This window comes from Rugamonas sp., from assembly GCF_025354735.1.
Taxonomy (GTDB): domain Bacteria; phylum Pseudomonadota; class Gammaproteobacteria; order Burkholderiales; family Burkholderiaceae_D; genus Rugamonas.
Genome location: NZ_JANXMI010000294.1, coordinates 1 through 57671 on the forward strand (window position 1 = coordinate 1; position 57671 = coordinate 57671).

Consider the following 57671-nt stretch of genomic DNA (forward strand, 5'->3'; position numbering starts at 1 on the left):
TGCTGTTCGACGAACCGACCCGCGGCATCGACATCGGCGCCAAGTTCGACATCTATCACCTGCTGGCCGACCTGGCGCGGCAGGGCAAGGGCTTGCTGATCGTGTCCAGCGACTTGCGCGAGCTGATGCTGATCTGCGACCGCATCGCCGTCATGAGCGCCGGCCGCATCGTCGACACCTTCGAGCGCGGCGCCTGGAGCCAGGACGCCATCCTGTCGGCGGCCTTCAGCGGCTACCTGGGCGGGCCCGACGGCGCGTCCGCGAACGACGCCGCCAACCCCGCCGCAGCCGCCGCCACCTAACACTATCGGATACCAGCATGACCACCAAGAACACTTCCTTCCAGCGCGGCTTGACCAGCGCCAAAAACTACGCCGGCCTGGTCGGCGCGCTGCTCGCCATGTGCGTGCTGTTCGGCTTCGCCAGCGAAAACTTTTTCACCGTGTCGACGCTGTCGACGCTGTCGAATGACATTCCGACCCTGGTCGTGATGTCGGTCGGCATGACCTTCGTGCTCATCATCGGCGGCATCGACCTGTCGGTCGGCTCGGTGATGGCGCTGGCCGCGTCCATCCTGTCGCTGGCCACCGTGCACTGGGGCTGGCCGGTGTGGGCCGCCGGCCTGCTCGGCATGGCCGCCGCCACCGTCTGCGGCGCGGCCACCGGCCTGATCTCGGTCGGCTGGCGCATTCCATCGTTCATCGTCTCGCTGGGCGTGCTGGAAATCGCCCGCGGCCTGGCTTACCAGGTGACCAATTCGCGCACCGAGTACATCGGCAGCGCCGTCGAATTCATCAGCGCGCCCCTGTTCCTGGGCCTGTCGCCGGCCATCCTGGTGGCCATCGCCATCGTCGTCGCCGGCCAGCTGGTGCTGACCAAGTCGGTGCTCGGCCGCCACTGGATAGGCATAGGCACCAACGAAGAGGCGGTGCGGCTGTCGGGCATCGCGCCACGGCCGCGCAAGGTGCTCGTGTATGCGCTGATGGGCCTGCTGTCCGGCGTCGGCGCCCTGTTCCAGGTGTCGCGCCTGGAAGCGGCCGACCCGAACGGCGGCGTCGGCATGGAGTTGCAGGTGATCGCGGCCGTCGTCATCGGCGGCACCAGCCTGATGGGCGGACGCGGTTCCGTCATCAGCACCTTCATCGGCGTGCTCATCATTTCGGTGCTGGAAGCGGGGCTGGCCCAGGTCGGCGTCAGCGAGCCGATGAAGCGCATCGTCACCGGCCTGGTGATCGTCGCCGCCGTCGTGCTCGACACCTACCGTCGCCGCGGCGAACGGGCCTGAGGCCGCCATGCTGACGATGGGCGAGCGCCATGGCCACCATTAAACAAGTCGCGCAGGTCGCGGGGGTGTCGTTCACCACCGTGTCCCACGTGCTCAACGACACGCGCCCCGTCAGCGCCGCCGCCCGCGCCCGCGTGCTGGCCGCCGTCGAGCAGCTGCATTATGTGCCGAGCGCGCTGGCGCGGTCGATGAAGAGCCGCACCACCGGCACCATCGGCCTCATCATCCCCAACAACACCAATCCGTATTTCTCGGAAGTGGCGCGCGGCATCGAGGACAGCTGCTACGCGGCCGGCTACAGCGTCATCCTGTGCAACTCGGACGACGACCCGGCCAAGCAGCGCGATTACTTCAACGTGCTGCTGGAAAAGCGCTGCGACGGCCTGATCCTGGCCGCCCTGGCCCAGACCGACAGCGACCTGCTGCGCAAGATGCGCATCCCGGCCGTGCTGCTGGACCGCGCGCCGCACGATTTGATTACCGACGTGGTCGGCGTCGACAACGTGGCCGGCGGCGTGCTGGCGGCCGAACATTTGCTGTCCCTGGGGCGGCGCCGCATCGGCTGCATAGGCGGCCCGCAAGACATCGAAATTTCGCGCGAGCGCATCGCCGGCGTCGAACAGGCGCTGGCGCGGCAGGGCTTCACCCTCGATCCGGCCCGCTGCGCCTATGCCGACTTCACCAGCGCCGGCGGCTACCGCGCGGCGCAAACGCTGTTCGCGCTGCCGGCGTGGCAGCGGCCCGACGCCCTGTTCTGCTGCAACGACTTGATGGCCATCGGCGCGTTGCGCGCGGCCGCCGAGCGCGCCATCGAGGTGCCGCAGCAGCTGGCCGTGGTCGGCTTCGACGACATCGACCTGGCCAGTTTCGTCCACCCGCCGCTGACCAGCGTGGCGCAAAACACCCGCGAGCTGGGCCGCATCACGGCGCTGTGCCTGCTCGCGCGCATCGCCGACCCCGGTCTGGCGGTGCAGCAGCGCATCATCGCGCCGGCGCTGCAAGTGCGCCACTCCACCGTGGCCGCGCCGGCCCACCCCTATTTAAATTGACAGGAAGATAGCCATGATCGTCGTAATCGGCAGTATCAATATGGACCTGGTGCTGCGCGTGCCCCGCATGCCGCTGCCAGGCGAAACGCTGGCCGGCGGCGCCTTCGCCACCATCGCCGGCGGCAAGGGCGCCAACCAGGCCGTCGCCGCCGCCCGCCTCGGCCATGTGCCGGTGGCCATGGTCGGCTGCGTCGGCGACGACGGCTTCGGCCTGACCCTGCGCGCCGCCCTGCGCGCCGACGGCATCGACGAGCGCCACGTCAGCACCATGGCCGGGGTCGCCACCGGCGTCGCCTCCATCCTGGTCGACGCCAGCGGCCAGAACAGCATCGTCATCGCCGGCGGCGCCAACGATTTGCTGAGCCCGGCGCACATCGACGCCGCCCACGACGTCATCGCCCAGGCCGACATCGTTGTGCTGCAACTGGAAGTGCCGCTGGCCACCGTGCGCCACGCCATCGCACTGGCCCAGCGCCTGGGCAAGCCGGTGCTGCTGAACCCGGCGCCCGCCCAGGACGTGCCGGCCGAGCTGCTGGCCATGGTCACCTACCTGGTGCCGAATGAAATCGAGGCCGCCATGCTGGCCTCGTCGAACAGCGAGCGCGGCGCCAGCGTCGCCGGCAGCGACGCCGCCGTCGAAGCGGCCGCCGCCAAGCTGCTGGCGATGGGTTGCGCCAACGTGCTCATCACGCTGGGCGCCGACGGCGTCTATGAAGCCAACGCCGCCGGCCGCCGCCAGTATCCGGCCGAGCGCGTGCAGGCGGTCGACACCACGGCCGCCGGCGACACCTTCATCGGCGGCTTCGTCGCCGCGCTGGCCGGCGGCGCCGCGCCGGCCGACGCCATCGCCTACGGCCAGCGCGCCGCCGCGTGGAGCGTCACCCACACGGGCGCGCAGACCTCCATCCCTTACAAACGCCAGCTGGACGCGCTATGAAAAAGACGGCTTTGCTGAACATCGCGCTGTCGCAGCTGGTGGCCAGCCTGGGCCACGGCGACATGGTCGTCATCGGCGACGCCGGCCTGCCGGTGCCGCCCGGCGTGCCGCTGATCGACCTGGCGCTGACGGCCGGCGTGCCCGGCTTTTTGCAGACGGTGCGGGCGGTGCTGAGCGAGATGCAGGTCGAGAGCCATGTGCTGGCGCAGGAACTGGCCGGCCGCAATCCGGCCATCGCGGCCGGCATGGACGCGCTGGCGCTGCCGCAGCGGCGATTGCTCAGCCATGAAGAGTTCAAGCAGCTGAGCCGGAGCGCCCGCGCCATCGTGCGGACCGGCGAGCACAGCCCGTATGCCAATGTGATCCTGGTGGCCGGCGTCGTGTTCTGAGCCGGTCCCGCCCCGCCTAAAAACCGCAACCGCTGTTGCGGTTTTTTTACGCCCCTGGCGCGGGTGTGCGGTGCCGAAAGGCGGGCAGGGCAGGATAAATCCTTGCTCCCCGTCTAAAAAGTGTTGCTTGTCAGGAATTTGTCAGCATTTCCTCAGGGTAATGAAAGCTTGGCGCGCTACCATACTTGAAGGAAAGTCCGGTACACGGTGCCGGGCTGGCAACCCATCTGACGGAGCATTCAATGAAACGCATCAAAAACGGCTTTACCCTGATCGAGCTCATGGTCACGGTGGCGATCGTCGGCATTTTGATGGCGGTGGCGGTGCCGGCCTACTCCGATTACGTCACCCGCGGCCGCCTGACGGAGGCGTTCTCGTCGCTGGGCGCGGCCCAGCCGGCCGCCGAGCAATTCTGGTCCAACACCCGCAGCTATGTGAATTTCGACACGAGCAACGGCTTCCCGCAGGCCACCCCCAATTTCACCTACGCCATGAGCGGCGCCAGCACGTCGGGCTATCTGATAACCGCCACCGGCACCGGCAAGGCCAACGGCTTCGTCTACACGATAGACCAGAACGGCAACCACACCACCACCGGCGCGCCGACCGGCTGGGGCACCAGCGGCACTTGCTGGGTCGACCACAAGGGAGGCGCATGTTCCCAGTGATGAAAAGGGGCGGAGCCGGTTTCACGCTCGTCGAGCTGATGGTGACGCTGGCCGTGTTCGGCTTTCTGCTGTCGATCGCCGTGCCCAACATGAGCCGCTGGGTGGTCAAGAACAAGGCCGGCGCGGTGGCCGAATTTTATGCCGACGGCTTCAGCACGGCGCGTCGCATGGCCGTGTCGCGCAACGCCGAGACCCGCTTGAGCCTGCTACAGCAGCCGAGCAACGTGAACGGCCAGTTCGACTGGCAGATCGACATCTGCTATCCGACGCCGGTGCTGGCCTGCGACGCCAACGGTCTGTGGTCGACCACGACGGCGCCGGCCGGCAACGACCCCAAGGGCGTGGCCGGCGACGTCTCCATCCTGCGGCCGTCGGACGCGTTGCCTTCGTCCGGCATGCTGACGCCGTCGATGCTGCCGGCCAACGCGTCGGTGATTTATTTCACGCCGCTGGGCTGGGTCGACACCAATATCGCCAACCGCCTGACCCGCATCCAGTTCGACCCGTCGCCGGCCTATGTGGGTGACATTCCCGCCTCGGCCGTGGTGGTGACGCTGTCGGGCATGGCCAGCACCTGTAATCCCACCGTGACCGCTTCCGATTCGAGGGCCTGCCCACCATGATGATACGATCCCGTCCGCGCCAGAGCGGCGTTGCCCTGCTCGAAGCCCTGATCGCCACCGTGATCCTGGCCATCGGCCTGCTGGGCGCCGTCGGCCTGCAGGCGCGCGCCTATTCCGCGCTGGCCGACGCCGACGTGCGCGCCGAAGCCACCATCGCCACCGACAAGCTGCTCGGCGTGATGGCCAACGACGCCGCCAACCTGTCCAATTACGCGCTGACCAGCACCGGCACGCCGTCGCCCACGCTCAAGCCGTGGATAGACGAGACCAATAGCTATATCCCGGGCGCCAGCACCACCATCACGCTCACGCCCCAGGGCGGTTACACCAAGGTCAGCGTGGTGATCCAGTGGATCCGCAAGGCCGGCCCCCGCAGCATCACCAACCAGCACCAGATCACCGCTTATTTATGAAAACTCCTTCCATGATGCGCCGCCACGGCGGTTTTTCGCTGGTCGAGCTGATGGTCAGCGTCGTCGTCGGCCTGCTGGCGCTGATGTTCGCGACCAAGCTGGTCGTCAACGGCGAGCAGAGCAAGGCCGTTTCGCTGGGCGGTTCCGACGCCATGCAGAACGGCATGCTGGCCCTGTTCAGCCTCAGCGGCGACGCCGGCCAGGCCGGCTGGGGCATCAACGACAACCGCGTCAACGGCTGCAACACCCTGCTGACCGACGCCAACGGCTACCAGCTGTTGCAGGTGCAGGCCGCCGGCGCGCTGGCGACGCCGCTGGCGCCGGTGGTGATCCAGTCCAACGGCCTGGCGTCGGACCAGATCGAATTTAATTTCAGCGGCTCCAGTTCCGCCATCGCCTCGCTCGGACTGTCCCAGTCCTACAATCTGAACGACGCCATCCTGACCACCGACACCAACAACGCCTACGGCTACGGCGCCAGCGGCTACGGCATGAATGTGGTGCTGGTGGCGCATGACCCCGCCATTCCCGGCGGCAAGTGCGCGATCGGCGAAGTGGGCAACGTGGCCATCGCCACCACCGTCATCACGCTGGCCGTGCCGGTCGCCGGACGCTACGCCGCCGCCGGCGGACTGGGCGAGGCTTACGGCAACAATTCGGCCCGCGTCTTCAACCTGGGCCCGGAACGGTTGCTGTCCTTCCATACCTGGTCGGTGCAGAACGGCGTGCTGCTGCTGCGCTCGACGAACCTGGCCGGCGCCTCGGCCGCGCCGGTGTCGGTGGTCGACAACGTGGTGGCGATCAAGGCCCAGTACGGCTTCGACCTGAGCCCGGCCGTCGGCCCGGCGCCGGGCAATGTGCGCTGGTCGGCCGACAATGGCATGGTGGTGTCGCAGTGGTCGGGGCCGATGATCGACGCCGACGGCGACGGCGTGGCCGGCGCGCCTGGCGACTTCCAGCGCATCGCCGCCGTGCGCATCGCCGTCGTCGCGCGCAGCAAGAATCCGGAAAAGCCCAGCGTCAAGACCGGCCTGTGCACGGCCACCACGGCCATGCCGACGGTGTTCACCAGCGCCTCGCCGGCCACCACGGCGGCCGTGCCGATGACCGTCAACGTCGCCGTCGGCGGCGACACCGTCGACTGGAAATGCTACCGCTACCGCGTGTTCGAGACCATCGTCCCGATGCGCAACCTGGAATGGAGGCCATGATGCCGTGCTCCCCTATGCAAGTGCAAACGCGGCGGGTCCGTCGGGCCGCGCGCCAGGCCGGCATCGCCTTGCCGGTGATGCTGATCATGCTGGCGGTGATGCTGATGAGCAGCATCTACCTGCTCAAGTCCAGCACCTCGACCACGCTGACCACGTCCAACCTGGCCTACGATGCTGCGCTCAGCAAGGCGGTCGACCTCGGCATCTACACCGGCTATACGTGGATCGCCGCCATGGACAAGAACAATCTGTACAGCAGCATTCCGGCCGTCGGCTATGTCGCCAACATGGTGCCCAGCCAGTCGGTCAACGACCCGAATTTCTGGCTCGGTTCCGTCAAGTTCAACGACACCGCCTCGCCGCCCAACCAGATCGAATACGTGATCCATCGCATGTGCTCGCTGGTCGGCGCGCCCGTGCCGGACGCCCCGTTCAACAATAATTGCATGAAGAGCACGATGCCCAACACGGCGTCGGCCACCGCGCCCCTGCTGGTGAGCCTCGGCGTGGACGCCCCGCAACTGGCGGTGTCGCCGCAGTTGCACTACCTGATTACGGCGCGCATCTTCGGCCCGCGCGGCGGCAATGTGGTCAATCAGGCGGTCGCCCTGATTAGCGAATGAGGCCGCTCGACTTGACCCGATCCGACTTGATCCGCCCCGACCCGACCGGCATCGCCGTCCGCCGCACCGCTTTCGGCCGCTCAGCCCGGCCCGCCGCATCCTTGACTGGAATGACCATGAAACTGCTCGCCACCTCTCTAGCCCTGTTTGCCGCCGCGCTGTGCGCGCCGGCCGCCAGCGTCGCCGCGCCCACCAATATCGCCCAGGTGCCGCTGCTCAACATCACCGGCACCGGCACCGTCAAGCCCAATTTGATGCTGCTGCTCGACAATTCCGGCTCGATGGACCAGGCTTACACGCCCGACTATGTGAACGACAATCTGTGCCGCACCGGCCCCCAGCTGGCGAGCGGTTCGCCGCAGGCGTGCAACGTCGGCTTCCCGCCCTTCATGAGCAGCGACTTCAACAAGCAGTATTACAATCCGGCCGTGCGCTACGTGGCGCCGATCAAGTACGACGGCACGTATTACCCGGACCAGACGGCGGCCGCGACCACCAATTACAGCGTTGTCAGCGGCGACGGCTTCGGCGCCCACAAGGTCGATTTGTACGGCAATGCCTCGACCTCGATCAACCTGCTCAACGGCTATCCCGACGTCAAGTGGTGCGACCCCAACAACCTCACGTCCTGCCAGGTCAACACCGCCACCTACACCTATCCGGACAACACCTACAAGACGCCGGTCGCCATCAACACCGGGCCGTATTACTACACCATCGGCGTGGCCGAATATTGCAGCGACTCGACGCTGAAAAACTGCGTCTCGACCGCCGTCGGCGCCACCGCCCCGACCGGCTATCCGGTGCCGGCCAAGGTGCGCTGGTGTAATTCGACCGTGCTCAGCAACTGCCAGGCCAAGAACACCGGCGCCTACGTCTATCCGCGCTATTCGACCCCGGTCGGTTCGTTCTCGTCCTACGGCACCATCGCCGTCGGCACGTCGGCCTCGACGGCCAGCATGACCGTCACCTCCGTCGTGGTCGGCGACGCCAACAACACCACCATCGTCAACTCCGCCGTCACGGCGCCGAACGGCACCAAGACGGCGCTGACCCAGCAGACCATGGCCAGCGCGCTGGCCGCCGCCATCAACAACCGTTCCACCACGCTGCAATACATGGCCTGCGTCAAGACCCCGATCGGCAACGCCGCGGCGGTCGACTGCGCCAACTTCGGCATCGCGCTGACGGCCGACAATGTGGTGGCCGTGGTGCCGGTGCTGTGCAGCTCGACGCCGAAGACGCCGTCGACCTGCGTCGCCGTCACCGACGCCAGCCGCTCCGGCGTCGGCTTCACCGTCAACGTGTCCACCGTCACGCCGACTCCGGCCTCGACCGGCGTGCCGCCGACCGCGCTGCTGACCTTCAGCAACAATACCACCGGCAACAACGCCGTCGCCACCTCGGTGAAACTGGGCGGCACCTCGCTGCTGAGCAATCTGGCGCTGGGCAGCAACGTGTCGGCCACGGCCGTCGTGCAGGCGCTGCAAACGAAGATAGGGGGGGGCGGCACCATCCGTGCCTACGTGGGCGGCAACAGCATCACCAGCATCTGCGCCGCGCAAACGACGCTCACGCTGTGCCTGGTCGACACCGGCGCCTCCGCCAACGGCGCCGCGCCGACGGCCGCCATCAGCAACGCCGGCTTTCAGACCGTCACGCCGGCCAACGCCACCAGCGCGCCCGACAGCATCCCGGTCCAGACCGCCGCCATCGCCGCCGGTTCCAGCCCGGCCAGCACCTTCGTGCGCGTCAACCTCGTCGCCGGCAGCACCTACCCGAAAGTCAATACCCGCACCGACTGCGTGGCCACGGCCGGGGTCTGCACCTATAACGAGGAAATGGTCAACTTCGCCAACTGGTACGTTTACTACAAGACCCGCATCCAGATGATGAAGACGTCCGTCGGCATCGCCTTTTCGACGCTGACGGCGAACTACAACGTCGGCTTCGCGCGGCTGTCCGTGATGGGGGCGGGCGGCGCCATCGACATCAAACCGACGCCGTTCGCCGGCACCGCGCGCAACAACTGGTACACCAAGCTCTACGCCACCACCGACACCGGCTCGACGCCGATGCGCCCGGCGATGGACAACGTCGGCCGCATGTTCGCCAACCTCGCGCCCTACAACTACGCCAGCGGCTCGGAAGTGGTGCAGTTCCCGTGCCAGCAAAACTTCATGATACTGACCACCGACGGCTACTGGAACGGCGGCTCGACCGTCGCCTACGGCAACCCGGCCGTCGCCACCGGCAACAACGACGACAAGGAAAACCCGGCGCGCTTCTGCACCGCCGGGCGCGGCTGTGTCGACACCCGCGCCCAGTCGCAGCCGTCGATCGCCGACGTCGCCCTGCACTGGTATAACGGCGGCGACGACAGCACCACCGTGTCGCTGCGCCCGGCGCTCGAACCGGACATGACGGTGCCCGGCGCCGTGCCCCACGCGCCCGGCGAGAACAGCCACCTGCACATGAACACCTACACGCTGGGCCTGGGCGTGGACGGCATCATGAATTACGAGCCCGACTACGACACCGCGCCCAATCCCGGCGGCGACTTCTACAACCTGATTAACAGCGTGCCCACCGGCTGCCCGTGGAACGCCGGCGGCGCCTACGTCTGGCCCGATCCGGACGTCACCAACACCAACAGCACGGTGCAGTCGCGCGTCGACGACCTGTGGCACGCGGCCGTCAACGGTCACGGCAAATATTTCTCGGCCGCGCTGCCGACCGAAGTGGTGGCCGGCATCAGCGCCGCGCTGGCCAACATCCAGGTCCGCACCGGCTCGGCCGCGGCGGCCGCCACGTCCACGCCCAACATCACGCAGCAGGACAACGACATCTTTTCCGACACCTTCACCACCGTGCGCTGGTACGGCGAACTGGCCGACCGCAAGATCGACCCGGCCACCGGCATCGTCGGCGCCACCGTGCAGTGGAACAGCTCGGACACCGTGGGCTTGAAAGTGGTCAACCAGGCGGTCAACACCGACGCCCGCACCATCCTGATGCTGAGCCCCAATTCCGGCGGGCTGGTCAACTTCAAGTACGCCAGCCTGGGCAGCGGCGACAAGACCTGGTTCGACAACAAGTGCGCCTCGCTGCCGCAGTGCACGCTGCTGTCGACGGCCGACAAGGCCATCGTCAACAGCGGCGACAACCTGATTAACTGGCTGCGCGGCCAGCAGACCTATGCCGACGACCAGCACTTCCGCGCCTACACGCAGTCGAGCGCCAGCACCCCGCTGCCCATCGTGCTCGGCGACATCGACTCGTCCAAGCCGGCCTATCTGCGCGACCCGCGCAAGAATTACACCATGGCCGGCTACGCCAAGTACAAGACTGATAACAGCGGCCGCCTGGGCACCGTCTTCACCGCCGCCAACGACGGCATGTTGCACGCCTTCGCCGCCGCCAGCGGCACCGAGCTGTGGGCCTATGTGCCGCGCATTACGATGAGCAAGCTGTATGTGCTTTCCAGCACGACCTACGGCACCAACCACGAATTCACCACCGACGGCTCGCCGGCGCTGGGCGACGTCCAGCTCGGCGGCGTGTGGAGCACGGTGCTGGTGGCCGGCCTCAACGCCGGCGGCCGCGGCTTCTACGCGGTCGACGTGACGGCCGTCGGCACCACCGGCGGCGGTCCCAAGCCGCTGTGGGAACTGTGCGCCGACCCGGCCGTCTGCGCCAACAACGATCCCGACATCGGCCTGACCTTCGGCAATCCGCAGTACGGCATGTGGAACGGCAAATGGGTGGTGCTGCTGACCTCGGGCTACAACAACATCCCCGGTGTCGACAACGTCAACACCGGCAGCGGCCAGGGCTTCCTCTACATCGTCGACGTCAGCAACGGCCACATCCTGAAAAAGGTGAGCACCGGCGCCGGCGACACCAGCACGCCGTCCGGCTTCGCCAAGATCACGGCCATCGGCCCCAATCCCGACACCGACCCGACCCTGTCCTACGTCTACGGCGGCGACAACAACGGCACCATGTGGCGCTTCGACCTGACCGACACCAGCGCCGCGGCCACGGTCAAGCTGCTGAAAATGGGCGACGCCGGGGTCGGCAAGCCGATCACGACGCGGCCGGACGTCACGCTGTGCGCCGCCAACACCACCTTCGTCGACCCGGTGACGAAGGTGAGCACGTCCACCACCGTGGCCCAGCGCGTGGTGCTGTTCGGCAGCGGCCGCCTGCTCGACGTGCCCGACACCAGCGACACCAGCGTGCAAAGCGTGTTCGTGCTCAAGGACAGCGGCAGCACCATCGCCAACATCCACGGTGCCACCAGCGTCAACGGCGGCACCGGCAGCAGCGTCAGCGCCAGCGGCACCATGGTGCAGCAGACCCTCAGCCTGGCCGGCAGCAGCAGCAACGAGTTCACCTATGCGATCACCAGCAACCCGGTCGACTTGAGCAAGCAGGATGGCTGGTACGCGGACTTCAGCCTGAACTCCGGCGAGCGCGTGAACCTGGACCCGCAAATCGTCAGCGGCGTGGCCAACATCGTCACCAACATTCCGACGTCGTCGTCGGCCTGCTCGGTCGGCGGCACGGCCAACAGCTACGCGCTCAACGTCTGCAACGGCAACGCCATCGCCTCGGTGCCGGCCGGCGGCACGCTGTCGAACACGTCGGCGGCGGTGGGCTTCATCATCATCCGTCTCGCCAACGGCGACGTGAAGATGGTCACCACCACCGCCGACGGCAACACCCTGACCACCAAAGTGGTGACCAACACCGGTCCGGCGCCGCGCCGCGCCGGCTGGCGCCGCGTGAAGGGCGAGTAAGCACCGGCGGCAAGCATCGCCCGGGCCGGGACGCGTCCCGGCCCGGCCCGGCCCGGCCCGGGCGCAATCAGTTCACACTTAGTGCCCAACTATCGGTAAAATAGAGGGTTTTTTGCGGGGCCATTCTTGATGGTCGCGACTATGGCCAACGATACCGAAAACACAACCCCAGAATTCCCCGGCGCCGCCGACGGCGACGACAGCAACGCACCGGCGGTCAGCGGCAAAACGCCGGCCCTGATCGCGCGCGAAGTGCAGCGCCGCCGCACCTTCGGCATCATCTCGCACCCGGATGCGGGCAAGACCACGCTGACCGAAAAGCTGCTGCTGTTCTCGGGCGCGATCCAGATGGCCGGCACCGTCAAGGCGCGCAAGAGCGGCCGCCACGCCACCTCCGACTGGATGGAAATCGAGAAGCAGCGCGGCATTTCCGTGGCCTCCTCGGTGATGCAGTTCGAGCACCGCGACCACGTCGTCAACCTGCTCGACACGCCCGGCCACCAGGACTTTTCGGAAGACACCTACCGCGTGCTGACGGCGGTCGACTCGGCCCTGATGGTGATCGACGCGGCCAAGGGCGTCGAGGCGCAGACCATCAAGCTGCTGGCCGTCTGCCGCATGCGCAGCACGCCCATCGTCACCTTCATGAACAAGATGGACCGCGAAACGCGCGATCCGCTGGAACTGCTCGACGAACTCGAATCGGTGCTCAAGATCGAGTGCGCGCCCGTGACCTGGCCCATCGGCATGGGCAAGAGCTTCCGCGGCGTCTACCACCTCATCAACGACGAGATCATGCTGTTCAAGGCCGGCGAGGAAAAGGCCGACGGCGCCTTCGAGATCATCAAGGGCATCGACAATCCGCGCCTGCAGGAGATGTTCCCGCTGGAGATGGACCAGCTGCGCATGGAAGTGGAACTGGTGCACGGCGCCTCCCATCCCTTCGACCTCGAGCAGTTCCTGTCGGGCGTGCAGACGCCGGTGTTCTTCGGCTCGGCCATCAACAACTTCGGCGTGCGCGAGATCCTGTCGGCGCTGGTCGACTGGGCCCCGTCGCCGCGTCCGCGCGACGCCACCGTGCGCGTGGTCGATCCGGCCGAACTGCCGTTCACCGGCTTCGTGTTCAAGATCCAGGCCAATATGGACCCGGCCCACCGCGACCGCATCGCCTTTTTGCGGGTGTGCTCGGGCCGATTCGAGCGCGGCATGAAGGTCAAGCATTTGCGCCTGGGCCGCGAGATCAAGGTCTCGTCCGTGGTGACGTTCATGGCCTCGTCGCGCGAACAGGTGGAAGAGGCTTACGCCGGCGACATCATCGGCCTGCCCAACCACGGCAATATGCAGATCGGCGACTCCTTCTCCGAGGGCGAGCTGCTGACCTTCACCGGCATCCCTTACTTCGCGCCGGACTTCTTCCGCTCGGTGCGCATCCGCAACCCGCTGAAGATCAAGCAGCTGCACAAGGGCTTGCAGCAGCTGGGCGAGGAGGGCGCGGTGCAGGTCTTCAAGCCGGTGCAGGGCGGCGAGCTGGTACTGGGCGCCGTCGGCGTGCTGCAGTTCGAGGTGGTCGCCAGCCGCCTGCTCAACGAGTACGGCGTCGACGCCGTGTTCGAGGGCACCAGCATCAGCAGCGCGCGCTGGATCAGCAGCGACGACAAGAAGGCCCTGGTCGACTTCGAGGATGCGCTGGGCCACAACGTCGCCTACGACGCCGCCGGCAACATGGCCTATCTGGCCACGTCCGGCGTCAACCTGCGCCTGACCCAGGAGCGCTGGCCCAAGCTGATGTTCCACGCCACGCGCGAGCACTCGGCCAAGCTGGGCTAAACGTTTTTGTTTATCCTTAGAGAACCGCGCCGCGTGCGCGGTTTTTTTATGGGGACTATTTTCCTTACTAAAATTGTCGTGCGGGATGCGAAACCGTAGGCGACGATGGATATGCCGTGAACTTCGTTTATATGATTTATACCGTTTATATCGTTATTGCCAATTGTAGCGGCGCAGATAGAACCGCTTCATCAGCGTCGTCAGCGCCGCGTAGCCGGCCAGGATGGCGGCCAGCCACGGGAAGTAGGCCGGCGGCAGCGCCTCCAGCTTGACGTAGTGCGCCAGTGGCCCCATCGGCAGGAACACGCCGACGGCCATAATCAGCAGCGTCGTCGCCAGCAGCCGGAAGGCGGCGATGCTGTCGATGAAGGGCAGCTTGGGCGTGCGGATCAGGTGCACGATCAGCGTCTGCGTCAGCAGGCCGACGACGAACCAGCCGGACTGGAACAGCGTCTGCCGCGCCGCCGTGTCGGCCCTGAACACATACCACATCAGCGCGAAGGTGCTGATGTCGAACACGGAACTGATCGGCCCGAAAAAGACCATGAAGCGGCCGATGTCGCGCGGGTTCCAGTTCAGCGGTTTTTGCACCAGCTCGGGGTCGACATTGTCGAAGGGGATGGCGATCTGCGACACGTCGTACAGCAGATTCTGCACCAGCAGGTGCAGCGGCAGCATCGGCAGGAAGGGCAAAAACGAGCTGGCCACCAGCACCGAAAACACATTGCCGAAGTTGGAGCTGGCCGTCATGCGGATATATTTCAGCATATTGCTGAAGGTGCGCCGCCCTTCGATGACGCCTTGTTCCAGCACCATCAGGCTTTTTTCGAGCAGGATGATGTCGGCCGCTTCCTTCGCGATGTCGACCGCCGTGTCGACCGAGATGCCGATGTCGGCCGCGCGCAGCGCCGGCGCGTCGTTGATGCCGTCGCCCATGAAGCCGACCGTGTGGCCGTTGGCGCGCAGCGTCAGCACCAGCCGCTCCTTGTGCAGCGGCGTCAGTTTGGCGAACACGGTGTGGCTCTCAACGGCCAGTGCCAGCGCCGTGTCGTCCATCGCGTCGACGGCGCTGCCCAGCATCACGCCATCGACGGTCAGGCCGACGTCGCGGCAGATTTTCGCCGTCACCAGTTCGTTGTCGCCGGTGAGCACCTTCACGGTGACGCCGTGCGCGGCCAGCGCGCGCAAGGCCGGCGCCGTGGTTTCCTTGGGCGGATCGAGAAAGGCGACGTAGCCGATCAGCGTCAGCTCCGCCTCGTCGGCAACGGTATAAACGGTTTTATGCGGCGGCATTTCCCTGACGGCGACGGCGACCACGCGCAAGCCTTCGGCGTTCAGTTCGCGCGTCACGCCCAGCACGGCGGCCAGGCGTTCGGCGTCCAGCGGCTCGGTGGCGTCGCCGTGGCGCACGCGGGTGCAGGCGGCGAGGATTTCTTCGACCGCGCCCTTGCAGATCAGCTCATGGTGGTCTTCGCGTTCGGACACCACCACCGACATGCGGCGGCGCTGGAAGTCGAAGGGGATTTCGTCGATCTTGCGGTAATCCTGCGGCAGATTCAATTCGCTTTGCAGTTCGACGTGGTCGAGCACCGCGCGGTCGAGCAGGTTTTTCAGGCCGGTCTGATAGTGGCTGTTGAGGAAGGCGAATTTCAGCACCTCGTGCGACTCGGCGCCGAAGACGTCGGTGTGCCGTTCGAGGACGATGTGGTCCTGCGTCAGCGTGCCGGTTTTGTCGGTGCACAGCACATCCATCGCGCCGAAATTCTGGATCGCGTCGAGCCGCTTGACGACGACTTTTTTGCGCGCCAAAACCACGGCGCCCTTGGCCAGCGTGCTGGTGACGATCATCGGCAGCATTTCCGGCGTCAGACCAACGGCCACCGACAGCGCGAACAGGAACGCTTCGGTCCAGTCGCCCTTGGTGACGCCGTTGACGAGGAAGACCAGCGGCGCCATCACGAGCGCGAAGCGGATCAGCAGCCAGCTGACGCTGTTGACGCCGGCCTCGAACGCGGTCGGCGCGCGCGCGGTCGCCGTGACGCGGCTGGCGATGGTGCCAAAGTAGCTGCGGTTGCCGGTCGCCAGCACCAGCGCGCTGGCCGCGCCGGAGACCACGTTGCTGCCCATGAACAGCAGGTTGGCGCGCTCGAGCGGAGCGTCGTCGGCGTGCGGCGGCGGCCCGGCGATTTTTTCGACCGGCAGCGATTCGCCCGTCATCGCGGCCTGGCTGACGAAGAGATCCTTGGCCGCCAGCAGGCGGCAATCGGCCGGCAGCATGTCGCCGGCCGACAGCACGATGACGTCGCCGGGGACCAGTTGTTCGATCGGCAGTTCGCGCCGGGCGCCGTCGCGCAGCACGGTGGCGGTGTTGCTGACGAGGGCCTTGAGGCGTGCGGCGGCGCGGTTGGAGCGGCCTTCCTGCACGTAGCGTATCAGCGTCGACAACACGACCATGGTGGTGATGACCAGCGTGGCCTTGGCATCGTCGCTCAGCCACGAGACGGCGGCCAGCACCGTCAGCAGCAGGTTGAAGGGATTTTTATAGCACTGCCACAGGTGTGCATGCCAGGACAGCGGCGGCTCGTGTTCGATCACGTTGGGGCCGACGCGGGCGGCGACGGCGGCCGCTTCCACGCTGCTCAAGCCTGCGCTGCGGGCATTCAATTGCAGCAGCAGCGCGTCGAGGGCGGCGCTGGACGCGGCGCATAAGGCGCGCGCCACATGATCGGGCATGCCGACGTTGGCGGCGTTGGCGACTTGGGCTGCATCGGCGGTATCGGAGACGGCCACGCCCACGCCCACGCCGGCCGGCGCCAGCGGCAGCGCCAGGCGGCGGAAATGGCGCGGCGTGTGGCGGCTGCGCAGGAACGATACGAACAGGTGGTTGAAGAGAGTCATGGCTCTTCCTTTCTGATGGCTGCGCGCGGCGGCGCGCAGGCCGGACGCGGTGCGCCGGGCTGGGTCGGACCAAATCATCGCCGCCGCCGGTCATGCCGGCGGTAGACGAGACGCAAAAGGGGATGCTGGGCCAGTAGCCGGTCGATGGTGACGAGGGGAGGGGAGGACTGGCGGCGCGCATCGGAGATGGGCCGCTGATATACCGCGCCTTGCAGGGCAAGGCACGGTGGGAGTGCGCGTGCGCTTGCTAGGCTGTCTCGATAGTCGTCGATCGACTACTGCCGCTAGAACAAGTACCCACGTGGGACTCCCGAAATGAAAGAACGCAGATGGTAGTTTCTGCGCCGGACGAAGTCAAGTCAAACGGCGGCGTCGCTGCCGATATCGCTGCCGGCATCGGCTTTGGCGGCGCGCCCGAGCCAGAAGGCGTCGGCGATGCTGCCGGCCCAGCACAGCACGCAGACCACCAGCGCCACGTTCATGCCCGGTAGGGCGTTGACGGTCGCGTCGACCCGGTCCGAGATCAGCTGCGGGTCCAGTTGCAGCGTGCCGGCGTTGATTTCGTCGGCCAACGTCGTCACCAGTTGCAGCACGTGGCGCAGCACGTACAGCACGGCCAGCGCGCACGGCAGCAGGAAAACGCAGCCGCGCCGGCCGCGCTTGAGCGCCAGGTGGCCCAGGCCGGGGAACAGCAGCGCCGACATCAGCGCCGCCTTGATGGTATTTTTTTTCATGTGGGGCGATTTCAGGTTCAGGGTGGGACGGCGGCCTCGCGCCGCTCGTTTGCGCCAGCGCAAGGCCGCCGCCGGCCGGCCAGCGTAGATTACAACATTCACTTCAGCAAGATTGCGATTGGGAATGTCGACACACCTGCTTGCCGGTCGCTCATCATACCTGTTCGAGGCCTAGGATGGCGGCACCGTCCGAGCGGCACCCGCCTGCGCCCCGTGGCTGGCCGCCACGTCCCCGGTTTGGAGTCTTATGCTAAGCAAATTACGGATAGGACCGAAACTGCTGCTGGCGCCGATGATGGTGCTGATCCTGCTGATCGTGGTGTCGAGCGGCGCGTATCTGGGGCTGGTGCACCAGAACCGCTCGCTGGAAAACATGGTGCAGCAGCGCGCCGCGCGGCTCAAGGGCGCGGCCGACCTGGTGGCCGGCGCCAACCGCGCGCACACCGAAATGTACCAGCTGCTCACCTGGGTCAACGGCAGCTTTTCGGCGCCGCGCCTCGATGCGCTGATCCGCGACCTCCACGCCCGCCACGCCGCCATCGACCGCCGGTTCGCGCAGCTGGAGGCGGCCACGCCGGCCGCCAGCGCCGAGCGCCGCTACGTCGCCCAGTCGCAGGCCGCGCACGCGCAGTACGTCCGCGCCATCGACGACGCGGTCGAACTGGTCATGGACGACCAGTCGATCGCGGCCAACGCCATGTCGAAGGCCGAGCGCGCGTTCGACGTGGTGGCGGCGCGGCTGGAGGAGCTGTCGAAGCTGGAGCAGGAATTGAGCGAGCAAGCCTACGGCGACGCCGAGGGCGAGTTCAGGACGCTGTCGACGGCGCTGCCGGTGGTGGTGGTGGTGGTGGTGGTGTCCATCGTGCTGTCGCTGCTGGTGACGATGGCGGTGCGGAACGCGCTGCTCAAGGAGGTGCGCGAAATCGGCGCGGCGGCCATCGATCTGGCCGAGGGCAACCTGACCGTCAAGACGCGCGTCTACGGCCGCGACGAAATCGCCGAGACCTCGCGCGCGCTCGACACCAGCATCCGCCACCTGAACACGACGCTCAAGACGATACTGGCGTCGGCCCAGTCGATCGACGACGCCGCGCGCGGCATCGCGCAGGACAACGCCGACCTGTCGCAGCGCACGGTGGCGCAGGCCACGTCGCTGGAGCGGACCAGCGGCTCGATGCAGGAGCTGAGCGCGACCCTGGGCGCCACGGCCAGCAACGCGCAGCTGGCCAAGCAGCTAGCCGTCTGCGCCAGCAATTTCGCGGTGCGCGGCGGCAGCGTGGTGCAGCGCCTGGTGGTGACGATGGCGTCGATCCGCGGCAGCTCGCGCAAGGTGGTGGAAATCGTCGGCGTCATCGACGGCATCGCCTTCCAGACCAATTTGCTGGCGCTGAACGCGGCGGTGGAGGCGGCGCGCGCCGGCGAGCATGGACGCGGCTTCGCCGTGGTGGCGGGCGAAGTGCGCACGCTGGCGCGGCGCTCGGCCACGGCGGCGCGCGAAATCAAGACGCTGATGGCGGCATCGGTGGCGGAAATCGAGGGTGGCAGCCGCTCGGTCGAGGAGGCCGGCGGCAGCATGGCCGAGATCGTCGCGTCGGTGCGGCAGGTGGGCGATTTGATCGGCCAGATCAGCCAGTCCAGTGCCGCGCAGGCCGAGGGCTTGCACGAGGTGCGGCAAGCCATCGTCCAGATCGATCACATTACGCAGCGGAACCTGGCGCTGGTGGCGCAGGCGGTGACGCGCTTCCAGCTCGATGAACAGGGCGGCCCGCCGGCCGGTCCGGTGGTGGCTGCGGCGAAAAAAAACGCAGGCCCGGGCCGGGTGGCCCGCCTGCGTTTGGCGTCGAATCGTACTTGACGGGCGGTGCGGGCGGCGCCGGACGACTACCGGCACCGCGCCATCATTTACTCGTAATCGCTCATCGGCGCGCAGCCGCAGAACAGGTTACGGTCGCCGTAGACGTTGTCGGCGCGGCCGACCGGCGGCCAGTACTTTTGCTTGCGCAGCGACGGCAGCGGATAGGCCGCCACTTCGCGGCTGTACTTGCGGTTCCAGGTGTCGGACAGCAGCACTTCGGCCGTGTGCGGCGCGCCCTTGAGCGGATTGTCGGTGCGGTCGAATTCACCGTTTTCCACTTTCGCGATCTCCATGCGGATCGTAATCATGGCGTCGATGAAGCGGTCCATCTCGACTTTCGATTCGCTCTCGGTCGGCTCGATCATCAGCGTGCCCGGCACCGGGAAGCTCATGGTCGGTGCGTGGAAGCCGAAGTCCATCAGGCGCTTGGCCACGTCCTCGTTGCTGATGCCGGTGGCGTCGGTCAGCGGACGCAGGTCGAGGATGCACTCGTGCGCCACCAGGCCGTCGTGGCCCGAGTACAGCACCGGGTAGTGCGGCGCCAGGCGGCGCGCGATGTAGTTCGCGGCCAGGATGGCGGTCTCGGTGGCGGCGGTCAAGCCTTCCGCGCCCATCATGGCGATGTACATCCACGAAATCGGCAGGATGCTGGCCGAGCCGAACGGCGCGGCGCTGACGGCGCCGATGCCGGCCGCGTCGCGCTGGTAGCCGCTGGAGCGCTGGTTGGGCAGGAACTTGGCCAGGTGGGCGCCGACGCCGATCGGGCCGACGCCGGGACCGCCGCCGCCGTGCGGGATGCAGAAGGTCTTGTGCAGGTTCAGGTGCGAGACGTCGCCGCCGAACGAACCCGGCGCCGCCACGCCGACCAGCGCGTTCATGTTGGCGCCGTCGATGTAGACCTGGCCGCCGTGGCTGTGGATGATCTCGCACAGTTCCTGGATGCCTTCTTCGAACACGCCGTGCGTCGACGGATACGTGACCATCACGCAGGCCAGGTTCTTCGAGTGCAGTTCGGCTTTCGCTTTCAGGTCGGCCAGGTCGACGTTGCCGCTGGCGTCGCAGGCGGTGACGACCACCTGCATGCCGACCATATTGGCCGACGCCGGGTTGGTGCCGTGCGCCGACGACGGGATCAAACAGATGTTGCGATGGCCATCGCCGCGCGACTCGTGGTAAGCCTTGATGACCAGCAGGCCGGCGTACTCGCCCTGCGAACCGGCGTTCGGCTGCAGCGATATGGCGGCGTAGCCGGTCAGGGCGCACAGCATCTCTTCAAGCTGCGAAATCATTTCGCGGTAGCCGATGGTCTGCGCGTCCGGTGCGAACGGATGGATGTTGGAGAACTCGGGCCAGGTGACCGGGATCATTTCGCTGGTCGCGTTCAGCTTCATGGTGCAGGAGCCGAGCGGGATCATGGTGCGGTCCAGCGCCAGGTCCTTGTCCGCCAGGCTGCGCAGGTAGCGCAGCATTTCATGTTCGGAGTGATAGCGGTTGAAGACCGGGTGCGTCAGGTAGGCGCTCCGGCGCGCCAGCGCCTCGGGGAAGGCGTTGACAACCGCCGCCTCGACGTCGTCGAAGGCCGGGCCGTGGGCCGGGCCGCCGGCCGGATGCGAGAACACGGTCCACAGCAGCGTCAGGTCGTCGCGGGTGGTGGTTTCGTCGAGCGAGACGCCGACGTGCGTGGCGTCGATGATGCGCAGGTTGACGCCGTGCGAGTGGGCCGACGCGTGCAGCTGCTCGGCGTCCTTGACGGCGATGGTCAGCGTGTCGAAGAAGGTGGCGTTGGCGACGTGGTAGCCGAGCGTCTTCAGGTTCGCGGCCAGGATGCCGGTGTAGCGGTGCACGCGCTGGGCGATCTGCAACAGGCCCGCCGGGCCGTGGTAGACGGCGTACATCGACGCCATCACCGCCAGCAGCACTTGCGCGGTGCAGATGTTGGAGGTGGCTTTTTCGCGGCGGATGTGCTGCTCGCGCGTTTGCAGCGCCAGGCGGTAGGCGGTGTTGCCCTGGGCGTCGATGGTGACGCCGACCAGGCGGCCCGACATGCTGCGCTTGAATTCGTCGCGCGTGGCCAGGTAGCCGGCGTGCGGGCCGCCGAAACCGAGCGGCACGCCGAAGCGCTGGCTGTTGCCGACGACGACGTCGGCGCCCCATTCGCCCGGCGGCGTGAGCATGGTCAACGCCAGCAGGTCGGCGGCGACGACGACCATCGCGCCTTTGGCCTTGATGGTCGCCACGTCGGCCGCGTAGTCGCGCACCACGCCGTTCACGCCCGGGTATTGCAGCAGCACGCCGAAGCAGTCGCCGACGGCGACCAGTTCGGCCGCCGGGAAGCTGCGCACTTCGATGCCGAGCGGCTGGGCGCGCGTCTCGACGACTTCGCGCGATTGCGGCAGCACGTCGTCGGCCACGTAGAACACCTGCGACTTCGACTTGCCGACGCGCTGGATCAGCGTCATCGCTTCGGCGGCGGCCGTGCCTTCGTCGAGCATCGACGAATTGGCGATGCCCATGCCGGTCAAATCGGTCACGGTTTGCTGGAAGTTCAGGATCGCTTCCAGGCGGCCTTGCGAAATCTCCGGCTGATACGGCGTGTAGGCGGTGTACCAGGCCGGGTTTTCGAAGATGTTGCGCAGGATGACGCCGGGCGTGTGGGTGTTGTAATAGCCCTGGCCGATCATGGACTTGAGCACCTTGTTTTTCGAGGCCAGCTTTTTCAGCTTGGCCAGCGCTTCCTGTTCCGGCATCGGCTGCGCGTACTGGCCCAGCGCCAGTTTGCCTTTGTTGCGGATATTGGTCGGGACGATGGCGTCGATCAGCGCGGCGCGCGAGGCGTAGCCGAGGACGGCGAGCATCGCCTCCTGTTCGGCGGCGTCGGGGCCGATGTGACGGGCGATGAAGGCATCGCGGGCTTCGAGTTGGGTCAGGCTGGTGCGGGTCATGATAGGTCGGGGCCAAAAAAAGTGTGCGGGCTGCGGCGCCGCCATGCGGCGCATAGCCACCGGCGGCAAGCCGGGGCCACGCTGGTGGCGCGCAAAAAAGAAAACGGCCAGCGCGAAGGCTGGCCGGAGCTGCGACCGGTTACGCCTCGGTGGTCTTGCCGTAGGCGGCGGCGTCGAGCAGGGCGTCGATGGCGGCGGCGTCGGACGGCTGGATCTTGAACAGCCAGGCCGAGTAGGCGTCGGCGTTGATCGATTCCGGCGCGCCGACGACGGCGTCGTTGACGGCGATGACTTCGCCGGCCACCGGCGCGTAGATGTCGCTGGCCGCCTTGACGGATTCGACGACGGCGGCGTCGTCGCCGGCGGCGTAGACGGTGCCCACTTTCGGCACTTCGACGAAGACGATGTCGCCCAGCGCGTCCTGCGCGAATTCGGTGATGCCGACGGTGACGCTGCCGTCGGCTTCCTTGCGTACCCATTCGTGGGAGGCGGTGTACTTCAGTTCAGCAGGAATATTCATGTGGGGCTCCAGATGGTGATAGTCGGGGATGATAGGGGATGGTATAAACAGTTTATATCATTACGCCGCGAGGATTTTTCCGTTGCGGACGAAAGGCAGTTTGACCACCGAGGCGGCCAGTTTCTTGTCGCGGATTTCGACGTGCACGGTGTCGCCGACGGCCACGCCCCTCGGCACGCGGGCCAGCGCGATGGTCTGCTGCATGGTCGGGCTGAAGGTGCCGCTGGTGATTTCGCCGACGGCGTCGGTGCCGCCGACGATGACCTTCTGGTGGGCGCGCAGCACGCCGCCTTTTTCACGCAGGATCAGGCCGACGAACTGGGCGTTCTGGCCCATCGCCAGCAAGGCCGCCTTGCCGACGAAGTCGCGCGGCGACACCAGGTCGATGGTCCAGGCCAGGCCGGCGTCGAGCGGGTTGACGGTGTCGTCCATGTCCTGGCCGTACAGATTCATGCCCGCTTCCAGGCGCAGCGTGTCGCGCGCGCCCAGGCCGGCCGGCTTGACGCCGGCGGCCGCCAGCGCGTTCCACAGCGCCTCGGCCTGCGCGGCCGGGAAGGCGAGCTCGAAGCCGTCCTCGCCGGTGTAGCCGGTGCGCGCCACCATCACTTCGCCGAAGGCCGTGTCCTTGACGATGACGGCGTTGAACGGTTTGATGTCGGCCGACGCGGCCTGCGTCTCCGGCAGCACCTGCCACACCTTGGCGCGGGCGTTCGGGCCCTGCACGGCGATCAGGGCCATCGGGTAGGCCGCGGCATCGGCGGCGCCGTCGCGGCGCTCGGTGATCGTCACGCCGCTGCCGGTGGCGGTGTTTTGTTCGGTGATCCAGGCCACGTCTTTTTCGGCGGTGCCGGCGTTGACGACGAGGCGGAACCAGTTTTCGTTGATGAAGTAGACGATCAGGTCGTCGATGACGTGGCCCTGCGGCGTCAGCATGCAGGAGTACAGCGCCTTGCCGCTCGCCTGCAGTTTGTCGACGTTGTTGGCCAGCAGGCCGCGCAGGAAGGCGCGCACGTTGGCGCCCTCGAGGTCGACGACGCACATGTGCGCGACGTCGAACATGCCGACGTCGGTGCGCACGGCGTGATGTTCTTCGATTTGCGAACCGTAGTTGACCGGCATGTCCCAGCCGCCGAAATCGACCATGCGGGCGCCTGCGGCACGGTGGGCGTTGTTGAGTGGGGTAGCTTTGAGCGTCATGAGTTCCTCGGTCCGGATAAAAGGGGATGAATACACCATAGAACATGCACGGAAGAGCTGAAGCAGCTTATTCCACTATGATTGCAGACCCCTCTGTCCTTGGTACCTGAGAGATTACGGGATGACTCCCGTGCGCCCCTTCGGTGGGCCGCCGGCGTGTGCCGCGGCCGCTCTCCAGAGTTGAGCCGGCGGCGCCCGCCATACAAGCGAACGCGCCAGTCCCTTGATCGGTCCTTTTGCCTGAGAGTTTTTGGGTAGTGCCCCTTCGGCGGCAACGCGAGTTTGCCCTCTCCCGATCAAGACTCGGGAATATATGTCAGAAGACACTTGCTGTCAATCCAGAAGCGCTGATGGCGCGCACGAATGACGCACGCCAATACCACCGTAAAAACAACTCTTTGCTAAAATGAAGCTTCCAGTTTTCAGAGGGCAGCCATGAGCGATGAGATAGAAAAATTCGAGGGGCATGCCTGGTTCACACTGTCGGGTGACGTCAATAGCGACATGGTGAGGCGCGTGTTCGAGGCCGCCGCCGACATGACCGAGGACCACATCGAGACCGCCCACATCCTGATCCAGTCCAACGGCGGCTATGTCAGCGACGGCATCTGCCTGTACAACTACCTGAGCCAGCTGCCGGTCCGCATCGTGACTTACAACGCCGGCGCCGTCGCGTCGATCGCCGTGATTTTGTTCCTGGCCGGCGAGCAGCGTTACGCCAGCGAAACGTCGCGCTTCATGGTCCACAAATCGCACGCCAGCGCCCCGCACGGCGCGCGGCCGGACGCGCTGCGCATCATCGTCGAGGGCTTGCAGGCCGACGATGCCCGCACCGAGCAAATCCTGCGCAAGCACGTGCGGCTGACCGAGGAACACTGGCACATCCACGCCTATTCCGATTTGCACCTGACGGCGGCCGAAGCGGAGGGCGTCGGCATGATAGACGCGGTACGCGATTTCGCGCCGCCCAAAGGTCAGCGCGTCACCAATATCTGATCAAAAAGCGTAGGGCCTGTAAACGCAGAAGAGCCTGTGACAGCGGCCGTGCCGTCGCAGACTCTCGGTACAGTGATGCTCCGTGGCCCGGCGGGCGCGTTCGCTTGCGCCGCATGGCCACTGCCGCTAGCCTGGGTTAGCGGTCTTTATTGCCCGTGCTGGACGATTTGCTGGACGAGCCAGCGCTGCCGGACTGCTTGTTGCCGTCGTTTTTGTGGCTTTGACGGCCAGCTTCGACGTGTTGCTCATGCGTGCCGCCCTGGGTGCCGCCGGTCGACGACTGCTTGCTGGCGCCGCCCTGGTTTTGCTTGCTGCCGCTACCGCTTTTTTGGTTCGAGTTCATCTTGATTCCTTTGCAAAAAATGAAAAAGTCACCGTCCGGTCCCGTATCGGTCCAAGGCCTGCTTGGGTAATGGAAAGCCTTGGACTGATGCGTTTCCGGTGCAGCAATGATGCGATTCCATCCATGTTTTCGCTATCGGAATTTGACTTGCGGCCTTGTAGGCGCAGGCCTTGCATCGGCCCTTGCGCCGCCGTCAGAACTCTTCCCATTCCACGTCGTTGCTGCCGTTCTTGACGGTGCCGCCCGGCCGGCGCGGCGGCGCTTTGCGGGCGGCGGGCAGGCGCAGCGGCGCGGCGCCGGGCGTGGCCGGCACAGCGGACGGTGCGCCGGCGCTTGCCGCAGCAGTGGCCGTAGCCGCGCCGGTGGCGACCGGATCAGCCGCCGCCTTGGCCGGCCCGGCCGCCTCGCCGCCGCTAAAGACGCCGATGACGGCGCTGAGCTTGCCCGTTTCCTCGCGCATCGCCGTCGCCGCCGCTGCCGCCTGTTCGACCAGCGCGGCGTTCTGCTGGGTGGCCTGGTCCATCGCAGCGATGGCGTGGTGGACTTGTTCCAGTCCGGCCGTCTGCTCGGCGCTGGCGTGGGCGATCTCGCCGATGATGTCGGTCACCCGCTTGACGCTGCCGACCACCGCTTCCATGGTGTTGCGGGCCTTGTCGGCCAGTTGCGTGCCCAGCACCACCTTGTCGACGGAATCGTCGATCAGCACCTTGATTTCCTTGGCGGCGGCGGCGCTGCGCTGGGCCAGGTTGCGCACTTCCGACGCGACGACGGCGAAGCCGCGACCCTGTTCGCCGGCGCGGGCGGCCTCGACGGCGGCGTTCAGGGCCAGGATGTTGGTCTGGAAGGCGATGCCGTCGATGACGCCGATGATTTCGGCGATCTTCTTCGACGAATCGTTAATCGACGCCATCGTGCCGACCACCTGCGCCACGTCGGCGCCGCCCTTGACCGCCACTTCCGAGGCCGACACCGCCAGCTTGTTGGCCTGCACGGCGTGCTCGGCGTTCTGCTTGACGGTCGACGTCAGTTGTTCCATCGAGGAGGCGGTCTGCTCCAGCGAAGCGGCTTGCTGCTCGGTGCGCCTGGACAAGTCCAGATTGCCGGCCGCGATCTCGCCGGCCGCGCCGCTGATGGTGCTGGCGCCGCTGCGCACCTGGCCGACCAGGGTGAGCAGGCTGTCGTTCATGTCCCGCATGGCGAGCAACAGTTGCTCGGTTTCATCGCGGGTGCCGGCGCTGATGCGGGTGCTCGCCGGCATGCTCAAGCGCGTGCCCAGGTCGCCGTCCGCGATGCGGCGCGCCACGCGGACCGCCTCGCGCAGCGGGGTGGCGATGGAGCGCGCCACCGACAACGCCAGCAGCGTGCCGGTCGAGATCGACAGGGTCAGCAAGCCCCACGTCAGCCAGCGGGCGCCCTCGTAGATGGCGTCGGCGTCGCGGGCGGCCTGCTGGCTGCCGTCCATGTCGAGCGCGACCAGCTTGTCGAGGCCGCCGCCCATCGCCTCGGCCAGTTGCTGCACGCTGCCTTTGAGTAAAGCCCGCGCCTCGTCCTTCTTGCCGTCGCGCGACAGGGCCAGCAGCCTGGCCTGCTCCTGGGCGAAGTCGGCGCCCTGGCGCGTCAGCTGCGTCACCATGGCTTGCGGCGCCGGGTCGGTCAGCGTGCTCGACAGCTGAGCCAGGTTGGCGCGGTAGGCGGCGGTCGCATCGTTTAATTTTTTGTCCAGGGCGTCGATACCATCCTGGTCGGCGCTTAAAATATGCTGAGCTTGCCAAGTGCGGAGTTCCTGTAAATCATGCTTGAGCGACAATGTTGAGATAATATCGGGCAACCACTTGCCGGACAGCCGGGTCGAAGCGCGGTCGATGTCGCCCATGCGGCCCAGGGCGGAAACGCCCAGCAGCACGGTCAGGCCGAGCACGAGCGCGAAGGCGGCCAGCAGTTTGCTGGCGGTGGCCAGGTTTTGCAGGAATTTCATCTGATATCCTTGGACGGTGGAGGAGATGGCGACTGTCGGGCAGCCGGTGCCGACGTGTTATCTTAAGGAAACTTGCATCCTGATCCTTGCGCAGGCTCAAGGTCGGCCACTAGCGTGGAAGCAATTGCGGCGTGCGTTGCCGGGCGATACAAAAGAAAGCCGGAAATAAGGCCAATAGTTTCCATTTGCCTATTGCCATGCGGCAATAATGTGTCAGAATGTGGTAACGCGGCCAGATAAAGACGGGCTGATGCCGCGGCAGCCGACCACCAGTGGGTCAACAACCATGATGCCTATTTCAACCAACAGCACGGCGCCGAAAAAGACGGTTTCGCCGCGGCATGCCTTGCTGGAAGAGCTGATCGGCATCGTCACGCGGCACCTCAACGATCAATATCTGGACTTGTTCGCCAAGCTTGGCGGCGCGCTGATCGACGCCACCGACGGCGACACGCGCGCCATGCAGCAGCGCATCCGGGCCGGCAATATGCTGCGCAACAGCAGCATGGCGTTTTTGCATCTCGCCAGCGGCATGCTGGAAAAGACGCTGCGCTGCGAAATAGCCTTGCTGGCGCCGGCGCCGCAAGCCCGCTCGCGCGAGGCGGCTCAGCCGCTAGGTCTGGTTCCCTACGAGGAAATGGACAATAAAGTGGCCGTCGGCGGCATCAGCAAGCCGTTCGAGGTGCTGTACGGCGACTCCTTGCAAACCCTGAACGTGCGGCTGGCCTTTTTGCTGGAGCGCGATATCCTGCGCCTGAACCAGAATCCTTTCCGTCCCGATGTCTTCCTCGTCGCCCTGCAACAGGCATGGCTGGAGTTCGATACCGATCCGGAGTCGGCCAACCTGCTGTTGCCGCTGTTAAAACCGGGCATGTTCCTTGATCTGGGGCCGATGCTCGAAGCGCTGAACCTGGCCTTGCAGCGCAAGGGTGTGCTGCCCGGTTCGGTGGACGGCTACAAGGGCCGCAAGGCCGATGTGCCGCCGGCGCCCGCTTTCTCGCCGGCGCCGGCGCGCGGCCAGCAGGCGGCGCTGGCGCAGCAGTTGCGGCAGTTTTTTGCCGCCAGCGGCGTCGGCGCCACCGAAGAAATCGACCTCGGCATCCCGGACATCCCGGCGGGCGCGGTCGTCACCGGCGGCGCCTGGGTGCAGGGGGCGGCGCAAGGTTTTCACGGCGCGCAGGACAATGAGGCGGCGCGGCGGCAGTCGCAGGTCGGCGCCAAGCGGCCACTGCTGAGCTACCTGGCCCAGTTGCAGCACGCCATGCCGGCCGTGGCGCAGATGACGTCGACGGGCATCATGGCGGCCGCGTCGGCCATGTCCGCCGGTTATGTCACCTCGGCCACCTCGGGCAACGCGTCGCCGGGCAATGGCGCGGCCGCAGGGCAGGGCGGCCAGGCGCGTCCGGCGAATGTGTTTTATCTGCCGCGCCTCAAGGAAAGCATGCCGCAGGGCAGCCTGTCGCGCGCCGACGAAAGCACCATCGACTTGCTGTCGGCCATCTTCGACACCGTGTTCCAGGACCAGAGCATTTCCCAGGAAATCCGCGACCTGATCCGTTTCCTGCAAATTCCCGTGCTCAAGGCGGCGCTGGTCGACAAGGATTTCTTCTTCCAGGAAGCACACCCGGCGCGGCGCCTGATCGACTTGCTGTCGCGCATGGGCTGGGAGCAGCGCAAGGGGCCGGAAGATCCGCTGTTCCAGGCCATGCAGCGCAGCGTCGACCGGGTCGGCCGCGATTACGATCACGAATTGTCGGTCTTCACGGAAGCCGTCGACGAGCTCGAAGCGTCGATCAAGGCCGAGGAGGCGGCCGCCGCCGCCGCCATCGCCGAACCCATCGCCGCCGCCCTGAAGCAGGAAAGGATGGCCGAGGCCGGTCGCTCGGCGCGCGACGCCGTGGCCTTGCGCATCGGCACCGGTGAAGTGGTGGCCGTGGTCGAAGCCTTCCTGGAAAACAAATGGGTGTCGGTGCTGACCATCGCCTACAGCGTCGACGACGACAAGCCCGGCGCCGTCAACAGCGCCACCCGCACCATGGACGAGCTGATCTGGAGCGTCAAGCCGAAGTTGAGCGCGCCGGAGCGCAAGCGTTTGATCGCCAAGCTGCCCAGCCTGCTGTCTTCGCTCAACAAGTGGCTCGACATCATCAAGTGGCAAGACGCCGACCGCCTGCAATTCTTCGCCGAGCTGGCCGAATGCCACGCTTCCATCGTCCGCGCGCCGCTGGAATTGGCGCCGGAGCGCCAGGTCGAACTGGCGATGCAGGCCGCGCAGCAGGCGGCCGAGCGCCGGCTCGAATTGCAGGCCCGGCAGGCCCAGGCGCAGACCGCGGCGCCCGCGCCGCAAGCGCACGACGACGAGGCCGTCATCGAGGTCGACAGTCTGGCGCGCGGCATGTGGGTCGAGTTCGCGCAGCCCGACGGCGGCCGGCGCAAGGTCAAGCTCGCGTGGATCAGCCCGCTGCGCACCCTGTATATTTTCTCCACCGCCGCGCGGCAGGAAGCGTTTTCGATGTCGGGCCTGGCGCTGGCGGCGCAGTTCCGCGACGGCGGCGCGCAACTGGTGCGCAGCGAGGGCGTGGTCGCCATGGCCTTGACGCAGGCGATGTCGCAGGCGGCCGTCAACGATCCGGCGATCGCGGCGCAGCGAAGCGCCTACGCTTGATTGATGCCGATTCACCCGGGCCGTCTTCCTCCCCCATCGCGAAATATTTTCCTTCTCGCAATATTCCCTAAATTACCCACGGTTGTGCTTAAATGATGGTGCGCCGCAAAACGGCGCGCCCAGCGGCGCCTCAGGCGTTTTTTTTCTGGCACGATGTTCGACGATGAAGGTTTTTGGCATGATGTTGTGGCGTGACTTGAGTTTGGTGGGCAGTTTGGCGGTGACCGGTCCCATCGGCGTCGCCATCGCCGTGTGGCTGCTGGCGGGCCAGTCGTGGCGCTTGACCTTGTCCTGGTGTCTGCTGTTCGGCGCCGGCATGGCCCTGGTGGTGCTGACCAAGGTGGCGTTCATCGGCTGGGGCCTGGGCGTGGAGTCGGTCGAATTCTCGGGCTTCAGCGGCCACGCCATGCGCGCCGCCGCCGTGTTCCCGGTCGCCTGCTACCTCGGCTGCCGCCAGCTGGGCGCGTCGGCGCGGGTGTGGGGCACGCTGGCCGGCATCGCGGTCGCCGTGCTCATCAGCCTGTCGCGGATTTATGTGCAAGCCCATTCGGTGTCCGAGGTCGTCACCGGCACGCTGCTGGGGCTGATGGTCGCCGCCGCCTTCATCTGGCATGCCAGCACCGAACATCATCTGGCGCTGAGCCGCGTGTTGCTGGTGCTGTGCATCCCCATCCTGCTGGTCGCGCCGCGGCTGGAGCCGGTGCCGACCGAGCAGTGGATGACCGAGCTCGCTTTACTGCTGTCCGGCCACGACGAGCCGTTTACGCGCGATCAATGGCGCAGGCCGGATCGCGGCGTGGGCCAGCGCCCGTCTTTGTAAGCGGACCATGCTGTTTTTTGGCCGGTTTTCCGTGCGTAAAATGGTATGATAGTTTACTTTGCAAGAGGGGCGCCCGCGCTGTGGCACAGGTGGCTGGACGGTCCTCTGGCGCCAACCTGATTGCCGCCAGCGGCAAAGAACTGTTAAAACAACGTGCGACTCTCCTCCATCAAATTGTCGGGATTTAAGTCTTTCGTCGATCCCACCAATTTCCAGGTGCCGGGCCAGTTGGTCGGCGTGGTCGGACCCAACGGCTGCGGCAAGTCCAACATCATCGACGCCGTGCGCTGGGTGCTGGGCGAATCGAAGGCGTCGGAGTTGCGCGGCGAGTCGATGCAGGACGTGATCTTCAACGGCTCCACCCACCGCAAGCCGGCCGGGCGCGCGTCCGTCGAGCTGATCTTCGACAACCACGACGGCAAGGCCTCCGGCCAGTGGGGCCAGTACGCCGAGATCGCCGTCAAGCGCACGCTCACGCGCGACGGCACCTCCACCTATTACATCAACGGCCAGCCGGTGCGCCGGCGCGACATCCAGGATATCTTCCTGGGCACGGGCCTCGGCCCGCGCGCCTACGCCATCATCGGCCAGGGCATGATTTCGCGCATCATCGAATCGCGCCCGGAAGAGCTGCGCGTGTTCCTCGAAGAAGCGGCCGGCGTGTCGAAGTACAAGGAGCGCCGCCGCGAGACCGAGAACCGGCTGCAGGACACGCGTGAAAACCTGCTGCGCGTGGACGACATCTTGCGCGAGCTGAACAGCAATCTGGACAAGCTCCAGGCCCAGGCCGCCGTCGCCACCAAATTCCATGCCCTGCAAGCGGACCAGGAAGAAAAGCAGAAGCTGCTCTGGCTGCTGCGCAAGAACGAGGCCGAGGGCGAGCAAAAGCGCTACTTCCGCGAAGTCGAGCAGGCCCAGACCGACCTGGAGGAACAGACCGCCAAGCTGCGCAACGTCGAGCTGACCCTGGAGCAGATGCGCCAGGCCCACTTCGCCGTCGGCGACCGCCTGCACACGGCGCAGGGCCATCTATACCAGACCAACGCCGACATCGGCAGCCTGGAGGCGCAGATCAAGTTCGTGCTCGAATCGCGCAGCCGTCTGCAGGCGCAGCTGGCGACGCTGACGGCGCAGCGCGACCAGTGGCAGAGCCAGGCGCAGGAATATGGCGGGCAGATCGAGGAAGCCGAGTTCAACCTGGAAGAATTGGCGGCCAAGGTCGAGCAGTCGCAGATGATGGCCGAGCAAAAAAGCGAATCGCTGCCGATGCTGGAGCAGGCCTGGCGCGAGGCGCAGACCAGCAGCACGGAGTCGCGCGCCCGCATCATGCAGGCGCAGCAGCAGCTGGAACTGGAATCAGCGCACCAGCGCAACGCCTCGAATATCCTCAACAGTCTGGCGACGCGGCGCGAGCGCCTGCAACAGGAAAAGAACGGCTTGAACCTGCCGGACAGCGGCCGCCTCGTCAACCTGAAAATGCAGCTGGAAGAACAGCAGCAGGCGCTGGAAGAGCAGGGCTACCATCTGGAAGAGGCGCTGGAGCAGCAGCCGCGCCTGGAAGAGGAACGCGGCGCCGCGCAGACCCAGGTCAACGCCGAGACGGCCGGCAATGCCCAGCTCGAAGCGCGGCTGAACGCGCTGCGCCAGATGCAGGAGCGGGTGCAGACGCAGGGCAAGGTCCAGCCGTGGCTGAAGAAGCACGAGCTCGACACGCTGCCGCAGCTGTGGCAAAAGCTGCACATCGAGCAGGGCTGGGAAACGGCGATGGAAGCCATCCTGCGCGAGCGCACGTCGGCGCTGCAGATGTCGAACATCGAGTGGGCCAAGGCCTTCTTCAACGACGCGCCGCCGGCCAAGCTGGCCCTGTTCGCGCCGTCGCCGGCGACGCCGCCGGCGCCCTTCGACGTGGCCGGCCTGAAGCCCTTCCTGCACTTGCTGAAGCTGAACGATCCCGGCCTGCGCGGCCTGCTGCAAGACTGGCTGCACAACGTCTACAGCGCCGACGACGCGGCCGAGGCCTTCGCCGAACGGGGCCGGCTGCCGGCCGGCGGCTACTTCGTCACGAAGCAAGGCCACGTCATCACGCCGGGCAGCGTGCGCTTCTACGCCGCCGATTCCGAGCAGGACGGCATGCTGGGCCGCCAGCAGGAAATCGAGAACCTGACCAAGCAGCTGCGCGCGCAGCAGATGCTGGCCGACGAGGCGCGCGCCCGCTCGGTGCGCGCCGACGCGGCCGTCGCCAACCTGACGCGCCAGCTGACCGAGTTCCGCGCCAAAAGCCAGAGCCTGACGCAAGCCGTGCACACGCTGCAGCTGGACGTCGTGAAGCTGTCGGAAATCGAGGCGCGCTTCAACCAGCGCAGCGACCAGATCGAGACCGACCTGGCCGAGATCGCCGCGCAGGAGGCCGAGCAAATGCACGTCAAGCTCGAATCGGAAGAAAAATTCGAGCAGCTCGATATGGAGCTGGGCAATCTGCAGGGCGAGCATGAGGACGGCCAGACCGCCTTCATGGAAAAGGAACGGCGCCTCACCGACGCCCGCGAAAAGCTGCGCGACATGGAACGCGCGGCGCAGGAAGCACAGTTCGCCGAGAAGTCGCAGCGCAGCAAGATCGACGAGCTGCGCCGCAGCATCGCCACCGCCAGCACGCAGGCGGCGCAGGTGGCGGCCAGTCTGGCGGCCGGCCAGAGCGAGCTGGAAAGCCTGGAGTCCGGCGCCGCCAACGAGGGCTTGCAAGAGCTGCTGGAACGGCGCACCGGGCAGGAGCGCGCGCTGTCGGACGCGCGCCACGAGCTCGACCAGATCACCCAGCAGCTGCGCGCCTTCGAGGAGGGCCGCATGTCGGCCGAGCGCACTTTGCAGCCGCAGCGCGACAAGATCATGGAAATGCAGCTCAAGGAACAGGCCGCGCGCCTGAACCAGGAACAGTACGCGGCCCAGCTGGCCGAGGCGCAGGCCGACGAGGCGGCGCTGTCGGCCAAGCTGCACGCCGACATGAAGCCGTCCTACCTGCAGGGCGAGGTGACGCGGCTGACCAACGCCATCGCCGGCCTCGGGGCCGTCAACCTGGCCGCGCTCGACGAGCTGGCCCAGGCGTCCGAACGCAAGAACTTCCTCGACGCCCAGAACGCCGACCTGGTCGAAGCCATCAACACGCTGGAAGACGCCATCGCCCGCATCGACAAGGAAACCCGCGAGCTGCTGCAAGACACCTTCGACCGCGTCAACGGCCATTTCTCGGAACTGTTCCCGATCCTGTTCGGCGGCGGCCAGGCCAGGCTCATCATGACCGGCGATGAAATCCTCGACGCCGGCGTGCAAGTGATGGCCCAGCCACCCGGCAAGAAGAACGCCACCATCCATTTGCTGTCGGGCGGCGAAAAGGCGCTGACGGCGACGGCGCTGGTGTTTTCCATGTTCCGCCTCAATCCGGCGCCGTTCTGCCTGCTCGACGAGGTCGACGCGCCGCTCGACGACGCCAACACCGAGCGCTTCTGCCGCATGGTCAAGCGCATGTCGGAGCACACGCAATTCCTGTTTATATCGCACAACAAGATCGCCATGGAAATGGCCAACCAGCTCATCGGCGTGACGATGCAGGAGCAGGGCGTCTCGCGCATCGTGGCCGTGGACATGGAGGCGGCCGTCGGCATGGTCGACGGCTTGCAGGAGGCCTAGGCGGCCGACCCGCTGTAATCGCGGCGGCGCGGGCCGGGCAGCTCGCCGGGTCCGCCGCTTACCATCTTTTCTGGAGATCCGTGGTGCATATGTCGAGTCGCAAGCATATTATTCCTGACAGTTTTCTCGAAAGCTGGCAAAACATCGTCGATGTGATGGCCGCCATTTTCAATGTGCCGGCCGGCTTGATCATGCGCGTCCACGAAGAGGAGATCGAAGTGCTGGTCACCTCGCGGGCCGACGACAATCCCTATATCGCCGGCCACCGGGCCAAGCTCAACACGGGCCTGTATTGCGAAACCGTGATGGCCAGCCGCGCCGTGCTGCAAGTGCCGAACGCGCTGACGAGCCGGCAGTGGAAGGACAATCCCGACGTCGAGCTCGACATGATCGCCTACGTCGGCGTGCCCCTGGTGTGGCCGGACGATGAAGTGTTCGGCACCATCTGCGTGCTCGACAACAAGACCCGCGTGTTCCAGGACAAGTACATCGAATTGATGTGGGAACTGAAAAACCGCATCGAGAGCGACTTCAAGCTGCTCGACCAGCACCGCTACCTGGAGGACAGCAACCGGCGCCTGCTGGCGGCCCAGCAGCGCCAGGCCGCCGACGCCGTCGAACTGGGCGAGGCCAACCGGCAGCTGAGCGCGGCGCTGGCGGCGCTGACGCAGATGCAGTCCGAATTGCTGCAATCGGCCAAGAACGCGGCCCTCGGCACGCTGGTGGCCGGCGTGTCGCACGAGTTGAGCACGCCCATCGGCAACAGCCTGATGGCGGCCGGCGCCATCCAGCACCAGGTCGGCGAATTCGCGCTCAAGGCCGGCACCGGCATGACGCGCAGCGAAATGCAGGGCTTCATCGGCGGCATCCGCGATGGCGCCGACATGCTGGTGCACAATCTCGACCGCGCCGCCACGCTGGTGAGCAATTTCAAGAAGATCGCCTCCAACGATGGGCCGATGGCGCTGTGCAGCTTCAACCTGCGCGACACGGTCGACACCATCATCGCCGCCGCGCTGTTCCGGCCGACGCCGCACCGGGTCGTCAACGCCATCCCCGAAGGCATCGTCATCACCGCCTACCTGGCGCCGTTCAGCGACGTGCTGACGGAGCTGATCGAGAACGCCCTGCGCCACGCCTTCGCCGGCGTCGCCTCGGGCAGCGGCACCGTCACCGTGTCGGGCCGGGTCTCGGGCGAGGCCATGGTCTATGTGGGCGTGCATGACAACGGCTGCGGCATCGCGTCCGAACACATCGAACGCCTCTTCGACCCGTTTTTCACCACAACTCTGGGGCAGGGCAGCAGCGGCCTCGGCCTGCACACCGTGTACAACCAGGTCCACAAGGCGCTCGGCGGCAAGATCCAGGTCGACAGCACGCTGGGCGCCGGCAGCGGCTTTTCGCTGGCCTTTCCGCTGCCGCAACCGCCGGCGCGGCCCTGAGTGGCGCCCGTTCCGGTGCCGTACCGGCAGCGGCGCCGGCCGCCGTCCGCGTCCCGCTGGAGCGCCGCCATTTGGCGTTCAGTCAATGATGTTGGTATCATAGTAGTTGCCAAAGTCGGGCTGCGATTGTTGGGCTGCGATCAGCACGTCCCAGTGCACGCTTACGTATCCTCACTGACAATTCAAAACAGTGGCTTATCAACGGTTCATCGAATAAAGGGTGGCTCAGGCGGGCGCAGGTCGGAAGGTAGGCAGCGGCAGCGCTGCGCCGCCGATCGCGCCGCCGAGGCACAAGCAGCATGACAGATCTTCAAATGAGTTTGATCGCGGCCGGCGGCGTCTTCATCGCCGGCGTATTCACGTACAACAAATTGCAGGAGCACAAGGCCAAGAAGAGCGTCGAACGCGCCTTCTCGACCGACCATGATGATGTGCTCATGCGCAGCGGCGACGCCGCGCCCGCCGCCCGCCACGAACCGAGTTTTTCGCTCGACGACGCGGCCGGCCAGGCGCACGCCGGTGCCGCCGACTCTAATATTGGCGCTGGCGCCGGTTCCGGCGGCGACGGCGTCGCGGCAGTCGCGCCGTCGGCCACGCCGGCCCACATCAGCGCCGCCGCCGAGCAGGCCACCAGCCTGGTCGACCCGCTGATCGATTGCCTGCTGCCGCTGGCGCTGGAAGGCCCTGCACGCGGCGACAAGCTGCTGCCGGTGCTGCAAACGCTGCGCATGGTCGGCAACAAGCCGGTGCACTACATCGGCCTGGCCGTCAGCGGCGACTGGGAACCCATCGTCCACGGCGGCGTCTACACGAAATTGCAAGGCGGGGTGCAGCTGGCCAGCCGCAGCACCGCGCTCAACGAACTGGAATACTCGGAACTGGTCACGCGCCTGCGCGCCATGGCCGACGAAATCGGCGCCGAGCCGGAAATCCCGGACATGATCGAAGTGATGGCCGAAGCGCGCAATCTGCACCGCTTCGTGGCCGGCCACGACGCGCAGCTCGGCGTCAACCTGGCCACCAACGGCGCGCCGTGGGCCATCACCACGCTGCTGGGCGCACTGGAAAAGCAGGGCTTCGACGTGCGCCCCGACGGCCGCTACGTGATGCCCGACGTCGAGGGCGGCTTCCTGTTCTCGCTGTCGACCAACGTCACGCTGGCCGAGGAAACCACGCCGCGGCTGACGCTGCTGCTCGACGTGCCCTGCGTGACGCCGGCGCGCGACGGTTTCGGCGCCATGGTGGCCTGCGCCCAGTCGCTCACGGCGCGGCTCGACGCGACCATCGTCGACGACTACAACCAGGCGCTGACGGATGCGGCGCTGGCCGAAATCGCCGGCCAGGTGCAGGATTTCTACGCCGAGATGGACGCCGCCGACATTCCCGCCGGCTCGACGCGCGCGCTGCGCCTGTTCAGCTGAGACCACGATTAGCAAGCCATGACCGACACGAACACTCCGGGTGCGGCCGGCGGCGATGAGGCAACCGCCGCCGCCCGCATCCTCGGCCTGACCGCCGAATTGAACCGGCACCTGCACGCCTACCACGTGCTCGACGCCCCCACCATCCCCGACGCCGAATACGACCGCCTGTTCCTCGCGCTGCAAGAACTGGAAGCGGCTTATCCGGCGCTGACAGCGCCCGATTCGCCCAGCCTGCGCGTGGGTGCCGCGCCGCTGCCGCAGTTCGACCAGGTCACGCATTCGGTGCCCATGCTGTCGCTTAACAACGGCTTCGAGGACGAGGACATCGTCAACTTCGACCGCCGCGTGCGCGAAGGACTCGACGCCATCGAAGTCGAATACGCGGCCGAAGTCAAATACGACGGCCTAGCCATCAACATCCGCTACGTCGACGGCGTGCTGACCCAGGCCGCCACGCGCGGCGACGGCTACACCGGCGAAGACGTCACCGCCAACATCAAGACCATCAAGAGCATTCCGCTGCGGCTGCATGGCGCGCGGCCGCCGGCGCTGCTGGACGTGCGCGGCGAGGTGCTGATGTTCAAGGCCGATTTCGACAGCATGAACGCGCGCCAGCGCGCGGCCGGCCAAAAGGAATTCGTCAACCCGCGCAACGCGGCGGCCGGCTCGCTGCGCCAGCTCGATTCGCGCATCACCAGCGCCCGCAAGCTCAGCTTCTACAGCTACGGCGTCGGCGCGCTCGAAGGCGCGGCCATGCCGCCGTCGCATTCGGCGCTGCTGGCCTGGTACGCGGAACTGGGCTTGCCGGTGGCGCGCGAGGGCGCCGTGGTGCGCGGCGTGGACGGCCTGCTCGGCTACTACCAGCGCATAGGCGAACAGCGCCCGACCATGCCGTATGAAATCGACGGCGTCGTCTACAAGGCCAACCGGCACGAAGACCAGCGCGCGCTGGGCTTCGTGTCGCGCGCGCCGCGCTTCGCGCTGGCCCACAAATTCCCGGCCGAGGAAGCCACCACCCAGGTGCTGGCGATCGAAGTGCAGGTCGGCCGCACCGGCGCCATCACGCCGGTGGCGCGGCTGGCGTCGGTGTTCGTCGGCGGCGTCAACGTCACCAACGCCACGCTGCACAACGAGGACGAAGTGCGGCGCAAGGACGTGCGCGTCGGCGACACCGTCATCGTGCGGCGCGCCGGCGACGTGATACCGGAAGTGCTGGCCGTGGTGCTGGAGCGGCGCCCCGACCCGGCGCCGCCGGCCTATGTGCTGCCGAAACAGTGCCCGGTGTGCGGCTCGCACGTGGTGCGCGAGGAGGACGAGGCCATCGCGCGCTGCTCCGGCGGCCTGTTTTGCTCGGCCCAGCGCAAGGAGGCGATCCGCCACTTCGCCGGCCGCCGCATGATGGACATCGAGGGGCTCGGCGACCGCTACATCGACCATCTGGTCGAATCGAATCTGGTGCACGGCGTCGCCGACCTGTATAAATTAACGCTCGATGACTTGCTGACCATGAAGCGCCTGGCCGACGAACGCGACGCCGCCGGCGGCGCTGCCGACACGCCGGAGCCTGCGGCGCAGAGCCAAGTGCAGGGCAAGGTCGCCACCAAGTGGGCCGAGAATCTGCTCGCCGCCATCGCCGCCAGCAAACGGCCGCCGCTGGAACGGCTGCTGTTCGGCCTCGGCATCCGCCACGTCGGCGAATCGACGGCCAAGACGCTGGCCGAGTGGCTGGGCCGTTTTGAGCTGGTGCGGCGCGCGCCGGCCGCGCTGCTGCGGGTGCTGCCCGACATCGGCGGCATCGTCGCCATTTCGCTGGCCGACTTTTTCGACGAGCCGAAAAACCAGCAGGCCATCGATGCGCTGCTGGCGGTCGATGGTTTCGCGCCGCAGGGCGAACACGCGCCCAGCGCGCGGCTGCGCGAACAGCTGGACCCGGCGCGGCTGCTGGCCGAAATGGGCATCCCGAAACTGACGGCGCCGCGCAGCAAGCAGCTGCTGGAACAGTTCCCCACGCTGGCCGCGATCACCGAGCGCAATACCTTCGACATCTTCGGCCTGCCGGCCGCCGTCGCCGCCGCGCTGGAACAGTGGATGGCGCAGCCCGGCCACCGCGAGCGGCTGCTGGCGCTCGACGCGCTGCGCACCGAGCTGCTGGCGCAACTGCCGGAGGCGGGCGCGGAACCGGTCAGCCTGTTGAACGGTAAAACGTTTGTACTGACCGGTACACTGCCGAACATGAGCCGCGAAGAAGCGGCCGAATTGATCGAGGCCGCCGGTGGCCGGGTGGCCGGTTCGGTGTCGAAAAAGACCGGCTACGTCGTCGCCGGCGCCGACGCCGGCAGCAAGCTGGCCAAGGCCCAGGAGCTGGGCGTGGCCATTTTGGACGAAGCGGGTTTGCTGGCGCTGCTGGCGGAGAGCGCGCACGTACCGGAAAATAACAGCGAAAATATCAGCGTCAATACCAGAGAAAGCTAAATGAACAAAATCAGAAAAGCAGTCTTCCCCGTCGCCGGTCTCGGCAGCCGCTTCCTGCCGGCCACCAAGGCCCAACCCAAGGAAATGCTGCCCATCGTCGACAAGCCGCTGATCCAGTACGCGGTGGAGGAGGCGGTCGCCGCCGGCATCACGGAAATGATCTTCATCACGGGCCGCAACAAGCGCGCCATCGAAGACCATTTCGACAAGGCCTACGAACTCGAAGCCGAGCTGGAAGCGGCCGGTAAGGAGCAGCTGCTTGAACTGGTGCGCAACGTCATCCCGCGCCACATCACGTGCATCTACATCCGCCAGTCGGCGCCGCTGGGCCTGGGCCACGCGGTGCTGTGCGCGCGTCCGGTGGTCGGCAACGAGCCGTTCGCCGTGCTGCTGGCCGACGACTTCATGGACACCGACGCCGGCGTCAAGCCGGTGCTGGCGCAGATGACCGACCTGTATGCCTACGAGCGTTGCAGCGTGCTCGGGGTGCAGGACGTGCCGCGCGCCGAGACCAAGCAGTATGGCATCGTCAGCGCCACGCCCTACCAGCCCAATCTGGAACTGGTGCATGGCATCGTCGAGAAGCCGGCGCCGGAGGTCGCGCCGTCGACACTGGCCGTGGTCGGCCGCTACGTGCTGTCGGGCCGCATCTTCGACTATCTGGAACACCTCGGCACCGGCACCGGCGGCGAAATCCAGCTGACCGACGGCATCGCCGCGCTGATGAAGGATGAACGCGTGCTGGCCTACCGCTACGAAGGCCAGCGCTACGACTGCGGCTCCAAGCTCGGTTACTTGAAAGCGATGACGGCGATGGGCCTCAAGCATCCCGAAACGGCGGCCGAATTCTGCCGCTTCGTCGAACAGCTGCAGTGCGGCACGGGAGCGACAAAATGACGGTGCGCGAGATCCTCAAGATGGGCGACCCGCGCCTGCTGCGCGTGGCCGAACCGGTGACCGAATTCGGCACGCCGGAAATGGAACAGCTGATCGCCGACATGTTCGACACCATGCACGCGGCCAATGGCGCCGGCCTGGCCGCGCCGCAGATCGGCGTCAACCTGCAACTGGTGATCTACGGTTTCAAGCAGAACGCGCGCTATCCCGACGCGCCGCAAGTGCCCGAAACGGTGCTGATTAATCCCGTCCTCACGCCGCTGTCGGACCAGCAGGACGCCGCCTTCGAGGGCTGTCTGTCCGTGCCCGGCCTGCGCGGCCTGGTGCCGCGCTGGAGCAGCCTGCATTACGAGGGCGTCGACCAGTTCAATGAGCCGATCAGCCGCGACGTCGACGGCTTCCACGCCCGCGTGGTGCAGCACGAAGTGGATCACCTGCTCGGCATCCTGTACCCGATGCGCATCACCGACTTCACGCAGTTCGGCTACACCGACGTGATGTTCCCGGACCTCGATCCCAACGACGACGATTAAGCAACGATGCCGATGAACGTAGCCCCCAACGACCCGGAACACCCGAGCCAGAAGCTGCACCCGGCCGACCAGGACAAGCCGATGCGGCCCAAGGTGGGACGGGTGCGCGGGGCTTTCCAGTTGGGGACTTCGAACATCGAACGCATCGGCGTCGGCCGCTGGCACTGGAGCGACTCCTACCACTGGATGCTGACGCTGACGTGGCCGCGTTTCTTCGGCCTGATCGCATTGGCCTACTTCGTCATCAACCTGATTTTCGCGGCCGCGTTTTACCTGGCGCCGGGGTCCATCGCCAACGCCCGCGCCGGTTCGCTGGCGGACGTGGTGTTCTTTTCCATCGAGACGCTGGCGACGGTCGGTTACGGGTATATGCACCCGGATACGACCTATGGCCACGTCGTCGCGTCGACCGAAATCCTGATCGGCATGGTCGCCATGGCCGGCTTCACCGGCCTGCTGTTCGCGCGCTTTTCGCGGCCGACCTCGCGCATCATGTTTTCCGACCTGGCGGTGGTCACCAACTTCAACGGCGTGCCGACGCTGATGCTGCGCGCCGGGAACGAGCGCAGCAACCTGATACTGGAAGCGTCGGTGCGGGCCGCGCTGGTGCGGCGCGAGACCACGCGGGAAGGGCAGCTGTTCACGCGCTTCTATGATTTGAAACTGGAGCGCCAGCAGACCGGCGTGTTCGCGCTGAGCTGGACCATCATGCACGCCATCGACGAGAGCAGCCCTTTGTACGGCAAGTCGCGCGAGGATTTGCACAACGAGGGCGCGACCCTGGCCGTCGCCGTTTCCGGCACCGACGACACGCTCAACGATTTCGTCCACGCGCGCCAGAGCTACGCGGCCGAGCACATTTATTTCAACCACCACTTCGTCGATATCCTGTCGGACAAGAAGGAAAACAATACCCGTGTCCTCGACTTCGGCAAGTTCCACGACATCGTCCCCGATGGCAGCGGCGCCGGCGAAATGCCGGGCGCCGCCATCGCCCATCCGGGTTAGAGCTTAGGCCGTGGCCAAGGCCGTGGCCAAGGCCTAAGCCGACTGCAAGCGCGACTGCAGCAACGCCAGCACGGCCGCCTCCTCCGGCCGCAGCGCGTGCAGGTCGGCGCTCAGCGTGTGGCCGGCGCGCTCCTGCAACACCGGCGCCGCCGGCCCCTCCAGATAAGCGTCGATCACGGCCGGATGCACATAGCATTTGCGGCAGATGGTGGGCGTGTTGCCCAGCTTTTTGGCCACCGCCTCGATGGCGCGCACGATGTTTTTCCGGGCCTGGGCCGCCGTGTCGAACTTTTCGAATTCCTGCAGGGCGGCCGCCGCCAGCACCGTGCCCGACCAGGTGCGGAAATCCTTGGCCGTGTATTCCTCGCCGGTGATGGCGCGCAGATAGTCGTTGACGTCGGCCGAACCGACGGTGTGCGGCTGGCCGTCGTCGTCGACATACTGGAACAGCTCCTGCCCCGGCAGATCGCGGGTGCGGGCGATGATGCGCGCCAGCCGCCGGTCGTGCACTTCGACCTCGTGGTGCACGCCGCTCTTGCCGCGAAAACGGAACTGCACCGCGCTGCCGTCGACGCGCACGTGGCGGTCGCGCAGCGTGGTCAGGCCGAAGGAGTGGTTGTCCCGCGCGTATTCCTCGTTCCCGATCCGCATCATGGTCGCTTCCAGCAGGTAGACGATGGTGGCCAGCACCTTCTCGCGCGGCAGTCCGTGCAGGCCGAGCGCCGCGTCGACCTGGCGCCGGATCGCCGGCAGCGCCTTGCCGAAGCTGAGCATGCGTTCATATTTGGCTTCGTCGCGCTGCTCGCGCCAGCGGGGATGGTAGCGGTACTGCTTGCGGCCGCGCGCATCGCGGCCGGTCGCCTGCAGGTGGCCGCGTTCATGCGCGCATATCCACACGTCGGTCCACGCCGGCGGGATCACCAGCGCGGCGATGCGTTTCAGGACGGCCGCGTCGCGCACCGCCGCGCCGTCGGCATCGACATAGCGGAAGCGCTGGACGCCGCCCTTGCGGGCGATGCCGGGCATGGCGTCGTCGACGTAGCGCAGGCCGGCCGACCTGGCGGCGGCGGGCCCGTCGCCGGGCGGCGGGGCGGATGGAATCTGCTCGCGTTTCATGGCGGTCTCGGTCGGTGATGGCGGGAGTTCATGCTAATGGCGTTGCGGAGGCGGCGCCTTGCGCGGCGTCGATGGTCGGCGCGATGCCCATGCGCGCGCGCAGGTGGTCGGCCACCCGCAGCGCGTTGGCGATCACCGTCAGCGATGGATTGACGGCGCCGCTGGAGACGGAAAAGCTGGCGTCGACCACGTACAGATTGTCGACGTCGTGCGCCTTGCAGTTCACGTCCAGCGCCGACGTGGCGGGATCGCGCCCGAAGCGTATGGTGCCGTTCTGGTGCGCGGTGCCGCCGATGGGCACGTCCTGGCCCAGGTACAGGCTGCGCTCCATCAGGTGCGGGTGGCAATCGACCTTGTCGAGCATCGCTTCGAGCTTGGCGCGCAGGCGGTGGTGGCCTTCCATATTGTTCGGCGTGAGCGCCAGCACGATGCCGCCGTCGGCGTCCAGCGTCACGCGGTTGTCGGGATCGGGCAAGTCCTCGGACGTCAGCCAGAAGTCGATGGAGTGCTGCGCCACTTCGTCGAGCAGAAAATCGGGCTTGAACGGCAGCCAGGCCGGCAGCTCGCCCTTGATGGTGCCGCCGTGCGATTTGCCCAGCATCTGGATGTGGCCGAGCGGGTAGTCCCAGTCCGGCGCGCGCGCATAGTAGTCGTTGATGGCCAGCGTTTTCTGGAACACGGTGTCGTTGCGCGCGCGGCTGATGGCCATGAGGGCCGAATTATTGTGGCGCATATAGTGGCGGCCGACGACGCCGGAGCTGTTGGCCAGGCCGTCGGGATGGTGGACCGACGCGGAACGCAGCAGCAGCGCGGCCGAGTTGATGGCGCCGCAGGAGACCACCACGATGTCGGCGCTGTACCGCTCCCGCTCCTTGCCGCGCACCACGTGCACGCTGTCGACGCGGCGCCCGCCGCCATCGGTGCCCAGCTTCTCGACGTAGGCATTGGTCAGCAGCGTGACGTTGGGATGTTTGAGCGCCGGCTCGACGCAGATGACGTGGGCGTCGGCCTTGGCGCCGACCATGCAGGGGCAGCCATCGAAGGCGTCGCAGCGTATGCAGGAACTGTCGCGCGTGGGCTGGCCGGCGTCGTCCTGGTCGAGCAGGATCCCCAGCGGCAGGGGGAAGGGATGCAGGCCTTCCGCTTCGAGTGCGGCGGCCAGCGCGGCGATGCGCGGCTCGTGCGCCACCGGCGCATGGGGATAGGGTTGCGACGCCGGGGGTTCGCTCGGATCGGTGCCGCGCGTGCCGTGCACGTGGTACAGCGCCTCGGCCTTGCAGTAGTACGGCTCCAGTTCCGCATAGCTGATGGGCCATGCCGGCGAGACGCCGCCGTGATGCCGGATCTCGCCGAAATCGGCCTCGCGCAAGCGCAGCAGGGCGGCGCCGTAAAATTTGGTGTTGCCGCCGACGTAGTAGTGTATGCCGGGGTGGAAGGCCTTGCCGTGCTGGTCGTGCCAGGTTTCCTTGGCCTGGTATTTGGCCTGCACGAAGACGGCCTTGGGATTCCAGTTGTCTTGCTCGCGCCGCAGGAAGTCGCCGCGCTCGATGAGGAGGATGGTCTTGCCGCTGGCCGCCAGGCTGTGGGCCAGCGTGCCGCCGCCGGCGCCGCTGCCGATGATGATGATGTCGTAGTGCTGCGGGGTGCTGTCTAAGGTCATGGCGTGGCGGGGTCCGGTGAGCGGTGGGGCGGCAGCTTGCGCAGCAGGCTGGGAACGTGGATGCCGTGGGCGGCGAAGCGGCAGTTGAAGGGGCAGGGCGCTTCGCTGTCGTGATTGAGCTTGGCGCAGGCGACGCCGCCGGAGGCGCTGGCGCTGCGATAGACGCCGGCGGCCAGCATCATGCCGGCCAGCGGCGCGGCGAAGTACAGCCAGGCGCCGCTCCAGATCCCGGACGGCAGGGCCGAGGCGACGCTGCGCGCGGGGTTCATGCTCATGCCGGAAAACGGCGATTCGAGCGTGACGAAGGCGACGATCAGCAGGCCGCAACACAGGCCGGTGTAGCGCATCAGCTTCACGCGGTTGCCGCAATAGAGCGTGGCCGACATCAGCGTGAAGGAGATCGCCGTTTCCATCAGCACCGCCAGCGGCACGCCGAGCGCGCCCGGCACCGTGACGATGTAGCTCACCGGCGGCTGCGCGAAAGCGGGGCCGAGCAGCGCGAGCGTGAGCAGCACGCCGGCCAGGCCGCCGATGAACTGGGCCAGCACGTACATGGCGGCGTCGGTGGCGCCGATTTTGTCGAGCGCGGCGAAGGTCAGCGTCAGCGCCGGATTGAAATGGGCGCCGGAGCGCGCGCCCCACGGCGAGTAGATCAGGCAGATGGCGGTGCCGCCCATCACGAGGCCCATCAACAGGCGCCGCAGCAGCGGGTCGACGATCAGCCGGTGCAGCGCCGAGCCGGGCGCTTCGAGCGCGGTGCCGGCCACGCCGGCGGCCAGCATGAACACGGCCAGGCCGGCCGCCTCGATGAGATAGAGCGGCAGGTGCTGGCGCATGGTCTTTGCTGCTGATGTCATGGAGTGGTCCGGTGCGGTCTTGCATGGCCCGGTGGCGGGCCGCTACCGCGAATGTACGCCCGCCGTTACAAGGCCTCTGTACGCTGGCGCACATCGGCGGCGCGTGCGCGGTGCTACAGTGGTTCATCGACATTCACCGAGTACCCGCTACCATGACTATTCAATTGGCATCCGATCTCAATGGCGCCAGTGTCCCCCTGCACCACCCGTGGCGCCAGTGCGTCGGCAGCTGCCACGCGACGACCGCGCTGCGGGCCGACTGGCAGGCGCAGATGCGGCAGGCCGCTGGCGAACTGGGATTCCGCCACGTGCGCTTCCACGGCCTGCTCGACGACGACATGGGCACCCTGATTTGCCAGAGCAATGAGTTCATCTATTCCTTCTTCAATATCGACCAGATCTTCGACTTCCTGCTGTCGATCGGCGTGCGGCCCATCGTCGAGCTGTCCTTCATGCCATCGACGCTGTCGTCCGGCGGCGACACCGTGTTCCACTATCGCGGCAACATCACGCCGCCGCGCGACTACGCGCAGTGGGGCGAATTGATGCGGCGCCTGGCCGCGCACTGGGTCGAGCGCTATGGCATCGAGGAGGTGTCGCAGTGGTACTTCGAGGTGTGGAACGAACCGAATCTGACGGCCTTCTGGACCGGCGGCCAGGATGGTTATTTCAAGCTGTATGAAACCACGGTCAAGGCCTTCAAGGGCGTCAGCCAGCGCCTGAAAGTGGGCGGCCCGGCAACCGCCGGCAACGCGTGGCTGCCCGAGTTCCTGGCCTTTTGCGAAGAACGCGGCCTGTCGGCGGACTTCATCAGCACCCACTATTATCCGACCGACGCCTTCGGCCAGATCGGCGCCGACACCGAAACCCAGCTGGCCCACGCGCCCATCGACGTGATGCGCCAGCGCGCGCTGGAGGCGCGGGCCCAGGCCGGCGGCCGGCCGCTGCTCTACACGGAGTGGAACATCACCTCCAATCCGCGCGATTCCATGCACGACACCGCGTTCGCGGCCGGCCTGGCGCTGCGCGTGGCGCTGAGCGTGGACGATGTCGTCGACGCCTACAGCTACTGGACCTTCAGCGATATTTTCGAGGAAAACTACTTCCCCAGCATGCCCTTCCACGGCGGCTTCGGCCTGCTCAACCTGCACGGCATCAAGAAGCCGATCTACAGCGCCTTCGAGATGCTGCGCGCGCTCGGCCACCACCATTATCCGGTGGCGCAGGCGGACGGCAACGTCATGCTGTGGGTCGGCGAAAAAAGCGACAACCGTTTCCGCACCCACGTCCTGTGCATCAACCAGGCCTTGCCGCGCCACCCGGTGCAGGCCGAGGATGTCGAACTGCTGCTGCGCCAGCGGCCCGGCCAGCGCGCGCGCTCGATGACGATTTCGCGCATCGACGCCGACAGCGCCAATCCGGTCGCGCTGTGGCAGCAAATGGGCGCGCCCGACCACCTGTCGGAAACCCAGGTGGTGCAGCTCAAGGTCGCCGCCGCGCCCACCATCAGCGCGCTGGAGGTCGAGACCCAGCAGGGCCAGACGCTGCTGCGCTTCCGCGCCGCGCCGCAATCGGTCAACCTGGTGCGCATCGAATGGGAGCGCGTGTAATGGCCGCCGTGAACCAGCGTGGCGACAGCCCGGCCAAGGCCAACGGGCACGCGATCAATTTGCAGAATTTGCAGCGCGATTCCTTCGGCTACTTCATCCACGAAGTGAACGAGGCCAATGGCCTGGTGCGCGACAAGACGCAGGACGACTGGCCGGCCAGCATCGCCGCCGTCGGCATGGCGCTGACGGTGTACACCATCGGCGTCGAACGCGGCTTCATGACGCGCGCGGCGGCCGTCAAGCGCACGCTGACGACGCTGCGCTTCTTCGCCGCCAGCGAGCAAAGCGAGAGCAGGGACGCCACCGGCTACAAGGGCTTCTACTACCACTTCATCGACATGGAGAACGGCAAGCGGGCCTGGGATTGCGAGTTGTCGAGCATCGACACGGCGCTGCTGATCGCCGGCATGCGCGCCTCGCATTCGTATTTCACCAGCGGCTCGCCGGAAGAAAACGAGATCCGCGAACTGGCCGAGATGCTGTACCGCCGCGTCGACTGGCAGTGGATGCTGGGCCAGTCCAAGCTGATTTGCCACGGCTGGAAACCGGAGCAGGGCTTCCTGCAATTCCACTGGGAAGGCTACGACGAGGCGCTGATCCTGTACGTGCTGGCGCTCGGCTCCCCGACCTTCCCGATCGGGCCGGAAAGCTATGCGCAGTGGACCGCCACCTATGAATGGAAGACCGTCTACGGCATCGACTTCCTGTATGCGGGGCCGCTGTTCATCCACCAGATGTCGCACCTGTGGCTCGATTTCCGCGGCATCCAGGACGACTACATGCGCGCCCACGACAGCGATTATTTCGAGAACAGCCGGCGCGCCACGCAGGTGCAGCAGCAGTACGCGATCCACAATCCGATGGGCTTCGAGCAGTACGGCGAATTGTGCTGGGGCGTGACGGCCAGCGATGGTCCCGGCAATATCGTCAAGAAGATCAAGGGCGTCGAACGCCAGTTCTACGACTACATCGCGCGTGGCGCGCCCTACGGGCCGGACGACGGCACGCTGGCGCCGTGGGCGGTGGCGGCCTGTTTGCCGTTCGCGCCGGAGATCGTGCTGCCGACCATAGAACACTTCCAGCGACTGCGCCTGCACGAGGTCAATCCCTACGGCTTCAAGGCCTCGTTTTCGCCGACCTTCCACGCCTGCCCGCAAGACCGGCACAAATCGGGCTGGGTCTCGCAGCACCACTTCGGCATCAACGAAGGGCCGACCGTCATCATGATCGACAATCACCTGCACGATTTTTTGTGGGCCTTGATGCGCCAGTGCCCCTATCTGCAAAACGGCTTGCGGCGCGCGGGTTTTCGCGGCGGCTGGCTCGATGCCATCGCCGATACCACCACCACCGAAAGCAAAGCATGAAGATCGAATTGAACGGCAAGGTCGCGCTGGTGACCGGCGCCACCTCCGGCATCGGCCAGGCCATCGCGCAGACGCTGGCCGGCTGCGGCGCCAGCGTGGCGGTGATCTGCCTGGCGGACGTGGAGCAGGGCGCGGCGACGGTGCGGGCCATCACGGAAGCGGGCGGCCACGCGCTGCCGCTGCGGTGCGACGTGTCGGACGCGGCCTCGGTGCAGGCCGCGTTCGCGCAGGCCGAACAGGCGCTCGGCCCCATCGACATCCTGGTCAACTGCGCCGGCATCGACGGCGCGGCCGCCCTGAGCTGGGAAGCCGATGCGGCCGCGTGGCGCAAGGTGGTGGAAGTGAATTTGTTCGGCGCCTTCTACTGCGCGCAGCAAGCCCTGCGCGGCATGACGGCGCGCCGCAGCGGCGTGATCGTCAACATCACGTCGGTGCACGAGGCGATCGCCTGGACCGGCTATAGCGCCTACACGTCGAGCAAGGCGGCGCTGTCGATGCTGACCAAGACGCTGGCGCAGGAGGCGGCGCCGTTCGGCGTGCGCGTGCTGGCGGTGGCGCCGGGCGCGATCCAGACCGACATCAACAAGGCCGTGTGGAGCGATCCGGCCGCGATGGCCGACCTGGCCACCAAGATTCCGCTGGCGCGCATGGGCCAGACGCGCGAGATCGCCGAACTGGTGGCGGTGCTGGCGTCCGACGTCGCATCCTACGTCACCGGCACCACCGTCTTCGCCGACGGCGGCATGACCGACTATCCCAACTTTGCGCACGGCGGTTAGTGCGCCGGCGCTGGTTGAACGTTAAAAGGCTTTGCGGCCCGAGTTGAGTTTGTCGAGCTGGCGTTCGAGTTCCTGCTGCATGGAGCTGGACAGGTTGACGAACTGGCAGCCGATCTGCACCTGTTCGCCGAGCAGGAAGGAGCGGAAGGTGCGCGAGAGCCGCACGTCGAGGTCGGCGATCATGACCGAATCGGGGCCCAGTTCGAGGCGCACGCGCTGCAAACGGCGGCCGACGTGCAGGCCGACGGCGTCACGCGGCGCGGCGCGCATGCCGACACCGCCCAGCGAAAAGTCGTAGAGCTGCAATTCATACGGTTTTCCGTTGAGCACGAAGGACGCCATGTAATACACGCCGAGCGGCGTTTCCAGCCTTTGCGCGGCGCGCCGGTTCAGGATCTGGCACTTGAGGGGGAACTCGGCCATGAGCTGGGTCGGCGCGTTGGGCATGGTCATCCAGACCGGCGAGGACAGCTTGAATTGCAGCTTGGCGCTGCCCAGCCAGGCGACGAACAGGCTCTCGCCGGGCGGCAGGGTTTCGCCTTCGTTCAGTTCCAGCGTGAACAGCGGCAGCTCCGGATCGACCGAATGGATGCGCGCCATGATGACGTTGGGGCTGCTGGTGGGATAGATCGACACCGGGTCGCCGGTGGCGGCCAGCTTGTTGAGCGCATCGGCGATGTCGTCGATATTCGTCATGTCGTGCGGCTTGGAGCCGGACGCGATCGCTTCCACCGCGTCGGACAGGCGGGGAGGACCACGGCGAAATTCGTTGGGCAGGGGATCGTTCACGACAGCGTATCTCTTTGATAATGACTACTATGGGCGAAGTCGGGATGACTAGAGTTTATATTTTATTCGCGCTGTTGGCTTGCAAAAAAGCAAGAATTTTTGCCGGGTGTGGACTTGGCTCAACGGCGGCGCAACAGCGACTTAATATTTATTGTCAAGCAATCATCTTACTCCATTAAAATTGCTCGTCCGGCCGCAGGTAACGCCACTGGCCGACCGGCAGATCCCCCAGTTTAACCTTGCCGATGCGCACGCGCTTGAGTCCGACCACTTTCAGGCCGACCATGTCGCACATGCGGCGGATCTGGCGCTTTTTGCCTTCGCGCAGCGTGAAGCTGAGCTGGTCCTCATTTTGCCAGCGCACCTTGGCCGGCAGCAACGGCTTGCCGTCCATCCACAGGCCGTGGTTGAGCTTTTTCAGTTCGCTGTCGGGCAGCGTGCCGGGCAGGCTGTACTGGACCCGCACCAGGTATTCCTTGTCGACGTCGGTGTCGTGGCCGATCAGGTGCTTGGCCACGCGGCCATCCTGGGTCAGCACCAGCAAGCCGATGGAATCGATGTCGAGGCGGCCGGCCGGCACCAGGCTGCGCAGCTGGGTCGGGTGGAACTGTTCCGGCGACGGGTCCTCGGGCCAGCGGTTCTCGGCCTTGATCAGGGCCACGGCCGGCTGGTAGCCATCCTCGGCCTGGCCGCTGACGTAGCCCATGGGCTTGTTGATCAGCACCGTCACGCGCTTCGATTGCTCGGCGGCGGCCTGGCGCTCGACCGTCACGTGCTGGCCGGGCGTGACCTTGCTGCCGAGCTCGGAGACGACCTTGCCGTCGACGCGGACCCAGCCGCGCGCGATCCATTCATCGGCCTCGCGGCGCGAGCACAGTCCCAGTTCGGACATTCGTTTGGATAAGCGTAAGAGTTCTTCGGTCATGATGTTGTTGTTCTAAGTGAGGGCATGCCGGCGGCGGCGATCCGGGGTCAGACCACGGTTTATGGTAGGGGCCGCGCGGCGTTAAATTGTGGATGTCAAACTTTCAGGGCGTCGAGCAGGTCCGTTTCAAGCTGGAGCTGGTTGCGTGCGTTGTTGAGACCGGCGCCGTCGACCAGGAACACGTCCTCGACCCGCTCGCCCAGCGTCATCACTTTGGCCGTGTGTAAATTGATTTTATACTTGGTCAGCACATTGGCAATCGAATACAGCAGTCCGGTGCGGTCGTTGGCCGCCACCGACAGCAGATAATACTGGCCGCGCTCGTCCGGCCGCAAGTCCACCGTCGGCTGCATGGGGAAGGTGCGCGACAGCCGCGACAGCCGGCCCTTGCTGGGCGCCGGCAGCGGGCCCGGACTGCTCAGCAGCCCGCACAGCTCGTGCTCGACCAGGTTGATGATGTCGCGGTAGTTGTTGGCGAAGCTTTGCTCGGTGACGAGGAAGGTGTCGAGCGCGTAGCCGTGGCGGGTGGTGTGGATTTTGGCGTCGAGGATGCTGAAGTTCTTGCGGTCGAAATAACTGCAGATGCGCGCGAACAGGTCGGGCTGGTCCTTGATGTAGACGGCGATCTGCAAACCTTCGCCGATGGCGGCCAGGCGGCACTTGATGACGGGCTTGTCGCTGTTGAGGCGGTCGTACAGCGCGCGCGTCTGCCAGGCGATGTCGGAAGCGTCGTGGCGCAGGAAATAGGCGACGTCGAGCTGCTTCCACAGCGCCAGATGGGCGTCCGGCTCCAGTCCGTACAGGCGCAGCGAGGCCAGCGCCTCCTGCTGGCGGTTCTTCAGTTCGCGGTCGGCCGAATGCGGCTCGCCGCCCAGCACGCGCAGGGTGATGCGGTACAGGTCTTCGAGCAGCTTGGCCTTCCACGCGTTCCACACCTTGGGGCTGGTGCCACGGATGTCGGCCACCGTCAGCAGGTAGAGGGCGGTCAGGTGGCGCTCGTCCTTGACGATGGCGGCGAAGGCGGCGATGACGTCGGGGTCCGACATGTCCTGCTTCTGCGCCACCTGCGACATGGTCAAATGGTTTTCGACCAGGAAGACCACCAGCTCGGTGTCCTCGGCGCTCATGCAGTGGTCCTGGCAGAACTGGGCCGCGTCGACCGTGCCGAGCTTGGAGTGGTCGCCGCCGCGGCCCTTGGCGATGTCGTGGAACAGCGCGCCCAGGTACAGCAGCCACGGCTGCACGAAATTGGCCATCAGCTGGCTGCAAAACGGATATTCGTGGGCGTGCTCGGTCATCGTGAAGCGGCGCATATTGCGCACCACCATCAAAATGTGCTGGTCGACCGTATAGACGTGGAACAGGTCGTGCTGCATCTGGCCGACGATCTTGCGGAAGTTGGGCAGGTAGCGGCCCAGGATGGACAAATCGTTCATGCGCCGCAGCGCGTGGATGATGCCGACCGGCGCCTGCATGATGCGCAGGAACAGCGCGCGGTTGACCGGGTCCTGGCGGAAGGCGGCGTCGATCAGGAAGCGCTCGTGCCACAGCGCCCGCGTGGCGCGCGCCGTCATGCCCTTGAGGGCCGGGCGCTCCGTCATCAGCAGGAAGATCTCCAGCATGGCCGACGGGGTGCGCTCGAAAATATCGTCGGCGCTGATGTCGATCAGGCCGTTGAGTTCGTTGAAGCGCGCATTGATGGCCACGGCCACGCCCGACTGCGGGAACAGCCGCGCCTCGATGTTTTGCAGCAGGATGGTGTTGAGCTGGGTGACCGTCTTGGCGGCCCAGTAATAACGCTGCATCAGGAATTCGCTGGCGCGGCGCATATTCGGGCCTTCGCCGCTCGCTTGCAGGCCCAGCGATTCGGCGATCGCGGTCTGGACGTCGAACACCAGGCGGTCTTCGCGGCGGCCGGCGTGCAGGTGCAGGCGCACCCGGATATCCTTGAAGGCGCGCTCCTTTTCCATCAGCTGTTTCGCCTCGGTCTGCGTGATGAGGCCGCCGGTCGCCAGGGTGCGCCACGACGTCGCCAGGCCGGCCGCCTTGGCCACCCACAAGATCACTTGCAGGTCGCGCAGTCCGCCCGGGCTTTCCTTGCAGTTCGGCTCCAGGCTGAAGGCTGTGTCCTCGTACTTGGCGTGGCGCTGCCGCATTTCCAGCACCTTGGCGTGGAAAAAGGCTTGCGGGTCCATCGCCGCCTGATAGCGTTGTTGCAGTTGCTCGAACAGGGCGGCGTCGCCGTGGACCAGGCGCGCTTCGAGCAGGCTGGTCTGCACCGTGATGTCGGCTTGCGACTCCGTCAGGCACTCGTCGACGGTGCGGATGCTGTGGCCGATTTCCAGGCCCAGGTCCCACAGCAGTTGCACCAGTTCTTCCAGCCTGGCCTGGGTGGCCGGGTCCGGCGCGTGGGCCAGCAAGATCAGCAGGTCGATGTCGGAGTAGGGGAACAGTTCGCCACGGCCGTAGCCGCCGACGCCGATCAGCGCCGTGTCGGCCGGCAGCGCGGCCGCCAGCCACGCCGCCGTCAGCACCGCGTCGACGCTCTGACGCAGGCTGCGCAGCAGCTTTTCGGGCTTGCCGTCGGCCTGGAAGGCGGCGATGACGATCTGGCGGTCGGCTTTCAGCTGGCGCTTCAGTTGTTCACGCAACTCTTTCTTCATCGCGGCGGCGGGCATGCGGGGCGGGACCGGAACGGTGGCCTCAGGCCGCGACGGCGGCGGTCGGGAACGGCTCCATGGCCGCGCTGGCGGCGACGGCGGCGGCGTGCTCGGCCGGCAGCAGCGCGGCCGGCGGCGGCGGCGTGCCGGCCGACGTGGTCAGCACTTCGTAGCCGGTTTCGGTCACGAGGATGGTGTGTTCCCACTGGGCCGACAGGCTGCGGTCCTTGGTTTTGATGGTCCAGCCGTCGCCCATTTCGCGGATGTCGCGGCGGCCGGCGTTGATCATCGGCTCGATGGTGAAGATCATGCCCGCCTTCAGCTCCTCCAGCGTGCCGGGGCGGCCGTAGTGCAGCACTTGCGGTTCCTCGTGGAAGATCTTGCCGATGCCGTGGCCGCAGAATTCGCGCACCACGCTGTAGCCGGCTTTTTCGGCGTGTTGCTGGATCACGTGGCCGATGTCGCCCAGGTGGGCGCCCGGCTTGACTTTCGAGATGCCCAGCCACATGCATTCATAGGTCACTTCCGACAGGCGGCGCGCCAGGATGGACGGCTCGCCGACGAAGAACATGCGGCTGTTGTCGCCGTGGTAGCCGTCCTTGATGACGGTGATGTCGAGGTTGACCACGTCGCCGCTCTTGAGCACCTTGTCGCCGGGGATGCCGTGGCAGATGACGTCGTTGACCGAGGTGCAGATCGCCTTCGGATACGGCGTGTAGCCGGGCGGGCAATAGTTCAGCGGCGCCGGGATGGTGTCTTGCACGTTGACCATGTATTCATGGCACAGGCGGTCCAGCTCGCCGGTCGTGACGCCGGGCTTGACGAAGGGGGTGATGTAGTCCAGCACCTCGGAACCGAGGCGGCCCGCGACGCGCATGCCGGCGATATCTTCGGCGGTTTTGATGGAAATAGACATAGTGGGTCGCAATCAGCAGAGTAAACGGTGGGTAGCGGTGTTCGCGGACCGGCCGGCGACTGGCGCCGGGTCCGCGATGCACCGCATCTATGCCGAAATTATAAACGAGACCGGGCCATTGCTGTAATCGGCGCGCGGTGGGGTGACGGGCGGACGTCCGCGGCGGGGAGGGGGAGGCGGCGCGCGCCTCGTCTGGCCGCCAGTTCGCCGCGCGACGGCCGGGTCGGCGCGCAGCCTGCCCCGCGCGTTGGCGCGGCCTAGCGGGGCGCGCGTGCGCGGCGCCGGACCAGGGCCAGCAGGCCCAGGCCGCCGAGCAACATGGCCCAGGTGTCCGCTTCCGGTACCGGCGTCGCCACAGTCAGCACCGCCGTGGGCGGGCCGTCGAATAGCGTCGGCAGGACGCCGGCGATGTCGTCTTCCGGCACGGTGGAATTGAGGCTGGCCAGCGTGCGGGCGATGCGCCGTTCCAGCTGCCGCATCATGTCCTCGTCGGTGACGGCCGGGTCGTCGGCGTCGACCAGGCCCAGGTCGGTATTGGTCAGTCGGTCGCTGAGGCGGCGCGGCATGAACAGCGGCGCCGCCGGGGGCGCCAGCAGCGCGGCGTTGGGGATGGCGCGGCGGGTGATGCGGCTGACGTTGCCGCAGATGCGCGGCACCAGAATGCAATGGTCCTTGGCGCAATAAACGGCGCCGGCCTCGTCGCGGCTGTCGGCCCATTTGGCGCGCGTGACGGTCGAGCACACCGAGGCGGCGCCGAAGTGCATGTCGCGGATGACGGGATCGTAGTCTTGCTTGCCGCTGATGCTGTCGCGCTTGATGCTGACGGTGTCGTCCGCCTCGTGCCGCTCGATGCGGTGCTGGAGCGCGATGCGCTCGTCAAGCGGGATGTCGGTGTAGCGGTCGAGCGCCGCCGTGGTGCCGCCGGTGTAGGGATTGACGCCGGGGTGGTCCCAGGAGCAACTGGGTTTGACGGTCGAGAGCGTGGCTAAAGTCAGGGCAAGGGCGGTCAGCATGGTGTTCTTTCAGAGGTACGACTACTTATTAAATATTGTTCTTCAATTCAACGTTAACAATAAGTAATTTTTATTGTCCGAATGATAGTACAAAATGCTATCGAATTTGCTTTTTGCCTAGGTTTTATTTTCATTCAGTTTGATTTTTATCTCTGTTCGGTGTCGCGCACAGCTTGTCCATGGGAATGAAATGCGGAGGGAGGGGCAAAGCGCAGCTAAGACTTGATCGATGCGGCTTTGTGAGGTAGAATCTCGGGTTGCTTGAACTCGCTTTGAGCAATGTTGTGACCAGGCTCTGGCTTGGTGCGCAATTTGATGAGTGATAAGTAAATTTTAAATAACGCGAATCCGGTCGACAAGGGTGCCCATGTGGTGACTGATCGGATTCCAGACCCAACCCTGGAGTTAATAATGTCCGTAACAATGCGCGAAATGCTGGAAGCCGGTGTCCACTTCGGTCACCAAACCCGTTTCTGGAACCCAAAGATGGCACCGTTCATCTTCGGTCACCGCAACAAGATTCATATCATCAACTTGGAAAAGACGATGGGTATGTATCAAGAAGCCATGGCTCACGTCAAGCAAGTCGCGGCTAACCGCGGCACGATCCTGATGGTCGGCACCAAGCGCCAGGCCCGCGAAATCATCGCCGCCGAAGCGGCCCGTGCCGGCGTGCCTTTCGTCGACCAGCGTTGGTTGGGCGGCATGCTGACCAACTTCAAAACGATCAAGACCTCGATCAAGCGCCTGAAAGACATGGAAGCGATGATCGAAGACGGTTCGATCGAGAAGCTGTCGAAAAAAGAAGGCCTGATGTTCGAACGCGAAATGATCAAGCTGCAAAAATCGATCGGCGGCATCAAGGACATGGGCGGCGTTCCTGACGCTATCTTCGTCGTCGACGTCGGCTACCACAAAGGTGCGATCACCGAAGCGGCAAAACTGGGCATCCCGGTCATCGGCGTGGTCGATACCAACCACTCGCCAGAAGGCGTGCAGTACGTGATCCCAGGTAACGATGACTCCTCGAAAGCCATCATGTTGTACGCCCGCGGCGTGGCTGATGCCATCCTCGAAGGCCGTGCGGCTGCCGGTAACGAAGTCGTTGAAATGATCAAGGCCGGCGCCGGCGACGAATTCGTCGAAGTCAGCGAACAGGCTTAATATCGTTTCTATCGTAAGATAGGGCACAGTGAAAAAAGGGGTGGCAGCAGCTCCCCCTTTTTTTTAAGGCAAACGGATGGCGTTGCTGGCTGGTGCTTCAAGTAATACACCGAGCCGCCCCAGGCCGAAACATACACACCGAATACAGGAGAAACACATGGCAGCGATTACAGCAGCGATGGTAGGCGAACTGCGCGGCAAGACCGACGCACCGATGATGGAATGCAAAAAAGCACTGACCGAAGCCGATGGCGACATGGCCCGTGCGGAAGAAATCCTGCGCGTCAAGCTGGGCGGCAAGGCCTCGAAGGCATCGTCGCGCATCACCGCCGAAGGCGTGGTCGCGACCTTCATCGCCAACGGCATCGGCGCCCTGGTCGAAGTGAACTCGGAAACCGACTTCGTCGCGAAAAACGACGACTTCCTGGCCCTGGCGAACAACGCCGCGCGCCTGGTCGCCGAGCACAACCCGGCCGACGTCGCCGCCTTGCTGGCGCTGCCGCTCGACGGCAAGACCCTGGACGAAGTGCGCGCCGCGCTGATCGGTAAAATCGGCGAAAACATGTCGATCCGCCGCTTCCAG

General features: G+C 66.1%; 43 protein-coding genes, 1 pseudogene and 2 riboswitches (1 of these 46 running past the window's edge). Of the genes and pseudogenes, 28 read left to right on the top strand and 16 right to left on the bottom strand.

All coding sequences use genetic code 11. The features are described 5' to 3' along the window. From Q0S71_RS24000 to Q0S71_RS24055, 12 genes and pseudogenes are all read left to right on the top strand, one after another. Positions 1-302: pseudogene (locus Q0S71_RS24000) on the top strand (sugar ABC transporter ATP-binding protein); the annotation flags it as partial. A 17-nt stretch (positions 303-319) separates the two neighbouring features. Then, positions 320-1285 carry an ABC transporter permease gene (locus Q0S71_RS24005; protein ID WP_296001341.1) on the top strand — a complete coding sequence of 322 codons (966 nt, stop codon included), beginning with the start codon at positions 320-322 and terminating at the stop codon, positions 1283-1285. Positions 1286-1314: 29 nt separating this feature from the next. After that, entirely contained in the window at positions 1315-2334 is a 1020-nt protein-coding gene (locus tag Q0S71_RS24010; RefSeq protein ID WP_296001343.1) for a LacI family DNA-binding transcriptional regulator, read from the top strand. A gap of 13 nt (positions 2335-2347) precedes the next feature. Further along, positions 2348-3271 (top strand): ribokinase, encoded by a 924-nt coding sequence (gene rbsK, locus Q0S71_RS24015; RefSeq protein WP_296001344.1) that lies wholly within the window; start codon positions 2348-2350, stop codon positions 3269-3271. Then, on the top strand, positions 3268-3660 hold the full coding sequence (rbsD, locus tag Q0S71_RS24020) for a D-ribose pyranase (RefSeq protein ID WP_296001346.1): 393 nt from the start codon (positions 3268-3270) through the stop codon (positions 3658-3660). The genes rbsK and rbsD overlap by 4 nt, the downstream gene beginning before the upstream one ends. Before the next feature lie 242 nt (positions 3661-3902). Continuing rightward, positions 3903-4328: a type IV pilin protein gene (locus Q0S71_RS24025; RefSeq protein ID WP_296001347.1), complete on the top strand. Its 426-nt coding sequence runs from the start codon at positions 3903-3905 to the stop codon at positions 4326-4328. Next, on the top strand, positions 4316-4951 hold the full coding sequence (locus Q0S71_RS24030; protein WP_296001348.1) for a Tfp pilus assembly protein FimT/FimU: 636 nt from the start codon (positions 4316-4318) through the stop codon (positions 4949-4951). Before Q0S71_RS24025 ends, Q0S71_RS24030 begins: the two co-directional genes overlap by 13 nt. Continuing rightward, positions 4948-5364, top strand: coding sequence for a prepilin-type N-terminal cleavage/methylation domain-containing protein (locus Q0S71_RS24035; protein WP_296001352.1), 417 nt, complete (start codon positions 4948-4950; stop codon positions 5362-5364). The genes Q0S71_RS24030 and Q0S71_RS24035 overlap by 4 nt, the downstream gene beginning before the upstream one ends. Beyond that, positions 5361-6575, top strand: coding sequence for a PilW family protein (locus Q0S71_RS24040; RefSeq protein WP_296001354.1), 1215 nt, complete (start codon positions 5361-5363; stop codon positions 6573-6575). Before Q0S71_RS24035 ends, Q0S71_RS24040 begins: the two co-directional genes overlap by 4 nt. After that, a complete protein-coding gene (locus tag Q0S71_RS24045; protein WP_296001356.1) occupies positions 6575-7198 on the top strand; it encodes a hypothetical protein in 624 nt (207 codons plus the stop codon). The genes Q0S71_RS24040 and Q0S71_RS24045 overlap by 1 nt, the downstream gene beginning before the upstream one ends. A 116-nt stretch (positions 7199-7314) precedes the next feature. Then, on the top strand, positions 7315-12003 hold the full coding sequence (locus Q0S71_RS24050; RefSeq protein WP_296001357.1) for a PilC/PilY family type IV pilus protein: 4689 nt from the start codon (positions 7315-7317) through the stop codon (positions 12001-12003). Between the two features lie 141 nt (positions 12004-12144). Continuing rightward, entirely contained in the window at positions 12145-13830 is a 1686-nt protein-coding gene (locus tag Q0S71_RS24055) for a peptide chain release factor 3 (RefSeq protein ID WP_296001359.1), read from the top strand. Positions 13831-13983: 153 nt separating this feature from the next. Here the strand turns inward: Q0S71_RS24055 and mgtA are convergent, their stop codons facing one another. After that, on the bottom strand, positions 13984-16728 hold the full coding sequence (gene mgtA, locus Q0S71_RS24060; RefSeq protein ID WP_296001363.1) for a magnesium-translocating P-type ATPase: 2745 nt from the start codon (positions 16726-16728) through the stop codon (positions 13984-13986). A 359-nt stretch (positions 16729-17087) separates the two neighbouring features. Next, the gene (locus tag Q0S71_RS24065) at positions 17088-17462 is read right to left on the bottom strand and encodes a hypothetical protein (protein ID WP_296001365.1); all 375 of its coding nucleotides are present in this window, start codon (positions 17460-17462) and stop codon (positions 17088-17090) included. Between the two features lie 247 nt (positions 17463-17709). Between Q0S71_RS24065 and Q0S71_RS24070 the strand changes: the two genes are divergently transcribed. Then, a complete protein-coding gene (locus tag Q0S71_RS24070; RefSeq protein ID WP_296001367.1) occupies positions 17710-19317 on the top strand; it encodes a methyl-accepting chemotaxis protein in 1608 nt (535 codons plus the stop codon). A 47-nt stretch (positions 19318-19364) separates the two neighbouring features. On the opposite strand, the gene gcvP is transcribed toward Q0S71_RS24070, so the two are convergent. The 3 genes from gcvP to gcvT all read right to left on the bottom strand — a co-directional run bounded on the left by gcvP (position 19365) and on the right by gcvT (position 23976). Continuing rightward, positions 19365-22259 (bottom strand): aminomethyl-transferring glycine dehydrogenase, encoded by a 2895-nt coding sequence (gcvP, locus tag Q0S71_RS24075; protein WP_296001369.1) that lies wholly within the window; start codon positions 22257-22259, stop codon positions 19365-19367. A gap of 139 nt (positions 22260-22398) precedes the next feature. Continuing rightward, positions 22399-22779, bottom strand: a complete 381-nt coding sequence (gcvH, locus tag Q0S71_RS24080) for a glycine cleavage system protein GcvH (RefSeq protein WP_296001370.1) — start codon at positions 22777-22779, stop codon at positions 22399-22401. Between the two features lie 60 nt (positions 22780-22839). After that, the gene (gene gcvT / locus Q0S71_RS24085) at positions 22840-23976 is read right to left on the bottom strand and encodes a glycine cleavage system aminomethyltransferase GcvT (protein ID WP_296001372.1); all 1137 of its coding nucleotides are present in this window, start codon (positions 23974-23976) and stop codon (positions 22840-22842) included. 83 nt (positions 23977-24059) lie between these two features. Continuing rightward, a riboswitch (glycine riboswitch) is annotated at positions 24060-24164 on the bottom strand. Between the two features lie 30 nt (positions 24165-24194). Then, positions 24195-24281: riboswitch (glycine riboswitch) on the bottom strand. Between the two features lie 130 nt (positions 24282-24411). Between gcvT and Q0S71_RS24090 the strand changes: the two genes are divergently transcribed. Continuing rightward, positions 24412-24972 (top strand): ATP-dependent Clp protease proteolytic subunit, encoded by a 561-nt coding sequence (locus tag Q0S71_RS24090; RefSeq protein ID WP_296001374.1) that lies wholly within the window; start codon positions 24412-24414, stop codon positions 24970-24972. 136 nt (positions 24973-25108) lie between these two features. Here the strand turns inward: Q0S71_RS24090 and Q0S71_RS24095 are convergent, their stop codons facing one another. Beyond that, positions 25109-25315 (bottom strand): hypothetical protein, encoded by a 207-nt coding sequence (locus tag Q0S71_RS24095; protein WP_296001376.1) that lies wholly within the window; start codon positions 25313-25315, stop codon positions 25109-25111. 193 nt (positions 25316-25508) lie between these two features. After that, the gene (locus Q0S71_RS24100) at positions 25509-27290 is read right to left on the bottom strand and encodes a methyl-accepting chemotaxis protein (protein ID WP_296001377.1); all 1782 of its coding nucleotides are present in this window, start codon (positions 27288-27290) and stop codon (positions 25509-25511) included. A 286-nt stretch (positions 27291-27576) separates the two neighbouring features. Here Q0S71_RS24100 and Q0S71_RS24105 point away from each other — a divergent pair, with 286 nt between their 5' ends. Next, positions 27577-29955 carry a DUF1631 family protein gene (locus Q0S71_RS24105; RefSeq protein WP_296001378.1) on the top strand — a complete coding sequence of 793 codons (2379 nt, stop codon included), beginning with the start codon at positions 27577-27579 and terminating at the stop codon, positions 29953-29955. A gap of 72 nt (positions 29956-30027) precedes the next feature. On the opposite strand, the gene Q0S71_RS24110 is transcribed toward Q0S71_RS24105, so the two are convergent. Continuing rightward, on the bottom strand, positions 30028-30189 hold the full coding sequence (locus tag Q0S71_RS24110; protein ID WP_296001380.1) for a hypothetical protein: 162 nt from the start codon (positions 30187-30189) through the stop codon (positions 30028-30030). Here Q0S71_RS24110 and Q0S71_RS24115 point away from each other — a divergent pair. From Q0S71_RS24115 to Q0S71_RS24150, 8 genes are all read left to right on the top strand, one after another. Continuing rightward, positions 30176-30775, top strand: coding sequence for a phosphatase PAP2 family protein (locus Q0S71_RS24115; protein ID WP_296001381.1), 600 nt, complete (start codon positions 30176-30178; stop codon positions 30773-30775). The genes Q0S71_RS24110 and Q0S71_RS24115 overlap by 14 nt on opposite strands. A gap of 153 nt (positions 30776-30928) precedes the next feature. Then, positions 30929-34456: a chromosome segregation protein SMC gene (gene smc, locus Q0S71_RS24120; RefSeq protein ID WP_296001383.1), complete on the top strand. Its 3528-nt coding sequence runs from the start codon at positions 30929-30931 to the stop codon at positions 34454-34456. Between the two features lie 89 nt (positions 34457-34545). Continuing rightward, a complete protein-coding gene (locus Q0S71_RS24125; protein WP_296001458.1) occupies positions 34546-35898 on the top strand; it encodes a GAF domain-containing sensor histidine kinase in 1353 nt (450 codons plus the stop codon). Between the two features lie 299 nt (positions 35899-36197). Next, positions 36198-37319, top strand: coding sequence for a cell division protein ZipA C-terminal FtsZ-binding domain-containing protein (locus Q0S71_RS24130; protein ID WP_296001385.1), 1122 nt, complete (start codon positions 36198-36200; stop codon positions 37317-37319). An 18-nt stretch (positions 37320-37337) separates the two neighbouring features. Further along, positions 37338-39794, top strand: a complete 2457-nt coding sequence (gene ligA, locus Q0S71_RS24135) for an NAD-dependent DNA ligase LigA (RefSeq protein WP_296001387.1) — start codon at positions 37338-37340, stop codon at positions 39792-39794. Further along, a complete protein-coding gene (gene galU / locus Q0S71_RS24140) occupies positions 39795-40691 on the top strand; it encodes a UTP--glucose-1-phosphate uridylyltransferase GalU (RefSeq protein ID WP_296001388.1) in 897 nt (298 codons plus the stop codon). Continuing rightward, positions 40688-41224 (top strand): peptide deformylase, encoded by a 537-nt coding sequence (gene def, locus Q0S71_RS24145; protein WP_296001391.1) that lies wholly within the window; start codon positions 40688-40690, stop codon positions 41222-41224. Before galU ends, def begins: the two co-directional genes overlap by 4 nt. 12 nt (positions 41225-41236) lie before the next feature. Beyond that, positions 41237-42232, top strand: a complete 996-nt coding sequence (locus Q0S71_RS24150; protein ID WP_296001393.1) for an ion channel — start codon at positions 41237-41239, stop codon at positions 42230-42232. A gap of 33 nt (positions 42233-42265) precedes the next feature. On the opposite strand, the gene Q0S71_RS24155 is transcribed toward Q0S71_RS24150, so the two are convergent. The 3 genes from Q0S71_RS24155 to Q0S71_RS24165 are packed head-to-tail and all read right to left on the bottom strand — an operon-like array spanning position 42266 to position 45865. Continuing rightward, on the bottom strand, positions 42266-43348 hold the full coding sequence (locus Q0S71_RS24155; RefSeq protein ID WP_296001395.1) for a DNA topoisomerase IB: 1083 nt from the start codon (positions 43346-43348) through the stop codon (positions 42266-42268). Between the two features lie 28 nt (positions 43349-43376). Then, entirely contained in the window at positions 43377-45008 is a 1632-nt protein-coding gene (locus tag Q0S71_RS24160; RefSeq protein WP_296001397.1) for a GMC family oxidoreductase, read from the bottom strand. Then, positions 45005-45865 (bottom strand): MIP/aquaporin family protein, encoded by an 861-nt coding sequence (locus Q0S71_RS24165; RefSeq protein WP_296001399.1) that lies wholly within the window; start codon positions 45863-45865, stop codon positions 45005-45007. The genes Q0S71_RS24160 and Q0S71_RS24165 overlap by 4 nt, the downstream gene beginning before the upstream one ends. Before the next feature lie 152 nt (positions 45866-46017). Here Q0S71_RS24165 and Q0S71_RS24170 point away from each other — a divergent pair, with 152 nt between their 5' ends. Genes Q0S71_RS24170 through Q0S71_RS24180 form a run of 3 tightly spaced genes read left to right on the top strand, consistent with a single transcriptional unit; the run spans position 46018 to position 49621 of the window. Beyond that, entirely contained in the window at positions 46018-47475 is a 1458-nt protein-coding gene (locus Q0S71_RS24170) for a glycoside hydrolase (protein WP_296001401.1), read from the top strand. Continuing rightward, complete coding sequence (locus tag Q0S71_RS24175; protein ID WP_296001402.1) at positions 47475-48842, top strand: glucoamylase family protein; 1368 nt, start codon at positions 47475-47477, stop codon at positions 48840-48842. The genes Q0S71_RS24170 and Q0S71_RS24175 overlap by 1 nt, the downstream gene beginning before the upstream one ends. Further along, positions 48839-49621: a glucose 1-dehydrogenase gene (locus Q0S71_RS24180; RefSeq protein ID WP_296001404.1), complete on the top strand. Its 783-nt coding sequence runs from the start codon at positions 48839-48841 to the stop codon at positions 49619-49621. The genes Q0S71_RS24175 and Q0S71_RS24180 overlap by 4 nt, the downstream gene beginning before the upstream one ends. 21 nt (positions 49622-49642) lie before the next feature. Here Q0S71_RS24180 and Q0S71_RS24185 read toward each other — a convergent pair whose 3' ends face one another. The 5 genes from Q0S71_RS24185 to Q0S71_RS24205 form a co-directional block, all read right to left on the bottom strand. Next, positions 49643-50410 (bottom strand): flagellar brake protein, encoded by a 768-nt coding sequence (locus Q0S71_RS24185; protein ID WP_367185334.1) that lies wholly within the window; start codon positions 50408-50410, stop codon positions 49643-49645. 175 nt (positions 50411-50585) lie between these two features. Continuing rightward, positions 50586-51335 carry a pseudouridine synthase gene (locus tag Q0S71_RS24190; protein WP_296001406.1) on the bottom strand — a complete coding sequence of 250 codons (750 nt, stop codon included), beginning with the start codon at positions 51333-51335 and terminating at the stop codon, positions 50586-50588. Between the two features lie 95 nt (positions 51336-51430). Then, positions 51431-54013, bottom strand: a complete 2583-nt coding sequence (locus Q0S71_RS24195) for a [protein-PII] uridylyltransferase (protein WP_296001408.1) — start codon at positions 54011-54013, stop codon at positions 51431-51433. Between the two features lie 25 nt (positions 54014-54038). Beyond that, positions 54039-54911 carry a type I methionyl aminopeptidase gene (map, locus tag Q0S71_RS24200; protein WP_296001410.1) on the bottom strand — a complete coding sequence of 291 codons (873 nt, stop codon included), beginning with the start codon at positions 54909-54911 and terminating at the stop codon, positions 54039-54041. A gap of 257 nt (positions 54912-55168) precedes the next feature. Then, positions 55169-55924, bottom strand: coding sequence for an MHFG family PEP-CTERM protein (locus tag Q0S71_RS24205; RefSeq protein ID WP_296001411.1), 756 nt, complete (start codon positions 55922-55924; stop codon positions 55169-55171). 411 nt (positions 55925-56335) lie between these two features. On the opposite strand from Q0S71_RS24205, the gene rpsB reads away from it, so the two are divergent. Together rpsB and tsf are read left to right on the top strand one after the other, a co-directional pair. Further along, positions 56336-57088, top strand: coding sequence for a 30S ribosomal protein S2 (rpsB, locus tag Q0S71_RS24210; RefSeq protein ID WP_296001414.1), 753 nt, complete (start codon positions 56336-56338; stop codon positions 57086-57088). Positions 57089-57245: 157 nt separating this feature from the next. Next, positions 57246-57671 carry the start of a translation elongation factor Ts gene (gene tsf, locus Q0S71_RS24215; protein WP_296001416.1) on the top strand. The gene runs 486 nt beyond the window's last position, so only the first 426 of its 912 coding nucleotides appear in the window; it begins with the start codon at positions 57246-57248; its stop codon lies beyond the right edge, outside the window.

Excerpts from the sequence above, each read along its gene's own strand:
- Q0S71_RS24005 (WP_296001341.1), top strand. The coding sequence starts at position 320 with ATGACCACCAAGAACACTTCCTTCCAGCGCGGCTTGACCAGCGCCAAA.
- Q0S71_RS24010 (WP_296001343.1), top strand. The coding sequence starts at position 1,315 with ATGGCCACCATTAAACAAGTCGCGCAGGTCGCGGGGGTGTCGTTCACC.
- rbsK (WP_296001344.1), top strand. The coding sequence starts at position 2,348 with ATGATCGTCGTAATCGGCAGTATCAATATGGACCTGGTGCTGCGCGTG.
- rbsD (WP_296001346.1), top strand. The coding sequence starts at position 3,268 with ATGAAAAAGACGGCTTTGCTGAACATCGCGCTGTCGCAGCTGGTGGCC.
- Q0S71_RS24025 (WP_296001347.1), top strand. The coding sequence starts at position 3,903 with ATGAAACGCATCAAAAACGGCTTTACCCTGATCGAGCTCATGGTCACG.
- Q0S71_RS24030 (WP_296001348.1), top strand. The coding sequence starts at position 4,316 with ATGTTCCCAGTGATGAAAAGGGGCGGAGCCGGTTTCACGCTCGTCGAG.
- Q0S71_RS24035 (WP_296001352.1), top strand. The coding sequence starts at position 4,948 with ATGATGATACGATCCCGTCCGCGCCAGAGCGGCGTTGCCCTGCTCGAA.
- Q0S71_RS24040 (WP_296001354.1), top strand. The coding sequence starts at position 5,361 with ATGAAAACTCCTTCCATGATGCGCCGCCACGGCGGTTTTTCGCTGGTC.
- Q0S71_RS24045 (WP_296001356.1), top strand. The coding sequence starts at position 6,575 with ATGCCGTGCTCCCCTATGCAAGTGCAAACGCGGCGGGTCCGTCGGGCC.
- Q0S71_RS24050 (WP_296001357.1), top strand. The coding sequence starts at position 7,315 with ATGAAACTGCTCGCCACCTCTCTAGCCCTGTTTGCCGCCGCGCTGTGC.
- Q0S71_RS24055 (WP_296001359.1), top strand. The coding sequence starts at position 12,145 with ATGGCCAACGATACCGAAAACACAACCCCAGAATTCCCCGGCGCCGCC.
- mgtA (WP_296001363.1), bottom strand. The coding sequence starts at position 16,728 with ATGACTCTCTTCAACCACCTGTTCGTATCGTTCCTGCGCAGCCGCCAC.
- Q0S71_RS24065 (WP_296001365.1), bottom strand. The coding sequence starts at position 17,462 with ATGAAAAAAAATACCATCAAGGCGGCGCTGATGTCGGCGCTGCTGTTC.
- Q0S71_RS24070 (WP_296001367.1), top strand. The coding sequence starts at position 17,710 with ATGCTAAGCAAATTACGGATAGGACCGAAACTGCTGCTGGCGCCGATG.
- gcvP (WP_296001369.1), bottom strand. The coding sequence starts at position 22,259 with ATGACCCGCACCAGCCTGACCCAACTCGAAGCCCGCGATGCCTTCATC.
- gcvH (WP_296001370.1), bottom strand. The coding sequence starts at position 22,779 with ATGAATATTCCTGCTGAACTGAAGTACACCGCCTCCCACGAATGGGTA.
- gcvT (WP_296001372.1), bottom strand. The coding sequence starts at position 23,976 with ATGACGCTCAAAGCTACCCCACTCAACAACGCCCACCGTGCCGCAGGC.
- Q0S71_RS24090 (WP_296001374.1), top strand. The coding sequence starts at position 24,412 with ATGAGCGATGAGATAGAAAAATTCGAGGGGCATGCCTGGTTCACACTG.
- Q0S71_RS24095 (WP_296001376.1), bottom strand. The coding sequence starts at position 25,315 with ATGAACTCGAACCAAAAAAGCGGTAGCGGCAGCAAGCAAAACCAGGGC.
- Q0S71_RS24100 (WP_296001377.1), bottom strand. The coding sequence starts at position 27,290 with ATGAAATTCCTGCAAAACCTGGCCACCGCCAGCAAACTGCTGGCCGCC.
- Q0S71_RS24105 (WP_296001378.1), top strand. The coding sequence starts at position 27,577 with ATGATGCCTATTTCAACCAACAGCACGGCGCCGAAAAAGACGGTTTCG.
- Q0S71_RS24110 (WP_296001380.1), bottom strand. The coding sequence starts at position 30,189 with ATGGGACCGGTCACCGCCAAACTGCCCACCAAACTCAAGTCACGCCAC.
- Q0S71_RS24125 (WP_296001458.1), top strand. The coding sequence starts at position 34,546 with ATGTCGAGTCGCAAGCATATTATTCCTGACAGTTTTCTCGAAAGCTGG.
- Q0S71_RS24130 (WP_296001385.1), top strand. The coding sequence starts at position 36,198 with ATGACAGATCTTCAAATGAGTTTGATCGCGGCCGGCGGCGTCTTCATC.
- ligA (WP_296001387.1), top strand. The coding sequence starts at position 37,338 with ATGACCGACACGAACACTCCGGGTGCGGCCGGCGGCGATGAGGCAACC.
- galU (WP_296001388.1), top strand. The coding sequence starts at position 39,795 with ATGAACAAAATCAGAAAAGCAGTCTTCCCCGTCGCCGGTCTCGGCAGC.
- def (WP_296001391.1), top strand. The coding sequence starts at position 40,688 with ATGACGGTGCGCGAGATCCTCAAGATGGGCGACCCGCGCCTGCTGCGC.
- Q0S71_RS24150 (WP_296001393.1), top strand. The coding sequence starts at position 41,237 with ATGAACGTAGCCCCCAACGACCCGGAACACCCGAGCCAGAAGCTGCAC.
- Q0S71_RS24155 (WP_296001395.1), bottom strand. The coding sequence starts at position 43,348 with ATGAAACGCGAGCAGATTCCATCCGCCCCGCCGCCCGGCGACGGGCCC.
- Q0S71_RS24160 (WP_296001397.1), bottom strand. The coding sequence starts at position 45,008 with ATGACCTTAGACAGCACCCCGCAGCACTACGACATCATCATCATCGGC.
- Q0S71_RS24165 (WP_296001399.1), bottom strand. The coding sequence starts at position 45,865 with ATGACATCAGCAGCAAAGACCATGCGCCAGCACCTGCCGCTCTATCTC.
- Q0S71_RS24170 (WP_296001401.1), top strand. The coding sequence starts at position 46,018 with ATGACTATTCAATTGGCATCCGATCTCAATGGCGCCAGTGTCCCCCTG.
- Q0S71_RS24175 (WP_296001402.1), top strand. The coding sequence starts at position 47,475 with ATGGCCGCCGTGAACCAGCGTGGCGACAGCCCGGCCAAGGCCAACGGG.
- Q0S71_RS24180 (WP_296001404.1), top strand. The coding sequence starts at position 48,839 with ATGAAGATCGAATTGAACGGCAAGGTCGCGCTGGTGACCGGCGCCACC.
- Q0S71_RS24190 (WP_296001406.1), bottom strand. The coding sequence starts at position 51,335 with ATGACCGAAGAACTCTTACGCTTATCCAAACGAATGTCCGAACTGGGA.
- Q0S71_RS24195 (WP_296001408.1), bottom strand. The coding sequence starts at position 54,013 with ATGCCCGCCGCCGCGATGAAGAAAGAGTTGCGTGAACAACTGAAGCGC.
- map (WP_296001410.1), bottom strand. The coding sequence starts at position 54,911 with ATGTCTATTTCCATCAAAACCGCCGAAGATATCGCCGGCATGCGCGTC.
- Q0S71_RS24205 (WP_296001411.1), bottom strand. The coding sequence starts at position 55,924 with ATGCTGACCGCCCTTGCCCTGACTTTAGCCACGCTCTCGACCGTCAAA.
- rpsB (WP_296001414.1), top strand. The coding sequence starts at position 56,336 with ATGTCCGTAACAATGCGCGAAATGCTGGAAGCCGGTGTCCACTTCGGT.